The sequence below is a fragment of the Streptomyces sp. NPDC054794 genome (assembly GCF_053611585.1).
The window spans coordinates 1-54,449 of the sequence record NZ_JBSHAQ010000067.1 but is presented as its reverse complement, the minus strand read 5'-3'; the positions used below and the strand labels follow the sequence as shown (position 1 = coordinate 54,449).

Genomic DNA, 54,449 nt, shown 5'->3' with positions numbered 1-54,449 from the left:
GCCGAGAAGGCGGGCGCGGTGGTGCACCCGATGACGACGGTCGTGTCCGTCACGGACGACTCACGCGGCGGGTACGCGGTCGCGACCCTGCCGACCAACCGCAGGAAGAAGGATCGGGGGCGGACCTTCACCGCGCGGCGGGTGGTGCTGGCAGCGGGGACCTACGGCACGCAGACCCTGCTGCACCGGATGAAGGCGAACGGCCGGCTGCCCTACCTCTCCGACCGGCTGGGCGACCTGACCCGGACCAACTCCGAGGCGGTGGTGGGCGCGCAGACCGTCAACCGCCGTTACCGCAAGGCGCACGGGACGCCGAAGGCCGACTTCACCCGGGGCGTGGCCATCACGTCCTCGATCCATCCAAACGAGAACACCCACATCGAGCCGGTCCGCTACGGCAAGGGCTCCAACGCCATGGGCCTCCTGTCCATCCTCCAGGTCCCCTACGCCGACGGCACATCCAGGATCGCAGCCTGGCTGGGCAACGCCGCCCGCCATCCGGTTTCGGCCCTGCGCTCCCTGTCCAACCGCCGCGGGTCGGAGCGGACCATCATCGGGCTGGTGATGCAGTCCCTGGACAACTCCCTGACGACATTCCTGAAGCCGAAAGGTGTCGGCAAGGGACTGCTGTCCGCTCGGCAGGGCCACGGCGCACCCAACCCGAAGCAGATCAGGGCCGCCACCGAGAACGCTTCCGCCCTCGCCGAGGAGATCAACGGATTCGCCATCTCCAACGTGGGTGAGCTCACGGGTCGCCCGCTCACCGGGCACTTCCTGGGCGGATGTCCGATCGGCGACTCGCGCGAGACCGGCGTGATCGACCCGTACCACCGGCTGTACGGCCACCCGGGCATCTCGGTGGTCGACGGCGCCGCGGTCTCGGCGAACCTGGGCGTGAACCCCTCCCTGACCATCACCGCGCAGGCCGAGCGGGCGATGTCGTACTGGCCCAACAAGGGGAAGGCGGACCCGCGTCCCGCGCAGGGTGCGGCCTACGAGCGCCTGAAGCCGGTCGAGCCGGCGAACCCGGTTGTCCCGGCCGATGCCTTCGGAGCGCTGCGGCTGGCGTTCCTGGGGATACCGACGGTCCCGCCGAAGAAGTAGCCCGGCAATTCCCGCTCGCTGACGCCGTCGGCAGACTTCGGTCGACCAGGTGCGACCGCGCCGGGAGCGGTGGACTGAGCCCTGAGGGAAGCCCGCGTGCAGGGTCACCCTGCTCGCGGTCTTGGGAACGACGAGCCGACATCCACGAAGCATTCCTGAAACTCGCCTCCTGCCTCAGCGCCCACCGGCAATGCGCGGCAATGCGCTGACGTTGGGTTGCGAGGCCGCTGGTCACCTCGTGGATGTCCGTAGCTCATGTCATGATCCGGCCTCATGAGTGACCGGTCACTTTCACCCGCCTGGCTGGCCTCGTGGACAGACAGAGTCTCCGAGACCCTCACGGCAATGACAGGCGAGTTCGAGCGTCGGTACGGCTTTCCCCCTGGCACCCACGCGGTCCGGCCGGCCAGCCGTGACGATCAAGCCGTGGCTCGCGCGCTCGCCCAAGTCAGCCTCATCCCTGCTGACCTGATCACCTTCTACGACAGCATCGGCGACGTCCTGGGCGGACGTCGGCAACGGCTACTTCCTCTACCCGGCAAGCGACGTCCTTCTGCGACTCCAGGAGTGCGGCGTTGTCGACGTCGGCGCGGATCAGAAGGTCCACGGCCTGGTCATCGGCTCCAACGGCGGCGGCCTGTCCCACGTCGCGGGCCCCGATGGGTCGGTGCACCGGACGCGGACAGCGTCGCTGGACGAACCGGAGCTCGACAAGGTGGCCGATGACCTGCGGCAATTTCTGGAACTGCTGGAGCGATCCCTGACACGGTTCGTCGTCGATGGCGAGCCGGGATCTCTCCAGGTCAGCCCGCGGGCCCATTCCGGTGACTGCTGTCAAAGCGGCAATCCACCTAGATCAAACGACCTCCTCGGACGTGCCGGATCCCTCCAAGACCGGGCCGCATCGGTCGCTCATGGAGGTGCTTGCCGGATCAGGGGCGCACATCGACGTAGTCGCCTGCGGCCTTGGCCGGGCCGGTGGTGTTGGTGCCGGTGAAGCTCCACCGCCAGTAGCCGTCCTTGACTGCCTTGACCGTGGTGCGCAGGGTGCCGGTGCCGCTGGTGTTCACCGTGGCCACCGTGGTGTAGGTGCTGCTGCCCTTCGGGCGGAACTGCAGCTGCACGGCCTGGCCCGCGTATCCCGCATACCGGTAGGTGTCCCAATTGGCCCGCACGAGCTTGCCGGTGACGGTGATACGAGCGCCCTTGGCCACCGGTTCCGGTGAGGCGTTGACTGTGACCTGCGCGGCACGCTTGAGGCCGAACGACCCCACGCCGGGGGCAAAAACGGATGTGCCGTCGTTGGCGTCGACCAAGGCATCGACTGACCACGTTCCCGCGTTGGCGTTGGCCAGGTCCACTGGGTCGTCGCTGCCCGGAGCCGGGTGGGCGTTGACGGTGAACTCCGTCGTGCATGCCGTCGCGGTCTCGCAGAACGCATCGGTGGTGTAGAAACCGCCGTGCGGCCCCTTCAGATCCACATCGGCGAAAGACAGACCGGAGTCATCCGATCCGGTGACCGTGACCGGGAACTGCACATTGTGTGTGATACCCACGATGACGTCATGCCCGGAGTTGATGGTGGCACCGCTGACCACCGGGTCGCCGGGCACGGTGTCGGACGCGGCATCGGCCGAGGCGCCGACCCCGGTCAGCAAAACGGCGACGGCCCCCACCGCGACACCGCGGCTTGCGGCGCGACCGAGGGGCGTGCGCCCTATGGCACGTGCGGCGGTGCTGGGCGGGGCGATGTCGCGCCCGTCGCTTTGTCTGTCGCTCGGCGATGCGGGGAAGCGGCTCATGAATCCTCCCAGGGATGACGGGCCTTGCCGCCACCACACCGCGCGCGAAGGCGGTTGGTGGCGAGCGCAGGAGACCGATGTGTGTCAGTCTCTACGACTGCCGAACCGGCCCGATCGTTGCCCTCGTCCGGGGCGGGAAAACAACCAGCCACCCGCCACGGGAGTCGGCCAATGGACGAGCAAGGGCATCGGCGGCGCCGAAGTCACGAGGCAGAAAGAGCCGGCGCGGTCCTCGCACCACCCAGCTACGAGATCTCCCAGATGCCTCAACCACCGCGATGAGCGACGCTGTCGACGCCTGCAGGCAGGCTGGTCGATGGGAGGCCGACAGCGGGCAGGTCCCGTACTACATGGCAGCGCGCACCGCCGAGGCACTGGGCATTGCCTTGCGGGTCCTGGTGTCCATCGCCCTCACGGCCGCCGACTACTACCGCCTGCACGCCGCCGCCGAGGAACCGGGCGCGCACCTGGTCGAACGCCGCTTCTCTCAGCCCGGCCCGAGCGAGAAGGAGCTGCTGACCGCTACGTCAGCCCGTGTTCGGGTGCCCGTGAGTCATGGTTCCGTGGCGAGATGTTGCTGAGTCCAGATGACCTTGCCGCCGGGTGTATAGCGAGTCCCCCAGCGCGGAAAAGGTCTGCCGGCTCAGGCGCCTGCCGATCAGGGCCGTTCCACCGGTGGCTGCCGTGACCAGCCCGGTCGCCGTCAGGACGAGCGGCACTTGTCGCTCGGCCTCCAGGCTCACCTGGTGGATGGTGATGCCTGCGGAGACGAGCCCGATGACCTTCCCCTCGGAATTGGTGACGGGAACGACGGTGCGGACGGAGGGGCCCAGGGTCCCGGTGGTCGTTTCGGTGACGATGCCGCCACGCTGGGCTGCCGCGATGCTGCCTATGTAGTGACGGCCGATTTGGGCTGGGTTCGGGTGGGTGTAGCGGATGCCTGCGGGACTCATCACGACGATGAAGTCGACGTGGGAGCGGTGGTGGGTCTCTTCGGCCTGGGGCTGCAACACCGCCGTCGGATTCGCGCTGGTCAACGCCTGTCGCACGGTGGGGGTCGAAGCGACGGACGCGGCCACGGCGAGTGAGCGGTTGCGGGCCTCGCGCTTGCGCATGCCGTGATCGATAGTCGCCGGTACGTGGATGTCCGTCTCCGTGGAGTCCACGCAAGCATGCGGGGGCTGCGCAGCGGTGTGGCTGTCTAAACGCGGCATCCAGGCGTCGTACGCTGGGCTTTCTCAGCTCAGGGCAGGCTCAGTCACTGAAGCCGCCCGGGCCGCCGGACCGTTGTCCCCGACCGGGAGTTCCGGTCCGGCGGTGGGGTTCGTTCAGTCCTCAGGCCGCTCGGACGCCAGCAGCTCCCGGAGTTCGTCCATCGCCTCCCGCAGCCGGTCGGCGAACGTCCGCATCTGCGCAGCGACCGCCATCGGCGTGCTCAGGTAGAGGTTGAACCGGTCGGGAAGCAGCACATAGGCGACACCGATGCACTGGCTGCTGGTCGACCCGAAGCCGAAGTACTGGATGTTGGTGGACGGCGCGGAGCTCGTGCTCAGGTAGTCGTCCCGCATGGTCAACCAGCCCGGCGTCCGGTACAGCGCGGGCTGCTCGGTCACCCCGAGCTCGGCCCCGCGCCGGCGCTGGATCAGCTCCAGCTCCCACAGGTGCTGCTCTGGCACCTGCCCGGCCTGGCACGCCTTCGCGCGCGCCACATGGGCCTCGGTTGCTGCCCGGAACGCGGCGCGCCGGGCGTCCGCGTCGGCTGCCGGGTCCTCCATCGCCGCCACGAAAGCCACCATCTCGGTGGTGACGACGCGCATCGCCTCGGTGCGCCCGTGGCGGTACTGCCGGGTGGCGATCGATTCGTACGTGGCGCCCAGGTGCCCCTTGGCGCGCTGGTGGGCGAGCTGGTAGGCGGCCTGGACGAACGCGTCCGGCGAGACCCTCAACGCCTTGGCCGCACTGCTGCCGAAGTCCGCGAACGACAACGTGCTGGTCGCGGTGTTCTCCCCGTACGCCGCGAACGCGTGGGCGGCGGAGCGCACTTGGGCCCGCAGCGCGTCGTCCAGTTCGAACACGATCGGCTCCAGTGCCGGCAGCCCCTGGGAGCGGGCTCCGGACTGCCGGGACTGCTCCTCGGCCGGGGTGTTGAGCAGGGCGTCGGTGAAGTTGAGGATCGTGGTCCCGTCCAACTCGCAGTGCTCGACGTTGATGCCCGCCCGTCCATTGGCGAAGACGACGAGGGACACGGCCTTGTCGAACCAGCGATTGCCGCGGTCGCCGTACAGCAGCTGGTCACAGGCGTCCTGGACGTCCGCGGGGGCGAAGTCCTCCAGAGCGACGCAGAACAACGCGGTCTCGACATTGTCAAGGGCGTCGGCGTTGCGGGGGTGGCAGGCGAGAAGGCACTCCCGGGCGGCCGCCCACTCCGCGCGCGCCATGGTGGTGAGGTGGCCCACCGAGGTGTCCGCGCCGACCGGGTCGGCGCCTGCCTTCATCACGGCGCGCAGCCCCGCCTCGATGTCATCCAGGCTGTGCGGTACACCGTCCGGACCCAGCACGTCCAGCCGGAACATGCCGCCCCGGAAGAACACCACGATATGCCGGGCCTCGGACGGGCCCGGCCACTCGTCGGTGTAGGGGGCGCGGACGGTGTCCTGCTCCGCGCCGGGGATACGTGTGGTCGAGAACAGAAACTTGTTCTGCACCATCGACTGGGGCGCCCCGCGCTGCACCACCGGTGGAATCAGCCCCTGATCGAGCTGCCGCTTGTAGTTGAGAGCCCCGGCAACGAGCCCGGCCGCCCGCTCCACCTGCGCCTGGTCGGAGTCCTGGAACAGGAAGAAGAAGTTGGCGTTGAGCGCGATCCGGTCCCGGCGGCCCAGGTACCGGTAGGGCCAGAAGGTGTCGAGCCAGCTGTGCACGCCCTCCGTGGCCTCGTATTCCTCCAGCGCGGCATGCAGCACCCGGCCGGGGCCACCGGGTCGGAGAAAGGCGGCAACCTCCGCCTCGGTCGCCGACCGCTCGTCGGCGGTCAGCAGCGGCGTACACCAGGCGAGGAACCTCTCGCAGCTCGCCTCCAGCGTAGGCAGCGGCACGCGCGGGAGACTGTCCTCCTGGGCGAAGGTCGCGTTGCCTGACGCATCCTGACTGTTCTTCAACTCGCTTCTCGATTCGGATCGTTGGTACTCGTGATGTCGTGCGGCCGGGAAAGGTAGAGCTGTGCGTACAGCCAGCCTTCCGCCTCCAGGCCCCGTGGATCCACCCCTGCGGCCGACATGCTGTCGAGTACGAGCGCCTGCTCCTGCGGGGAGGCGAACCTCCGCTGCCTGAACACCTCGTCGACGCGAACGGTCCGGTAGCCCAGACCCGACAAGGCGCGCTCGACGGTGTCGAACGGGAACATCCGCAGCACGAAGTGCGCCATCCAGGGCCGCCGGATGCCCTGCGCCCGGACGACTCGCGTGAGCGTCCGCTCGGTGACGTAGCCGACGCAGCCCGTCGAGATCACCAGGTCCGTGCCCGAGAGCTGGGCGCGCTGGCGCTGTGTGAGCTCGTGCTCCTCCAGGTCGGCGTGCACCACGTCGTCGAGGAACCCGGCCTCAAGAGCGTAGGACAGCGCGCTGCCGGACGTGTCGAGGCCGACGAAGCGGATCGCTTGCGGGGGTTGGCGCGACCGAGCCAGCTCCCGGTCGCGGGCCAGCAGAGCCCCGCGACTCCCACTCGCACGCTCCTCGTCGCCGTAGCGCGCGTACAGCTCGTCCATGGTCGTGTCGTACTTCAGCAGGGCGGCGTTGATTCCGTACGAACAGCCGATGTCCAGCACCTTCGGTACGGCGACGTGCTGGGACTCCCGGTACTCCGTGATGATCTTGGTGAAGTAGGGCTTGGCCTGCTGCGGAACGCCGTAGTCGAGCGGGCGCAGCACCCTGAAGTAGGTTCGCGGATCGGGCTGGTCGTAGATGTGGTCGAGTGAGACTTTTCCGGTCACGTCGAAACGCACAGGGCTTACTCCTCCGAGGGGTCGCGCAGGGGAAACGGCCTTCGGCGACTACGTGTTCTCGTCGTCCGCTAGTCCAGGAGCCGGTCGCCGCGGACCGCCCGGCCCTCGGCTTCCAGGTGTTCGGGCAGTACCCGGCCGAAGAGCTGCCGGGTCCGTTCCACGCTCCCTATGACGCCGGGGCGCTCGCTGTAGGCGAATATCGCGGAGTGGCGCGCGATCTCGCCGCTCACCGGGCTCACCCGGTGCAGCGAGTAGCGGCCTTTGAACAACTGCAGGTCACCCGGTTGCAGGGGGAGGCGCCGGGTCAACCGCTCGCCCCGACCGTCCACTACGTCCCGGACGTCGTCGAAATTCTCGTCCTGCGCGGTCCGAATGTTCGGGCAGTACTCGAAGACGCCGCCGGCCTGCGCCTGCTGGGTCAGCATGCTCACGGTGAACTCGTTGGTGTCGAAGTGCCAGGGGTGCTCCATGCCCGGTGCGATGACGTTGAGAACCAGCCCGGAGAGCGGGTCCGCGAGCTCGTGCAGCTCCGGCAGTTCGAAGCAGCGGGCGATGAAGTGCCGGAACAACATGCTGGAGTAGAGCCGACTGATGAGGGAGTCCGCGGGGATGCGGTCCCGCGCGACGAACGCGTTACCCCGCTCGAAGGTCTTCCGGCCCGGATGGTCCTCGGGCAGTGCCGAGTCCACCGCGATGTTGTAGACGTTCACCGTCTCGACGTCGTGGTGCGCCCGGGGGGCGATGGCCGAGCACTCCTGCCGCAGCACATCGCGCAGCGACGGGCGAATGAAGTCCGGCAGCACGGTGCAGCCGAGAGTCGACAGATCGTGCTGGGCACGGGAGACCACGGCCTGTCCCCCGGCGCTCGCGAGTTCCGACAGAGGATAGCGAGCCGTGTCGACTACCTGATCAAGCGTCAGTGCTTCCAAAGAGCGCATTCGATCCTCTCCACATGCGGGCGGCCCCTCGCGCCGGTACCCCCGCCAATCCGCGGTTCCGCCTCTTACGCACACACGGGACGAGCGACGCAATCCGTGCGGTCAGCCGGACCTCCCTCTCGGCAATTCGGTAACTCGGCTGGAAAAAAGGGCACTTGAAGTTCCCACAGTGGCGTCGTGTTGTCTGTGACGCGTCACACTGCCCACCTGTGCGCTTCAGCAAACCATCGCAGGTTTGGTGCGGGCCGGCAGTCACGCAGGAGTTGAAGGGGCTGCAGGGGCCGGTGCGCCCTGGGCGAGGGGCGGTCCGTGAAGCCGATGATCACAGGGATCGAGTTGCTCACCGCGCCGCGCGACGGTGCCTGCGGCGCGGGCGGAGTCCGGCGGGTCCGAGACTCCGTGCTGCTGAGCTGCTCGGGCTGCCCCGCGGCTGTACGCACCGCGAGGCAGCCGGCGCGCGGCCGGTGGATCAGCCTTGGACGATGAACGTCTTGGCCTTACCGGAGCGGCTGGAGCAGGACTGCTTCTCCTTGGTGGTCATCTTCCGGGACTTGACGACCACCGCGTTGCCCTGGCCGTCCGTTCCGTTCGGCGCCGGGCCTGTGATGACGTCAGGGACGAACCAGAAGTAGTGGCCCCACTTCCGGTCGTCGTAGTGGGTCTGCCAGGTGCCGGAGACGGTCTGCATCACCTGTGCACGGGAGATCCAGCCGACTTCGCCCGGTTTCACCGTCATGTTGATGGAGCTGGTCTCCGAATGCGAGCTCGACCAGGTGTGGCTGTAAGTCGCCGTCACGCTGACATCGATGATGTCCGCGATCTTGCCGCCGACGGTCACGGACACGCCCGCCGAGTCCGTGGAACCGACCGTGTCGGACCAGGTCATCGACTGGGTGGCAGGTGAGGTGCTGCAGTTGTAGAGCGAGTCGGAGACCCGGTGGAAGTCTCCGAGGTACGCCTTGCCCAACTGAGGTTCGTTGAAGGTGCACTTGCCTGCACCCGAGTCGCAGTCGGCTATGAGCTGGGCCCGGGTGGGCTGGTCATCGGCCGAGGCCGGGGCGGCTATCGCCGCGACCATACCCAGGGCAGCCGCTGAGAGCGCCAGCATTCGTCCGCCGTGGCGCATCATGCGGTTGTTCGCCATACATGTGCCTTTCGCTGTGCATGAGGGGGGTCGGCGATCACGGGCAAAGCGACTGAACGCTTGCCGCGATTGCCGCCTGTTGCGATCCAGAAGATGCAACAACTGACGTATCTACAACATCGGCTAATGAAATGCCAGTTGTGGGCGATCCTTCTGGTACACGTACGCGAAGGACTGCACGCACATCAAGTCGGTGTGGGCCCGTCTGCCCCGGATCCATGGGTGCGCACGGGAATTGACAGGCACTTGCCGTCCATGGCGTATGCCAGTGCGAGGGCGGCCAGGTGGGTGGAGCCGGCCTGGGTGAGCGCGGCGGCGTCCACCTTGCCGAAGGCGTTTCGCAAGGTCTGCTCACCCGGGGTTTTGAAACGGCCGGTGAACGGGTCGAAGTCGGATGCTTCTTCCGCTGCCTGACGGAGAGAACCGGCGCGGTACCGAGGGTGATCGTCACGGACAGACTTCGCTCCTACGGCGCCGCCCACCTCGAGGTCATGCCCTCATGACGATGGTCGACGAGCGTGTGCTCACCATCAGCCGCCCGTGCGCGGCGGGGCCAGGCCATGGCTGCGACCGCCCGGACGAGCCGCTCAGCGAGCAGGGGCGTGCCCAGGAACGACGTGTCCTACACACCCCGGAACCCGTCGGGGCGCCCGTTTCCCGGCTGGACGGAATCGGATCGCGGGAGGCGGTCACCTACTGGCAGGCTACCCCCATGGATCGTGCGGAAGTACTGCTCATCGGCGGGCGGGCGGGTGTCGGTAAGACGACGGTGGGGTGGGAGGTTTCGGCGCTGCTGCGCGTCGCGGCGGTCTCTCACGCGATCATTGAGGGTGACTTCATGGGGCAGGTGCATCCGGCACCAAAGGGAGATCCTCACCGCGCGGAGATCACCGAGAGCAATCTGACCGCCGTGTGGGCGAACTTCGCCCAGCGCGGCTACCGGCGCCTGATCTATACGAACACTGTGAGTGTGCTGCCTGAGGCGGGGGGCATGTTCGAGCGTGCCATGGGGGCTGGGGTACGGATCACACGAGTCCTGCTCACCGCCTCCGATGTCACCGCGCGCGAGCGGCTGGTGGGGCGCGAACTCGGTTCGGAGCTGGAGCAGGAGCTGGAAGGCAGTGTCCGCAAGGCACGGCTTCTGGACGAGCGGGTCCCGCCAGAGACGGTGCGGGTGGTGACGGACGGGCGGCGTGTAGTGGATATCGCACGGGAGGTGGTGGCCGCTACCGGTTGGGCTGGGACTCGCTCCGCTCGCAGATCATGATGGTGTTGGCGCGCCGGTCCGGAAATCGGTACGGCCACCGATGATCAACAGTGTGAAGACGGAAGTTCAGACGGTGGCCCGCCCTGCCGCAGGCAGCCGAGTGCCATGCCCCGTACCGGTGAGTCGACGAAGGGCTGTTGCTCGCCCACCTTGGCGTACCAACGACCGTAGAGCGCCTGCACGTCGGGCCTCCTTGAGGATCGCTGGTGCTGGTCACACTCAGTAGGCCCCGGTGCCCGCCACGACGACGCGCACTGTGCGAACGAGAACTCCGAGGTCCCCAGCCGGGGACCAGTTGTCCACGTACCTGAGGTCCAGGGCGACCGTCTCGTCCCAGGAGAGGTCGGAGCGGCCGCTGACCTGCCACAGGCCGGTGAGCCCCGGCTTGACGGCCAGCCTGCGCAGCTCCACCTCGTCGTACCCGGCGACCTCGTCGGGCAGCGGCGGTCTCGGACCGACCAGGGACATGTGTCCCAGCATCACGTTGAACAGCTGGGGGAGTTCGTCCAGGGACCAGCGGCGCAGCACCCGGCCGACGCGGGTGATCCGCGGATCGCGGCGGATTTTGAACATCCGGCCGTCGTGCTCGTTGGTGCCGGTCAGCTGGTGCCTCAGCCGCTCCGCGTTGGTGACCATGGTGCGGAACTTGGCCATGGTGAATGGGCTTCCTCCGCGACCGATGCGCGTCTGCCGGTGCACGACGGGGCCAGGGGAGTCCACCCGTACGGCGAGGGCCACCGCCGCGAACACGGGGGCGAGCAGCACGATCAGCAGTGCCGCACCCAGCCGGTCCGTCACCGACTTGAGCAGCGTCGCAAGTCCCCGCCTCAGGGGCGGGGCCACGTTCAGCATCGTGAGCCCGGCCACGGAGAGGACGCCCACCCGGCGGCCGGCAACCTCGGTCAGGCCCGGTACGACCACGAGCGGGCGCTCCTCGCTGTGCAGGGCCCACGACAGGCGCCGCAGGCGGGTTCCTGTCATGTACGGTCCCGGCACGACGAGGACCATGTCCACGTCGAGCCGCCGGGTCGCCTCCAGTACCGGGGCGGAGTCGGCCGACGGGCGCAGCGGTGTCTGCCTGCCGAGGCGGGTGGCGACCGGGGCCAGTGCATGCGGGTCCTCGTCGCCGATCGGGCACACGCCGACGACGACGAGCTCGTGGTCGGTCCGCTTCGCCAGGTGGCTCACCAGACCGTCGACAGCGTTAGCCTCCCCGATCACCAGGGCCCGGCGGACGGCCCCGCCGTCGCGGCGCCGGGCGATCAGATGACGGTGGATCAGTGTGTGCACGACGGCGCTCGTCGGCGCGCAGGGCACCAGGGCGGCCAGTGCGACGAGGAACGGGGACTCCTCGCCCGTCGCCGCCCGCACCACCGCGAGCAGTCCGACCAGTATCAGCCAGTCCTGCAGCGCGGCGCCGAGGTTGTCGCGCTCACCGAGACGGCGCTCGCAGTAGCGGTCCCGTACGCCGCGCAGCAGCAGCCATGCCGCGGCCGCCACCGCCGCGCAGGCCGCGGCATGTGTGCTGTCGGCCGGCGCGAAGGCCAGATACATCGGCACGGCGGCGCCGGCCGCGTCGCCGATGACGGCGACGGGCGCGAACCAGAGGGGCTTGCCGGTGCGGCGACCGGTCGGCGGCTGCTCCTGGATGACCGGTGTCTGCGCAGGTCTTGCCCCTGGTACGTGGGGCATCGTGTCCTCGAACAGCCACATTCCGCCTCCAAGTGCATCAAAAGGGACTGTTTGAGTGTGTATGGCCGTCCGCTGAGCAGCGGGGCGCGACGCTGGGCCGCGGGCAACTCTCACCCGATGAGCAGAGTTCCATGCCATGTGCATATGCGGACGGCGGGGCCGGGAGGCGAGAAAGTGCCCAAGAGGCTGCTTCCGCGACAGGGTGCTGGAGGAGCAGCAGGGCGAATACCGGAATGCGCCGTTCGGGCGGCATCAGATCGTGTGGTATCGGCGGATGTTCCGCTCTCCCGGCAAGGAACAGTGCCTGACCGCCCTACGCTCGTCACGCCGTAGAGAGCAGTGCTACGGAAGGTATTCAGAAATGCTCGGCGGCTGGCAGCACCTGTGCCGGTGAACATCCTCCTGCGCCGGTGTCCGACCAGTCGTTCGTCAACGCAGTTCTTTCAGGAATTCCCCCTGTAAATTCCACGCCGCGACGGTGCCTGAGTCGGCGCTTCCGAAAAGGGCGTGTGGCTCCGGCCCAGGCTTGGTGTGGTACCGAAAGGCGGCTCCACACGTAATGGCACGTGTTTTGGCGATTTATGGAACCCGGCCCGAGGCGGTGAAGGTCGCTCCCGTAGTGAAGTCGTTGCGCGACAGTGGCCGCCATGAACCGGTCGTGGCGGTGACCGGTCAGCATCCACACCTGGTGGATCAGATCCACCGGACGTTGCAGGTCGAGGCGGACCTGGACCTGCGCGCCTTCGAGCCGGGACAGCCGCTCGCTTCGATGACCGCAAAGGTGATGGAACGCGCCTCCGCCGCGATTGCGCAGGTGCGGCCGGAACTCGTCCTGGTTCAGGGAGACACCACCAGCGCGTTCGCGGCAGGCATGGCCGCCTTCTACGCCGACGTCCCGCTGGTGCATCTGGAGGCGGGGCTGCGTACGGGCAGCAGGCGTGCACCGTTTCCGGAGGAGATGAACCGCTCGCTGCTCGGCTGGATCACCGACCTCCACCTCGCTCCCACCGTCGCGGCGAAGCAGAACCTGGTCGGCGAAGGAGTGGCCGGCGACCGTGTCGTGGTAACCGGCAACACCGTGATCGACGCACTCCAGGAGGTGCTGCGCATCTCGCCGCCGCTGCAGGACCGCCGGCTGGCGGAGATCCTCACCGGCGCGATCGACGGCGCTCGTCGGCCCGGGGTCGTCACGGTCACCACCCATCGCCGGGAGTCGTGGGGGGCGCCGATGGAGGAGATCTTCACGGCGGTCAGCGCACTGGCGCGCAAGTACCCCGACCACCAGTTCGTCATCCCACTGCATCCGAATCCGCTGGTGCGCTCAGCCGCCCGAACCCACCTCGCGAGGCGACCCAACCTTCACACCGCCGAGCCGCTGTGCTACCCGGACTTCTGCCGGCTGATGGCAGCGAGCACGATCGTCATGACCGACTCGGGCGGTGTCCAGGAGGAGGCGCCGTCGCTCGGCGTACCGGTCATCGTGCTCAGAGACACCACCGAGCGACGGGAGGCGGTCACCGCGGGAACGGCCGTCCTGGCCGGCACCAGGGCAAGCGCGATCATCCGGTGCTTCAGCGAGCTCGTCGAGGACGAGGAGCGGCACGGCCGGATGGCGCGCAGTGTCAACCCGTACGGCGACGGCCACGCGGCGCCGCGGTGCGTCGCCGCGATCGACGCGCTGACGGGCTGCGGCGAGCGGTTTCCGGACTTCGTCCCCGAGCCGGTGAGCGCGCTGGTGGCTGGTCTGTGATGCGTCTGCGGTTGCGGGCCACGCCAACAGAAACGGAGTGAGGATGAGGATCGCGATGGTGACCGCCGCCTATCTCGACGTCGGGGTGGGCGGCCTCGAGTCGCACGTTTACGAGGTATCCCGCCAGTTGCGGCTGCGTGGCCATGACCCGATCGTGTTCCGGACCGGCTCCGGCGCGGCCCGGCTGCGACCGCCGGCGGATGTGCCGCTGGTCGTTCTGCGGCCGGGCCGGCTGCCTTCCCCGTACCGACGGTCGCCCGCCACCGAGATCGCGCGCCGGATCCTCAACGGCTTCCAGGCCGTCGGGCAGGCCGACAGGGTCGTCGAGACAGCCCCCGACGTGGTGCACTTCCACGACCTGTGCGAGGCCCTGCCGATGGCCCTGTGGCTGCGCCGCCGGCTGCCGGCCGCGCAGGTTTGGACGAACCATCTCGGCGAGTTCCTCGCCCTGGCCCGATACCCGGCGGGGCGCACGGTGACGCGGCTGCTGACGGCGCCGTACCGGCTCGGCATCGGCCCGTCGAGCGAGCTGGCCCGCCAGGATGCCTGCCGGCCCCCGATGCGGTTCATCTCGAACGGTTACGATCCGGCGCGCTTCTATCCGGTCAGCCCGGAGTGCCGGGCCTCCCTGCGTGCCGGGTTCGGTCTGGACCCGGACCAGTTCGTCGTGCTCGTGCCGAGACGGTGGGCGCCCACCAAGGGCGTCCTGCACTTCGCCCACGCGGTCCGCCGCTGGGTGCCGTCCGGGCGGACGGCCACCGTGCTGTTCGCCGGGAGCGGCACCGATCGGTATGCGGCGTACCAGGAGGAGGTACGGCGGGCGCTGGCCGGGGCCGCGGTCGAGGTCCGCACGCTCGGGGCCGTCGCCACCGCGGACATGCCGGTGCTGTACCAGGTCACGGACCTCACCGTGGTCCCCTCCCTCAAGGAGGCCACCAGCCTGAGCGCGATCGAGTCGCTGGGCTGCGGCGTGCCCGTCCTCGGCACCCGGGTCGGCGGCCTGCTCGACCTCGGCGACGCCTGCGGTGACTGCCTGACGCTGGTGCGGCCGGGCGACCCGGACGCGCTGCTCGGCGGACTGTCGACGTTCTTCCGGCCCGAGTACCGCTGGGACGGCGGGCGGGCCGCGCAGATCGCGGCCGAGATCGAGAAGCGCTTCTCGTGGGCGTCGGTCGCCGAGTCCGTGGAGCGCGTCTACCTGGAGGCCATGGCGTGAGGATCCTCTACTTGCAGCACGTCGACTGGAACTGGATCCCGCAGCGGCCGCATTTCCTGGCCGCCGAGCTCAGCCGACTCGGCCACGACCTCCGCGTCTTCCATCTCCGGGCGTGGCGACGAACCGGCCTGGTCGCCCAGGACCCGGGGATCGAACTGCCGGTCGCCCCCACCGGGGTCCGCTGCCTGCCCCACTGGTCGCGGCCAGTGATGCGGCAAGGTGACGCCGCGCTGGTGCGTCGGCTCGGCCGTACCGCTCGGGCGCTGCGGCCGGATGTCGTCTGGGTCACTCATCCCCGGCTGGAGCCGCTGGTCCGGGGGCTCACCGGCATGCCGGTGGTGTACGACTGCATGGACCTGGCCCCGGACATGGCAGGCGCGGACCATCGCTACGTCAGGGGCCTCGAAGCGCGGCTGGCCGCGCGGGCGCACACGAGGATCGCCTCGTCCCCGCGCATCGCGGACGAACTGAGCAGGCGATATTCCGCCGCCGCAGACTCGTTTGTCGTCCGGAACGCGTGCCGGGCCGATTTCGCCTGGCCGGCGCTGGCGGCGTCCGACGCCAGGCCGGATGCCCCGGGCGGCCCGGTCCGAGTGCTCTTCTTCGGCACGATCGGACCATGGCTGGACATGGCGCTGCTCGCGGCTCTCGCCACCGCGCCGGGCGTCCACCTGAAGATCATCGGCCCGGTCAGGACCGCGCTGCCACCGGAGGTGGCACCGTGCGTGTCGGACGCGATGCCGCAGCTCACGTTGCTCGAGATGGCCAGGACCTGGTCGGACGTGCTGCTTCTCCCGTTCCGGTCCGACGATTTCGCCGAATCGGTCGATCCGGTGAAGCTCTACGAGTATGTCGGGCTGGATCGCCCGATCCTCGCGCCTCCGCTGCGCGTCCTCCAGCCGGCGGCGCCCTTTCTCACCTACTACCGCTCCGTCCCGCAGGCGTTGGCGGCGGCGCGGGCCGGCGTCGATCACACGGCCGGCGTCCGGTCGGCCCGGCAGGCGTTCGTCGTCGGCAACACGTGGTCCGCCCGTGCGCGCGAGGTCGACGAGCTGCTGGCGAAGGGACTCGACCGATGACCTCGTACAGCGTCGGCATCGTCTCCTACTGGTCCTTCGACCTGGCGCACGAGGCCCTTCGTTCGGCGTTGCGGCAGGTACCCCCGCCGTCCACGATCGTGGTCGTCGAGAATTCGCAGCGGCCGGAACACTGGCGGTGCTGGACGTCGCTGGTCCCGGCCGGCGCCGAACGCCCGTCCGGCCGCCGGACCGGGGCCCGTGCGTACCCGGTGCGCCAGGTGCTGTCATGGCGGTCCGGCGGCACGACGTGTGTGGTGGTCTGGAGCGCCGAGAACGGCGGCTACTGCCGTGGCAACAACCTCGCGCTGGCGTACTGCGACGAGCCGTACCACCTGGTCCTGAACCCGGACTGCGTGCTCATGCCCGGCGCGGTGACGGACATGCTGCGGGTTCACGCGGCCGACACCGGAGTCGTGTCCGGTGTGCTGGTGAAGACGCCGGCAGTGGTGCCGGACGACGGGACACCGTCGAAGCGGAAGGTCGACTGTGCCGGCGGATGGGTCTCCCTGCATACCGGCCGTACCAGGAGGCTGACCGACCCGCCGGCCCCGGACGCGGTGCCCGCGGGCGCCCGGGCCGCGGGCGGGGGCGTCTTCACGTACTCGGGCGCGTGCGCCCTGTTCGAGCGGGCCTCGCTGGACCGGATCGGCGGATTCCCCGGCGACCTGTTCCTCTACTACGACGAAATGCTGGTGACCCTGCGGCTACGGGAAACCGGACGGCAGTTGCGGCTGATCCCCCAGGTCGTCGGCGTCCATCAGCGCCACTCCACGACGCGGGGCGGCGGGAACGTGCGCAGCCCGCTGGAGGCCTACCACGCTGCCCGGTCGGCGGCCATGGTCGCACGCACGATCGGCCTTGGCACGTCCGTGTGTTGGACGGTGGCCCGACTCGGCTGGGGCCTGCGCCTGCTGGCCTCGTCGCGAGCGGCGGCCGGCGCGAACCTGCGCGGTCTGGCCGCCGGACTGCGCGCGGTCCGGCCATGACCGGCTTCGTGTCGGCGGCGATCATGCTGGCCTGTCTCGGGGCGCTGGTCGCCATCCAGCGGAGGACCACCCCGGCGTTCCTCCTGGTGCTGTCCATGGCCCCGATCCTGGTCGGCTTCGAGATGGTCTGCGCGCGGCTCGGTCCCGCCCCGCACAGCTGGGCGGTGTACGCCACCGCCCCGGCGTTCACCGGCGGCGTGCTCGCCGTGGGCCGGCGCGGCGGCGAGGCCGGGATGGTGCCGGGATCCGGGCGTGCGGGGGTCCGCCCAGCGGCGCTGTGGGGTTCGCAGCGGATCGGGCTGGCCGTGTCGGCGCTGATCGTGTGCGGCCTGACCGTGACCCACTTCAGCATCGTGGGCATTCCCGCGCTGAGCGTGAACCCGGAGATCGAGCGGTTCAACCTCGGCGCGTCCGGCCTGTTCGGTCTGCCGAGCCGCAGTGTGCTGTTCGGTCTGCCGATCCTGGCCACGCTGTGCGGGGTGAAGTACGACAGCCTGCCGAGGTGGGTCACCGGCATGGTGTGGGCGGTGTTCGTGCTGTCGCGGCTGGCACTCGGCTTCAAGGGCGGCCTGGTCGAGGTGCTGGTCGTTCTCCTCATCGCCGTGCTGCTCCGCGGCCGCGTGCGGCCCGCGGCCGTCATCGCCGGTCTGCCGATGCTGGCGCTGGCGCTGTGCTACGGATCCTGGATCGGAAACCAGTACCAGACCGTGGCTCGTTCCGGCGGCGCATCCCTCGGCTACCTGCTCGACCGGCTCACCGTCGTGGCGGCGAGTCCCGCGTGGTACTCGCTGGTGCTGGGCCGGACGGCCACCCAGGGCAGCCCCGTGTTCGGCTACGACCTGCGCTACTTCGCCGCACACTACCTGGAGATGGGCAGCGGCCCCGTGTTCGCCTACGACGAGATCGTCTCCTCCTACGTCACCGGGACCCCGCTGACCGGCCGCTTCTTCCTGGTGCCGGTCACCACTGGCGGCGCGGCGTACCTGATCAACAGCGTCGGGGCGGTGCTCACCGTGGTGGTCGCGGGGGCCCTCGGCTACGCCTGGCAGCGCTGTTGCAACCGGATCGCGGCCACTCGGGAGGTACTCGTCGTCCTGGTGTGCATCGCCTCCATCCTGGCGACGCGGACGTTCCTGATCAACGGCGGCGGCGCGTACGTGGTGGTGAACTACGGTTTCGTGCTGGCGCTGCTGGCCATTCCCTACCTCCTCGTCGCCACCGTGGTGCGGACACCGCAGGAGAACTTCGCGCGCCGCCGACGCGGATCGTCGGCTTCGGCACGCACGGCGCCACAGCCAGGACCGGGGTCGAGACGCGAGCTGTGCCCGGCAGGCCGGCACCAGTACGCTGTGCAGGACCGCCCACGCGGACCGGAACGGCCCGAGTCATGAGAGCGGGCCTGCCGCGACTCATGCTCTACTGCACCGGTGGGGTGAGCCTCGGGCTCAACACACTGTTCCTGTGGCCGGTCCTGGCCCGCCACGTCGGCCCGGACCTCCTCGGCCAGCTAGCCACCCACCTCACCGTGGTCGGCCTGCTCAGCCCGGCCGCCGCTGCCGGACTGCACGTCTACGTGCAGCGGAACGCGGCCCATCCCGACCCGCAGGTCCGCCATCAGGCGGTGCGCGTCGCGGCGGCGTCGATGCGGACCGTCATCGGGCCGGCGGTCGGTCTCGCGCTGGTGCTGCTGCCGCTCTGGCCGACGGCGGGCAGTGCGATCCTGGCCGTGCTCTGCGCCGCGGCTGGCCTCGTCGTGGTCGGCCTCATGCGCGGCCTAGACCGGGCCCGGAGCTTCGCCGTGTTGACGCTGAGCAGCCAGACCGTGGCGCCGGCGGCGGCGGCGCTGGCGCTGGTGCGGACCGGCTCGGTCAGCGCCGCGATGCTCGCGTTCGCGGCCGCAGTGGTCCTACCCGCGGTCGCGGTCAGCCGTGACGCCGCAAGCCCGGCCACCCACGGCGACCGGGGGGCGACCGGCCGCGCGACTCTCCGGGACGACCGGTCCATGCTGGCCGGGGCGCTGCGCTTCTCGGTGCCACTGCTGCCGCACCTGGTCCTGATCCTCGGGCTGGTACAAGGGGTCCGTGTCCTCGTGGCATTGACACAGGGCTATTCGGCGGCCGGGTACTTCCAGTTCGCGGCCATGCTGGGTGGGTTTCCGATCACGGCCGTGCTCATCCTGCACGGTCACTGGTCGACCTGCGCGCTCCGGTGTCAGGACGACGAGGCGTTCTACCGGGAGACGCTGAGGTACGGTCAGCGGCTTGCCTGGATGTCCGTGGCACTTGCCGCCATCGCAGGCGTCTCAGCGCTGCAGCTCCTGCCCATCCTGCTGCCGTCGTCGTACCCCGTTCGGCCGATCGCGCTGGCCGTCGCTGCACTCGTACCGGCGGTCACCCTCAAGTGCATCGGAGATCTTCAGGCCGAAATGGCCCTGCGGAACGGCAAGGGCGGCTCGGTGTCCATCGGGACGGGCATCGGCGCGTGCGTCGCGGTGGCGGTCGTCCCGCTGGCCGGCGGGTCGCTGGGGCTGGCCGCCGGAGGACTGGCCGTCTCCGCCGGTCTGTCCACCCGGGCCCTGGTCAGCGTCCTGCACCTGAGGCGGGACGGCATCCGCATCGTGCTCTCCATGCCACTGCGGGCTTCGGTCGCCGCGTGCGTGCTGGTTGGTCTGGCGGTCGCGATCATGGTTTGAGGCCGGGGGCACAACCGAAGAGGATCCGTAAGCGAACTGACGGACCCTCATGAAAGAGTCCGTTTACCGCTTACCGTGAAACCAAGACGCGGTCACAGACCGGAGTTGATCAGCGACGTCCCGAAAGCGGGCGGCGTCGGGTCTCGGCCAGGACGCGGCGTCGAGAACGTCGGCCCTGGTAACGCGCTCAAGAAGCGTCGCCCGAACGGCACGACCGACCGACCCGCCATAATCGTCGAAGCGGAAATCGCTCGATCTCCTTGCGTCCCGAGCCAGAGGCATCGCCGGCGTTTTCATCACATCTGCTACCACCAGCCCGTGCAAACTGCTGGTCAGCACCCACTCGGCACGCCCAATGGCCGCGAGTACGTCGTCAAGCGGATCCGAGGTGTACACGACGCGGGCGTTCAATCTTTGCGCGTGAGATTCTAATGTGCTGGTTTTCCGCGCGTTTTTTTTGGCGCTGTAGTGTGCCACCACCGCGCCACCGCTTTTCCTATCGCCCGGCACAAGGCGCCCTTCGAGCAGCAGGGCCGGATCCCCCAGAGCCGTGGTCTGAGGCAGTCCCAACAACTTTCGCGTCTCAGGTCCGCGAACGGCCAGCAGGTCGAGGCGTCGCACTCCGCGTCGCACCCGATCCAGCAGATCCGAGGAGCCGAGTTGAGGCAGTCCCGCCCCGATCACGGCGGATCCCTCACCTGCCTCCAGGGCTGCCCGCTGGAGAACCGAACCCAAGGTGAAGACCTCCGCTGCGGGGGCATCCGTGTGCCTCACCGTGGTCGTTTCACCAAGCTCCATACGAAGAATCGAGGGCGCCAGTTCATCACCGAAGTTACGGAGCTCCCAAGGCGGCAGCAGACGCCCATTGCTGCGACGCGTCCAGAGGTGACGGAGGTCACGGACTTTCTGACGGCGAGTTCCCGTCATCGGCCTCCACCAGAAAAGCCGGATCGGGGGAGTGGTCTTGACCATGGCCAAGGAGCCTTCCTGCCGTGTGAAGGGCAATGCAGAAAGAGGGAACGGTGGCCGGCGCACGTTGTGGAAAGCCTAGTCCTGACGGACCGGGAGGGAACGGCGGCGCGCCGCCGAGCACGGGCGGCCGCTTGTCCGTCAGGCGGGCACGAAGAGCACACGGAACATTCTGGGCCAGTACTTCCCTGTGATCAGGAACTGATCCGTGCCGGGGACCGCCGCGATGCCGTTCAGCGTGGCCCCCGGGACGAGTTCGTCGTCGCGCAGCAGGCCAGAGGCGTCGATGCTCGCCGTCACCGCCCCGGTGGCAGGATCGATGCGCACGATGTGGTCGGTGAGGAACACGTTGGCGTACACGGTGGCGCCGACGCACTCCAACTCGTTCAGCCCCGTCACCGGCCGGCCTTCTTCGGTCACGGCGACCTCGCCCGTCCTCGCGAGCGTCCCGGGGTCGCGGAACGTCAGCCGTGACGATCCGTCGCTGGTCACCAGCCGGTGCCGGGCCCGTTGGAGGCACACGCCCCAGCCGTCGTCCGGGTACGGGACGCGACGCAGCTCCGCGAGTGTCTTGGCGTCGCGCTCGATGGCGATCCGGTTTTGCCAGGTGAGCTGCCACAGGGTTCGGCCGAGCACGGTGATGCCCTCCCCGAACAAGGGTGCGGGGAGTGCAACCCGGACCGTGGACTTCTTGCCGGGAGGCCCCGCCCGTACCGAGGACAGGCCGGAAAGGCCGGTGCCTTCGTAGAGCGTGTCGTCGGCCATTTCAAGTCCCTGGGTGAACGCCTTCGGGTCGTGCGGAAGGGTCTGGAGCACCTTGACCCGCAGCTGCTCGACCCGGTGCGCCACGGCCTGCCGCCCCTCCACGCCTCGGCCTGCCGGGTTGTCGGGGGCGTGGTCCGCCGGCGGGCGTGCCGCGAGCAGGAGCGCGGCCGCGAGCACGGCCCAGGCCGCGCGGCGCACACGCTCAGACACGGCAGGCACCTCCCGGCTTGAGCGTGGTCCGCAGCGGCGTCACCAGGGACTGCCGCAGCAGTGTCGGCGTGCCGTCCGGATGCGGCTCCCGCAGATGCAGCACCAGGGTGCGGCGGGAGCCGACGGGCAGCTCCAGGTCCAGCGTGAACACGGAGTGGCCGCGTTCGACGGCGGGTGCGAGCAGCGCGCGGCGGCCATCCAGGGTTGCGTCGGCCAGGGTGGCTCCGACCCCGGCGTAGTACGACACGTGGAGGCGGTTGTCACCCGGCTGGGTGCGGTAGGGAGGGGAATCCGCCCTGATGGTCACGTAGTCGGGCAGGCCGGAGGTCGGCGCCCGGTTGGTCAGGGTCATGGTCGCGGTGACCGTGCGGTCGGCGCCGGAGCAGGTGCCCGCCTCCCAGGTCAGGCTCCGGTCGAGGTAGTAGTCCAGCTTGCTGCCGGCCGCGTTGTTCACCACCAGTCCCGCGAAGGGGCCGGGGGTGTTCGGGAGTGTGCCCGAGTAGGGGCGGGACTCCAGGAGGCGCTGCTCCGCCGGGTGGGCGCTCCAGACCTTCAGCCGTCCGTCCCGCTGGACGTCGTTCACGGCGACGAGCAGTGAAGGCAGCTGGCGCGTGTCGTCGAGTGCCCCCATCAGCCGTGCGGCGGCGGCACGGGCGGCGTCGACGAAGAACGCCTTGCGCCGGGCGATGTCGTCGTACTTCGTGTAGCTGGCCCGTTCGGTGAGGTCCACGACGTTGTCGGCGGTGAGCTCGGTGCCGTCGGCCATGCGGGCCGGGCCGGTGACCTGCAGGAGACGGCTCAGCGTGACAGGGTCCACGGCGATCGCCCCGTCCACGCGTTCGCCGGTGTGCTTGCGCCATGCCGCTGCCCAGATGCGGGCCGCGTAGGGGAAGTGCGGGCTCATGTTGGAGTTGGGCCACACGTGGATGGGGTCGCTGCCCGCATAGCGGGCGTCGAAGTCGGCTCCGAGGTCGACGTCCGGCATCGCCGTTTCCGTCATCTCCGTGTTGTTGCCGAACCGCTCGAAGGACAGTCGGCCCCGGTCGGCCCGCAGCACGGCGAAGGCGCCCGGGACGCCCCCTGTGCCGCGTGCCTCGGCGACGTTCTGGAACGCGAGGAAGTAACGCCGTTGTCCGTGCGTGCCGAGCATGGGCGGCAGGACGCGAGCCGCCACCGCGGCGTCGGTCATCACCGGGGCGAGGCGGTCCAACTGCCGTTGTAGTCCGGCACGGGCCCGGTCGGCCGTCGCCAGCCAGGTGGACCGGGGCAGACCGTGCACGTCGGTCCGCACCTCGGCAACGACGCCTGCCGCCCGCACGATTTCCGGCCTGTGCCGCTGCAACGCCGCGAGGGCGTCGGACATGCCGCCGCCGCTTCCGTGTGCCGTGGACGGCGGCAGGACGCCGGTCAGCGAGGGCAGTACGTCGCTGGCCAGCCGGTCCGCCGCGTACGCGGCGCCGCGCACAGTTCTCACGGGACCTCCGAGAAAGGGCAGTTCGGCGGCGGAGTACCAGGCTGGCCCGGTGGTGAGACGATGCGCCCGAGAAGCGTGGGCGGCGGCGGAGCGCACTGCCTGTTCCGGTACCCCGGTGGGCGCGGTCGCCCTGTCGGAGACGGAGCCTGGCGTCGCCGCCACCGAGTGCCGCAGCGCGTCGAGGTCCTGCTGGGCCGCGAGCAGTTCCCCGCGGGCGATCAGCCCGGTGACACCGATCCAGACGGCGCCGGCCAGCGGGAGCAGCGCTGTGGCCAGGATCGCTCTCCTGAGCACGCGGCGGCGACCCGGTGCCCGTTCGCCGGAGCGGTTCGCTCCGGGCATGTGGATGGCGTCCCGGCCGGGGCCGGGACGCCGTTGTACCGCTGTACGGATGTCTCGCTCCGTCATGAACTGCCCGTCATGAGCTGCGGCGACGGCGCACGACCAGCATCGTGCCAACGCCCGCCACGAGCAGCGCCGCCGCGGTGCCGCCCACGGTCAGGGCCTTCCCAGTGCCCGTCTCCGCGAGGCTTTCGCCGTTGTGGTGCTCAGTCTGGTGCTGGTAGTCCACCGGGTCGGCGACTACGTCGCGTCCGTAGGATCCGTTGTCTCCGTCGTCATGCCCGTCGTGCCCACCGGGGTGCTCTGGCTTGTCCGAGTGGGTGGGCCGGTCGGTCGGTTTCGGAGGCTTGGTCGGCTTCGGGGGCTTGGTCGGACTGGGTGTCGGAGTCGGCGTCGGGGTGCCAATGACCCCGCCCTCCACGTAGACGGTGGCGCCGACGCTGCGGTCGGGGTCGTCCGAGGTGAGCCGGAAGACGTGCCAGCCGCCAGGGGCCGTCTCCGGGATGGTCACAGTCCCCGCCACCGATCCGTCGTCCCCGGCCTGGAAATGGCCGAGGACGATGGGCGTTGATTCCAGCAGCGCCGTGACGCCCTGCCCGGAATCGAAGATTCCCGGGGGCGTGTCGAAGCTCAACAGTCCTCCGGCCGTCACGGTGGTGGTGCTGACGTTCAGGGGTGGGGGCGACCCCGGATATGGCTGCGCATAGGCGGCCTGCGCACCAACCAAGGGTGCCGCGATGAGCATGGCAGCCGAAGCGGCCGATGCCAGGGCCACCCGCCATCTGGGTGACATCGTCATCTTCTTCTTCACTCTCCTCGACTCGACTTCAGTCCGGGCCAGGCTGCAGCGCTGGCCGTAACCAAGATCTGGGTACCAAGACCTTGCTACATGGCATAAATGGGATATATCGGCATATGCCGGTGCGGCGGCGCCCAGAAGCCACCGGATGGTGGAGTGCTTGCCCGCCGTTGGCCCGCCCGCCGTGTCGAGTGGAGGGACGGCCTGCGCCACCGGTGTCGTCCGGCGTTCCGACACAGGGGCGCCTCCCCCGGTTTGAGCGCGCGAGTCCCTATCTTCGGCTGTGCTCATAGGGAACAAAACATTAGATTTCGGATGTTTCCCTCGGTCTGCGAGGGATTATGAGGGGTGCAGCTTGGATCTCCACGGATTCCTGAAAGCGATTGCCAGGCGCTGGCCGGTCGTCGTGGTCTGTCTGGTTCTGGCGATCGGGGCGGCACTCGCCGCGACAGGCCTGAGCACCCCCGTCTACGAGTCGAGGACCCAGCTCTTCGTCGCCACCCGCACCAGTGAGGACACCGCCCAGCTGAACCAGGGGCAGAGCTTCTCGCAGGCGCGCGTTCAGTCGTACGCCTCGATCGTGACGACCCGTCAGGTAACCGCACCCGTGGTGAAGAAGCTGGGGCTGCGCACCACACCGGAGGAACTGGCGTCCCGGATCACCGCCGTCGCCCCGCTCAACACCGTGCTCATCGACATCACCGTCCGGGACACCGTGCCCCAGCGGGCGGCACGCATCGCCAACGCCGTGGCGGAGCGGTTCAGCGCGGTCGTCGAGCGGCTGGAGACGCCCAAGCGCACCGTCCTGCGGCCCGGAAAGGACGACGCGGACGATGCCCCGCCCATCTCGCCTGTCTCCCTGGGTGTCACCCAGGAGGCCGTCGCCCCCATCGATCCGGTCTCGCCCCGACCGCTGCTGAACCTGGCCGCGGGCGTGCTCGGCGGTCTGCTGCTCGGTGCCGGACTCGTCGCACTGCGCGAGACCCTCGACACCACACTCAAGACGAGCGAGGCGCTGGGAGAGTTCACCGCGCTGCCGGGGCTCGGCACCATCCCGTACGACAGGAACGCCCCCAGGCAGCCGCTCGTCAGCGCCGACGTTCGCTCCAACCGCGCAGAGGCCTTCCGCAAGCTCCGCACCAACCTGCAGTTCTCCCAGGTCGACGACCCGCCGCGGATCATCGTGGTGACGAGCTCGGTGCCCGGCGAGGGCAAGACCAACACCGCCGTGAACCTCGCCCTCTCGCTCGCCGAGGCAGGCGTTTCCACCTGTCTGGTGGACGCCGACCTGCGCCGTCCGTGCGTGGCCGGCACCTTCGGCCTTGTCCGGGACGCCGGTCTGACCACGGTGCTGATCGGACGGGCCCGCATCGAGGACGTGATGCAGCAGGCCGAGGGTCGGCTCTCGGTGCTCGCCAGCGGCGCGGTGCCGCCGAATCCAACGGAGCTGCTTGCCTCGGCGCGCATGGGAGAAGTGCTGTGCGAGCTGGCGGACACCTACGAGGTCGTGATCGTCGACACCGCGCCGCTGCTGCCGGTCGCCGACACCGTCGGACTGGCCTCGCTCGCCCAGGGCGCGCTGCTCGTGGTCCGAGCCGCGAAGACCAGTCGGGACCAGGTCCGCACCGCCGCGGAATCACTGAACCGCGTGGGTGTCCGCGTTCTCGGCACCGTCTTCAACATGGCTCCAGTCCCCAGGGGGAACCGTTACGGCAGCTATGGATCGTACGGCGAGCTGCCCGCTCCTCGTGTGTCGGAACGCCGGGAGGAGGCCGACGCGGCCGCGGCGGGGCAGCTCGCAGGCGAGAAATGACCCGGGTCCTGTTCGTCTGCACGGGCAACGTGCACCGATCGGTGCTCGCCGAGCGGCTGCTGGCCGCGCGGCTTCCACCCGACTCGGCCGTGTGGCCGGAGAGCGCCGGCACGGAGGCGTGGCCCCGGCCCGGCATGGAGAGCTCCACCAGGGCGGTGCTGGAGAAGCTGGGCGGTGACGGCTCCGGCTTCGCGGCCCGCCCGCTCACCGCACAGCTCGTCGCGGGAGCGGCCTTGGTCCTCGGGCTCGCGCGCGAGCACCGGGAGGCGGCCGTGCGGCTCGCGCCGTCGGCGATGCGACGCTGCTTCACCCTGAAGGAGTTCGTGCGTCTCGCCGCGGGGGGCGTCGGCCAAGTCCATGGCGGGAAGGGTGCGGCGACCGCGTACGACGGCGTACCGGACGGGGAGGGCCCGCGGGTCGCGGACGGTGTCGACGTCGTGGTCGCGAGCGCGGCCGGCCGCCGGGGTACCGCCGCCCCCGTCCCGCCGGCCGAGGACGACGTCGCGGACCCGTGGGGGAGCCCCGACCTTGTGCTGTACGGGTGCGCCCGCGAGATCGACGGGGCGGTGAGCACGCTCGCCCGGCTGCTGGGCGGCGGAGCAAGCGTCTGAATCGCGGGTCGATGGAAGAGCCCGACCGCGAGGAAGAGCAGGTTGTCGAGAGCTGCGCGCTCGGCGCCAGTCGGGGCCAGGGGCGCCGGCCCGGCCGTCGGTCGGTGGCTGTTGAGTCCACGCCAATAGTTGGGTCCAGCCCAAAGTGTCCCTTTGGGCTGGACCCTTAGAGCTCTCTATCGAAGGCGCAGAGTGAAGCCCCGGTCCAGGCGCAGGCTCGGGGTACGGATGGTCGTCACACGGCTGGCGGGGTCGTAGGACCAGGCGGAGTCCGGGAGTTGACGCCCGTCGAGGGACACGTGCGTTGGTGCCCTGCCTTCGTGCACGGTGAACCGGTACGACCGCGCGTCCACCTTGCCCGTGTACGCGCCCCTGCTCGCCCCGACCGTGACCGTCGTCCCTCCGTCGCCGGTGTGCACCGACGCCCGCTGAGTGGCCGCCGCCCCCTTGGCGAAGTCGCGGGTCACGCCGTCGTCCTCGTAGAGCGTGTAGCGGCTGGTGCCGTATGCCGACGGGTACACGTCCCAGTCCAGCTCGTGCCGGTCGCGGGTCTGCCAACTCGTCGTCCCCTCGGGCCACATGGGGACGATCGCGCCCTCGCGCACGAAGAGCGGCAGCGTGTCGAGCGGGGCGTGGTAGCCGTTGACGGTGGTCGGGCCCTGGTACGTGCGGCCGGTCCAGTAGTCGGTCCAGGTGCCCTTGGGCAGGTAGATGCCGTCACGGGTGTCGGAGTCCTGGTAGACCGGGGCGACGAGGAAGTCGCGGCCCGACAGGAACTCGTACTTGGCCTGCGCGCCCAGTGTGTTCGGGTCGTCCGGGTACTCCAGCCACAGGGGACGCACCGCACCCACCCCCGACTTCGCCGCCTCGGCGGACAGGGTGTACATGTACGGCAGCAGCCGTTCCTTCAGCTGAAGGTACTTGCGGTTGACCGAGGTGTACGGCTCGCCGTCGAGCCACGGCTGCTGGTCGGCGGGCTTGCCCGTGGTGATGTCGCCGGCCCAGCCGTCCATGGTCATGATGGCCGGCAGGAACGCCTTCCACTGGAGGTCACGGGCGTACATCTTCGCGTCGTGGCGGTAGATACTGCCCACGTCACCGGTGTTGTAGGCGATGCCGGACATGGTCGCCCCGGCATACGTCGGGATCTGCCAGCGGATGTAGTCCCAGGACAGCTTCTGGTCGCCGCTCCACAGGACCCCGCAGCGCTGGGCGCCCGCCCAGGAGACGGGCAGCCACACGAACCCGCGCGCGTCGCTGTTGTCCTCGATGCCCTTCTTCGCCGCGTCGCACGCGTCCAGCGCGAACTTGTAGCCGTTGCCGACCCAGGCCACATCCAGCTTGGCCACCCGCTGGCCGGCCTTGACCTGGTCGGCGAGCTTGCCGATGCCGTCCTGGGTCCACAGGCCGAGCTGGGCGTGGTGGTCCTGCAAGCCCTTCGCGGTCTGCTCCAGGTTCTCGTACCCACAGCCGTACCCGTCGTTGACCAGCATCCAGCCCAGCGGCATCTGATGCTCGGTGTAACCGTCGGCGATCTTCAGCGCGTCCAGGGTGTGCCGCTCGCCCCGGTTGGCGTTGTGCAGGTAGCAGTCGGAGTCGCCGGGTTCCAGGCCGTAGACCGGAGGCATGAAGGGCCTGCCCACCAGGGCCGTGTACTTGCCGATGACCTGCTTGGGACCGCCGAGGAAGTAGTAGGCGTCCAGCCGCCGTTCCTGCTGCCCCGTCGTCACCGGCGAGCCAAACGTGTACATGCCCGGCGCGAAGGTGTTGCGGAGAACGCCGTAGCCCGCGCTGGAGAGGTAGAACGGCTGGGAGTTGTTGTAGCCGCCCTCGTTCCAGTCGAAGCTGTTGGCCACGTACATGGTCTGCCCGCGGTGCGAGAAGCTCCCGTTCTGCTCGCCGCCGCCGAAGAACTGCTCGTCCGCTCCCCGCCGAAGGCTCTGCCGCATCCCGCCGGTGGACCAGCGCAGCGGCTTGTCCTCCTGCCAGATCCGGGTGCGGTTGTCGGGCTTGTACAGCCCGAACCGCAGCGGCTTCTTGTACACCCGCAGTACGGCCTCGGGGGAGCGGATGCCGTAATAGTCGCCTGTGTCGAAGGACGAGGTCTGTCGCTGGAGCGCGGGCTCGTTGCGCACGATGGCCGTGCCCGCAGGGTCGCTCAGCGAGCCCGACGGGTCGGCCTGGAGCCGGAGCCGACCGCCGGTCAGGAAGTCCGCGCGGGCCGTGAGCGTGCCCGCCCCGATCGTGTAGCTGCCGTCCCGGCCCGAGAAGGACGTGAGATTCCCCGCATCGGTGGTCGCGGGCAGATACGCGGTGCCCGTGAACGAGTTGTCGTGCACGTCGTACGGCACGACCAGGACGTGGTAGGTCCCGGTAGCCCGCGGGATCACCGTGGCCTCCGGGTCGGCGGTGCCGGCGCTGGACGCCACCTGCTTGCCGTGTTCGTCGTAGACGTACAGGTCGAAGTCGTCGGAGGGCTTCTCCCACTTGATCGACAGGGGTACGCCGCCCTCCGGGTTGTCGTCCCAGTAGCCGACCGGCACCGAGACGGTCAGGTCGAAGCGGTCGCAGACTTTGCTGTCGGGGTCGGCAGCGGCATCGGGGCAGCTCTCGACGCCGCCACCGGTGCCCTTGGCGTAGACGGGGCTCTGCCAACCGACGCTGCTGTGAGCCGAGTCGAGCACAGCGCCGGCCGTTGTCGCGGCCTCCGCGGGCGCCGGGGCGGTGAGCACCGTCCCGGCCAGGACGGCCGCCAGCCCCAGCGGAACCCAGGACGGCCACGGCACACGGTGTCGGAGTCTTCTCACGTCGGAACAGCTCCCATCGCACCATCGCGGACTGACTGGTCTTGCGCTTGTTGCGCGGAGTCGCTCGAAATGAGCCTCAAGCGAGCAACTTCACGCACGAAGCCTCAAGGTTGACGCAGGGTCATGTCAATATGGCGGAGGGGAACACGGTCGGCTCCTGCGGGCTGCGGGCTGCGGGCTGCGGGCTGCGGGCTGCGGGCCGCGGGCCGCGGGGTTGAGGGGTTCCAGTTGGAGATGCTGGTTCGTTCCCACAGAGACCTGGGTCCGATGGTGTTCGTGGAAGCGGCCCGAATCGCCGGACTGGGCTGACCTGACTGCTGTGCGGCAGTCGATCCCGCCCCCGCCGCGTCGCTCACGGGCCAGACGCTGTTCTCGTCGGCTTCGTCGGCCTGGGCGTAGTCGTAATCCTGGAAGTAGTGGGGCCTGCCCTCGACATCGGCGAGGCCGGCGCGCCGTCGGCCGGGCCGTCTCCCGTCCCGGTTTGGTCCGACTGGTCGGATCTGACGGTGGGTCGCGCCGGGACGTTCCGGGCGGCAGCAGAGCCGGGGTTATGAATGCGGTACCTGACCATCCACGCACATCAACCTCAGGAGTCACACGATGCACCCCATCAGGACAGCCTGTATCGGCACGGCCGGTGCGCTGGTCACCCTTCTCGGCTGCGCCCCTGTCGCGGGCGCCGCGACGGACACCGATTTCGCCCACGCCAAGAGTGGAGACCGAGTCATCACACTCATCGGCCATCTCGCGCAGCAGTCGCGCTTCCCCGTCAACCCCGGCGGCAGCCCCGCTCAGGGGGATCGGACCGTCTTCCGCTCGGACCTCTTCGACCAGCTCGGCAACCATGTCGGCGACACCGGCGGCACCTGCACCACCACCCGGGTCGACAACGGCGGAGCGGAGGAGTGCGTCGTGAACTACAACCTCCCGGGCGGCCAACTCACCGTGCAGGGTATGGTCTTCGGCATTCTCAACCCGGGCCCTCCCCCTTCGTTCGACAACGCGATCACCGGCGGCACCGGGGCATTCGACCGGGCTCGTGGCTGGGTCCACGCCGACACGATCGGTACCGGCACGAGGCGCTTCACGATCGACCTCGACCGCTGACGGACCTTGCCCCCGCCCCGCCTCCGCCCGGATGAGAAGGATGGGCCGTCCACGGCACGGCCCATCGGCTCGATCGGTCCCACTGGTGACGCCGCAACCAGACTCCATCCCAGGCCATCCATCATCAGCTACAAGTCGCCCAGGCATGAAGATCGTGATCTACGTCTGGAGTTCTGGCGGGTCAGGTGCCCGCTCGTCGCCCGCGCGGACGCGCGTGGCCTCGAACCGGTCCTTCCCCGGACCGGTGGGTGTGCGCACACGGCCGGCGGTGCCCTCGGCCGGTTCAACCGTCCCGCATGGCGGCGGCGCCGCTCGGCAGCGGGCGGCAGCAGCGGAGCCACCCGCTCCCACAAGCCGTCAGGAACAAGATCAGCAAGCGCTCCGGCACACCCTGCCGACCAAGATCGCTGAGCACAGCACCCGTAGCTCAACTCATTCTGAAACGATCAGTGAGTAAGGTCGCCGCATGCGACTCACCGTTCTCGGCGGCTGCGGAGCCTGGCCGACCGCGCAACAGGCCTGCAGCGGCTATCTCGTTGAGCACGACGGTTTCCGGCTGCTGATCGACCCGGGGTACGCGACCTTCCCCCGGCTCCTTGACCACGTCACCCCCGACGGGGTCGACGCCGTGCTCGTCAGCCACGGTCACCCCGACCACTGCGCCGACCTCAACCCGCTGTTGCGGGCCCGTGGCCTGAGCGACACTCCTGCGCCCGCGTTGCCGTTGCACGCCCCGCACGGGGCGCTCGACGCGGTGCTGGCGCTGGACAAGCCGAGCATGTTGGCCGCCGCGTACACACTGTGCCCGTTCCGGCCGGGGGAGCAGTTCGGGATCGGCCCGTTCGCCGTCGATACCTGGGAGCTGCCGCATTTCGTGCCCAATGCGGGCCTGCGGTTGACCGCTGGCGGCACCACCCTCGCGTACACGGGTGACACCGGGCCGAGCCCCGAGATCGTCCGGCTTGCCCGCGGCGCCGACCTCTTCCTGTCCGAGGCCACGTATCTGTACGAAGTGCCCGACCCGGGCGATGCCCCGTACCTGCTCACCGCGCTCGGCGCCGGACAGTACGCCGCCGCGGCAGCCACCGGACGGCTACTGCTCACCCATCTGTGGCCCGGCACCGACGCCGACGCGGCGACCGGGGTGGCGGGGAAGGCGTACGGCGGGCCGGTGGCCGTCGCGACCACCGGCCTTGCCGTCGAGCTCTAGCTGCTGCCCCGGGGCGGGACCGTGAATCCACCCGCTTCACGTCGACTCCGGGTCGCGTACGGCACCGACTCGTCGACCGCGGCGTCCTCGGCCAGTTGGCTGTCGTCGTTCCGGCACCCGAACGCGCGCTGCACGACCCAGCGTTGGGCGCCGACTCCGGAGCCGTGCTCGGTGCCCAGGCGGGCGATCAACGGTCTCACGCCGAGATCGCAGATCAGGTGCCGGTACTTGTCGTGGTCGTAGCCGCGGTCGGCCGGCAGGATGTCCGGTCGGCACCGGGCTGGTCGCGCTTGCCCCGTACCGGCGATGTCGCCTGGAGCAGTGGGATCAGCTGACGTTGTTGCGGTTCCCGTCGGTCTGAGTGGCGGCTAGCGGGATGCCGCTGCCATCGGTGGGTCAGATGCTTGCTGCCCGCTGCAGCCTGGGCCACACCGCGGCCTCGGTCCAGGCGACCAGGCGGCGCCAGCAGCTCATGCCCGAGCCGAAGTCGCGTTCTTGCGGAAGGTGTTGCCAGGCGACCCCGATGTGCAGGACGAACAGGATGCCCTTGGGAACCGGTGACGAGTGGCTGTCGATTTCGCCCGGGCGCGTTCGTGTAGGGGGTGAGACCGAGCGAAGGAGTGTGGATCATGGCCAGGATCACGGTGACCGAGAGTGTGACACTGGACGGCGTGATGCAGGGGCTGGGGCGGCCCGACGAGGACACCCGCGACGGGTTCCGGCACGGCGGCTGGGGCCCCGCCTACATGGACGCGGTGATGATGGAGGTGATGGGCCGGGGCATGGCCGCGACCGGGGCGATGCTCTTCGGCCGACGAACCTACCTGGACTTCTTCGGTGCCTGGGCCGACCGTACCGACGGCAACCCGTTCACGCAGAAGCTGAACGCAGCCGTGAAGTACGTTGCGTCGCGGAGCCTGGCCGAGCCGCTGCCCTGGCAGAATTCCACCCTGCTGAGCGGCGACGCCGGCGAGACGGTGGCGGCGCTGAAGAAGGAGTTGGACGAGGACCTCGTCGTGCTCGGCAGCGGCGAGCTGGTCCGGTCGCTGGCCGCGGCCGGGCTGGTGGACCGGTATGTGCTGTCGATCCACCCGCTGGTCCTCGGATCGGGGCGGCGGCTCTTCGCGGACAGCGCTCCGCTCGCCCGGTTCCGGCTGGTGGAGAGCGTGTCCACCGGCACCGGCGTGATGATCGCGACGTACGAGCGGAGTGAGGCGCGATGAAGCAGTACCTGCTCGGCATCTACCAGCCTGAGGGCGGCGTCCCCGAGCCGGAGTTCCTGGCCCGGGTGATGGCCGAACTCGCGGACCTGCGCCAGGAGCTGGAGTCCACCGGAGCGTGGGTGTTCGGGGCGGGCCTGCACGACCCAAGTACCGCCACGGTGCTGCGGCCGCAGGGCGGGCAAGTACTGGTCACCGACGGCCCGTTCGCCGAGGGCAAGGAGTTCCTGGGCGGTTTCACCATCGTCCGGGCAGCTGACCTGGACGCCGCACTGGCCTGGGGACGGCGCTACGCGCTGGCCACGGGCCTGCCGGTCGAGGTCCGGCCGTTCCAGGGCAAGGCCGAGGACTGACGCGTGGCGGACGCGAGCGACGCCGCCACGGCCGGACATGCCGGCGGCCCGGCCGCACCCGTGGTGCCCGCGGTGTCCGCCGCGGAGATCGAGCGGGTCTTCCGGGAGGAGTACGGGCGCGCCGTCGCTGTCCTGGTACGGCTCGTCGGCGACATCGACCTCGCCGAGGAAGCGGTCCAGGACGCGTTCGAGAAGGCGGTCGAGCGCTGGCCGTCCGTCGGGCTGCCGCCCAGCCCGGCGGGCTGGATCATCACCACCGCCCGCAACCGGGCCATCGACCGGCAGCGCCGGGAGGCGTCCCGCGGCAGTCGGCAGGCCCAGGCCTTGCTGTTGTACACCCAGGACGATCCGGTGGAGGAGGGGCCCGTGCACGACGACCGGTTGCGGTTGATCTTCACCTGTTGCCACCCTGCCCTCGCCGAGCCCGCGCAAGTCGCGCTCACTCTGCGGCTGCTCGGCGGACTGAGTACCCCCGAGATCGCCCGCGCCCTGCTGGTGAGCGAGCCGACCACGGCCCAGCGGATCGCGCGTGCCAAGGCGAAGATCCGCGACGCCGGGATCCCCTACCGCCTCCCCGCCGATGCCGACCTGCCGGAGCGGCTGCGGCCGGTGCTGGCCGTGGTCTACCTGATCTACAACGAGGGCTACCTCTCCGCCGGTTTCGGCGGTGAACCCTCGCGCGAGCAGCTGTGCGCGGAGGCGATCCGGCTGGGCCGGCTGCTCGTCGAGCTGATGCCGGACGAGCCCGAAGTGCTGGGCCTGCTCGCGCTGATGCTGCTGATCCAGTCGCGCCGGCCCGCACGGGTCACCCCGGACGGCGGCGCCCTGGTGCTGCTGGCAGACCAGGACCGCTCCCGATGGGACCGCGAACTCGTTGCCCAGGGCCAGGCTCTGGTCCGCCGTTGCCTGCGGCGCGGCCGACCGGGGCCGTACCAGATCCAGGCAGCCGTCAACGCCGTGCACAGCGACGCCCCGACAGCCGCCGCCACCGACTGGCGACAGATCGTCCAGCTCTATGACCAGCAGATGGCGCTCGCGCCCACCCCGGTCGTAGCGCTCCACCGCGCGGTAGCGGTCGCCGAGACGGACGGCCCCGCCACGGCGCTGGCCCTGGTCGAACCGCTCGCCTTGGACGGCTACTACCTCTGGCACGCCGTCCGGGCCGACCTGCTGCAGCGACTGGACCGCCCAGACGAGGCGGTCCCGGCCTACAAAGCGGCACTCGCCCGCACCCGCAACCCCGCCGAACGCGACCAACTGGAGCGCAAACTCCGCGCCCTCAGCTCTCCCCGAGCGCACTGAGGCGCAGGGCGTCGGGGGTCGGTGCGGGGGCCTGGATGCCTGAGCCAACCACCACGACCAGCGCGTAGGCACCGGCCACGGACCCCGTCCACCCTGCTCGCGGGTGGGTAATTTGCTGTCCGTCATGGTGTTCCGGCGCGTGCACGAGTTCGACCAGCGCCCGCCCCAGCCGTCCACTGAGGAGACGATGGCGAGTTCACGGCCCGTGCGACGGCGACGACCATGAGCCTGGCGAACCTGTGAGATCACAGCGCTGGCTCGCCCTGCGGACGGCCGGTTGGCGGATGACGTGAACGCCGGCGACAACGTCTTCCACCTCAACCACAACATCGCACCCAGCGGGCCTGAAAGCGATGAATTTGGCGGCGGTTCGCAGTCTCACCGCTGTAACCAACCGATTGGAGTGGAGATGGGCAAGCTGAATAAGTGGCCGACGGCGTCTGGGTCCGGCAGAGCGAGTGGGTCTGGAGCAATTCCATCGTGGTGCGCGGGGAGGACGGGTTGATCCTGATCGATCCCGGAATCGATGGCTCCGAGTTGAACCAACTCGCCGATGACGAGGACCGGCTCGGCATTCCGGTGGTCGCCGGGTTCTGCACCCACCCCCACTGGGACCACCTGCTCTGACACCCCCGGTTCGGCGACGTGCCGCGCTACACCACCCCCGCCGCCGCCCACCTTGCCGGTCAAGCCCGAGAGCGGGCGCAGGCGATGGCGGCGGAGAGTGCGTCCGGCATCCCTCTCGACGTAGTCGCGCTGGTCACCCCGCTGCCCGCGGACGGCGGAGCGGTGCCGGGCGAGATCATCGAGCATCAGGCGCACGCTGTCGGTCACGCCGCGGTCCTCCTCGCGGACCATGGCGTCCTGCTCGCCGGCGACATGCTCTCCGACGTACTGATCCCGCTCTTCGACGTTCGCCAAGACGATCAGGTGGGAGCCTACGAGGCCGCGCTCGGGCGGCTGGGTGAGGCCACCAGGCACGTCGATGTCGTGGTCCCCGGCCACGGCGCCGTTGCCGAAGGTCCCGAGGTGGCGGCCCGCCTCGCTGCCGATCACGCCTACATCGACGCGCTCCGGCGAGGAGAGGAACCGGTCGACGCGCGCCTGGGGCCGCATGCGGACTGGCTCTCCGGCCCCCACCGGTCGAACCTGGAGCAGGCCCGAGGGCGGTAGGGCCCGGGGGTCCCTGGCGGGTCTGCCGGATCGACGCCCTGACCAAGCTGGTCGGCTCGATGGCGGTCCCGCCGGGAGACCTCCTCGACGGCACCAATGACGGGCAGGTTTCGCGGGCGGCTCCCAGGCGCCGAGGTTTGCGAGCCGGGACTCGCGCGCTGACAACTGCGCCAGGAGTGTGGTCGCGCCTCCGTACCAACGGATCAGAACACGGGCGCCTTCCGCAACCTCGGTATCAACTTCGTTCCGCAGGTCAGGCTGCTCGACAAGGACGGATTCTTCATCAGCAATCCCGGCTTCGAGCACTGCAAGAACGCCGACACGGTCTGCGCGTGGAAGAAGGTTGGCTGACCGCCCTTTTGGCTGACCGGTCCTGTGGCCGGAGCACCCCGTGGTGTTCCGGCCACAGTGCTATGCGAAGCGTGTCCAGTCCGGGTCCCGCGGGTGTGTCGGACTGTCCCACATCAGGGTCTGATCGACGAGACCGGGCACCTTCTTGTCCTGCTGCCCGTCCGCGTACTCCACGCCGCGGTTCTCGTACAGGGCGTCGGCGACTTCGATGAGACAGTCGGCGAACGAGGGCCACACGCCCAGCTTGGGGATGCCGGCCTCCTCGAAGGTTCCGATGCGTCCGTAGCCGGGTCCCGGGGTGCAGTCCGTGAACAGCCCGTACAGACCGCTGCGGTCGGTCGCGGCGAAGGCGAGGTACCGCATCGCGGGGTCGACCGGCATGCCGATGGTGTGGGGGCCTTCGTCCCAGTACGGCAGATGCTGTACCGGAGGGATCGCATGCTTCCTCGGCAGCAGCCAGGCCGTTCCCTGTCCTCGCGGCGCGAGCCCGGTTTCGGGTTCGGGTGTCCAGCCGAAGTCGGCCGGGTGGCCGGTGCCGTTGCGGAGGCGGTAGAAGGCTCTGAGGCCTGGTGGGACGGTGAGGTCGAGTTCCTGCTCAACCGCAAGGATGTCGGCTTCCGGGGCAGGTGGAGGAAGCATCCGGTAGGAGCGTGGAGCGTTCTGCCTCAGCCACGCTTCGATCCTGGCCCATGCGCCCGCTACGGCTTCTTCCTGCTGTCGGTCGTCGGTCATGGCTGCGACCCTACGGTTCTCCTGTGCTCGCAATGCCTGTATCCGGACAAGCACCCTGGTCCACGCGATCGGCCTACGCATCCGCCACGGCATGGTGTGCACCGGCAGCGGCGGCAGCACCACGAACGGCCTGCGCAGGTGCTGCACACGACGGATGCCGATGCCGCCGCGCAGGTCTCCTGGATGGCAGAGCTCGAGGCCCGCCGGGAGCGGATGGCACCCAGCCATCCGGTAGAAGACGGTTTCGCGCTCGGCAGCCGCCAAGAACACCAGGTGTATCGGGCGCTCAAGCAGATCCAGGATACGACGCCGCCCGATTGCACCATCGCCCACGGTGTCCCTTCCGGGAGTACGGCTTCAGGCCGGTCACCACTGGACACCGAGCATCATCGTTCGGAATCGGACGGGCGGTCGTCTTGGTGTTCCAACTCCTGCACGAAGAGGGTCTGGTGGACTTGTCCCGTGCGGTCCGCGACTCGGCTCACGTCCGCGTGGTCCGAGCCCCGTGGACCGGGTCAAGTCCGATTCATAGATGCATGTCCTGTCCGACGCGGACGGACTGCCCCTACACGTCGGACTCTCCGCGGCAGCGCACACGACAGCCTCGCGCTGAAGCCGGTGCTGTTATTTCCACAGGTCGCCATCGACACGCCTCGCTCACACTGTTCCCGTACCGTGCTGCGACCGTCGTCGGTCTCGCGTAGCGGAGCCCCCGCCTGGCCAGCCCATAACAAGAGAATCACATCGCTTCTTCCCTTCTGCTGGATTCGGAGGACGGCATCTAAGGTCACGCCAGCCGCTGCGCCGGAAGATCCCGGCAATGCGGCATGCGCCTCGAAGGGAAAGGACCGATCGTGCGCAAGCGTTCTCTCATAGCAGTCACCGCCGCGTTCGCCGCTGGAGCGCTCTCGCTCACAGCGTGCGGCTCTCGTGACACAGGATCAGCCGACGACTCCTCCGGCGGGTCCACCGTCGTCACCATCGGCTTCGATGCCCCTCTGACCGGTGACCTGTCGGCCCTCGGCCTCGGTATGAAGAACTCGGTCGACCTCGCCGTCAAACAGGCCAACAAGAACAAGGAGGTGCCGGGCGTCACCTTCAAGGTCATGGCGCTCGACGACCAGGCCCAGCCGTCCTCCGGCCAGCAGAACGCCACCAAGCTCGTCGCCGACAAGAGCGTGCTCGGCGTCGTCGGCCCGCTGAACTCCTCCGTGGCCCAGTCCATGCAGGGGGTCTTCGACACCGCCCAGGTGACCGAGGTCTCGGTGAACACCAACCCCGCCCTCACCCAGGGTGACAAGTGGGACACGGGCAAGAAGGTCCGGCCGTTCAAGACGTACTTCCGCACCGCGACCACGGACGCCATCCAGGGCCCGTACGCCGCCGAGTACCTGTACAACACCGCCAAGAAGAAGAAGGTCTTCGTCGTCGACGACAAGAAGACCTACGGCGCCGGTCTGGCCGCGACCTTCTCCGCCCACTTCAAGAAACTTGGCGGCACGGTGGTCGGCACCGACCACGTCAACCCCGACGCCAAGGACTTCTCGGCCGTCGCCACCAAGATCAAGAACTCGGGCGCGGACGTCGTCTACTACGGCGGTGAGTACCCGGCGGCCGGCCCGCTCAGTGCACAGGTCAAGAAGGCCGGCGCCGCGATCCCGCTCATCGGCGGCGACGCGATCTACAGCGATGAGTACCTCAAGCTCACCGGCCCGCGCGGCGAAGGCGACCTGGCCACCTCGGTCGGTGCGCCCGTCGAGAGCCTGCCCTCCGCGAAGAAGTTCATCGCGGACTACAGTGCGGCCGGGTACAAGGAGGCGTACGGAGCCTACGGCGGCTTCTCCTACGACTCCGCCTGGGCGATCATCCAGGCAGTGAAGGCCGTGGCCAAGGACGGAAAGCTGCCCTCCGACTCCCGCGCCAAGGTCACCGAGGCCCTGCAGAAGGTCTCCTTCGACGGGGTCATGGGCAAGGTCTCCTTCGACGAGTACGGCGACGCCACCAACAAGCAGCTCACCGTCTACAAGGTCAAGGGCGGTGCCTGGAAGGCCGAGACCACCGGCACGTTCGCCGGCTGACCGAACCCGGTCACCGAGCGAGCCGCGGGCGACCGGCACGTCTCGCCCTTCCGGGCAGACGGCGGCCGTTCGCCCGCAACGACACAAGGCCGGGCTGCTCCTCCCCATACGGGACGGGGCAGTTCGGCCTCGCCGGTATTGCGCGCGGCAGTCGGGCGCCCCTCCGTCAGCGGCAGGGAGAAGGGAGTGAACGCCGCTCCCTACGGCTACACGGGCCGGATGGAGGGGTGGCGAGTACGACCACTTGACCAGCCTGCAGTTCGGCGGTGACCCCAACGACCGGCGCAACCACTGGTGGAGCCGCCGGCCCCCGACCGCAGGACGGGCGGGCGGGGTCTACGGCAAGAAGGACCCGGTGGACACGAGGCGGCAAGCGCACCGTGGTCTCCTCCGGCAAGGTTGACCTCGCGGCCGCGTAGCCCGCCGGTGTCGCTGCCTGGAGCACTGCCCTGAGCAGCGGCGGACTCAGCTGAAGCCGGTCGGCTGCTGCGCCGCGATGCACGGTGCCGTTGGCGCGAGCGCTCAGAGGACACCGTGCATCTGGCTTGTACATCCGGTCAGGCGGGGGTGATGTTCGCCGCCTGCGGGCTGTTCAGGCCCTGGGTGATGACGAAGGTGACGGCCTGGCCTTCCTGGAGCTCACGGAAGGCGGACGCGGTGGCCAAGACCTGACCGACGCCGCGAACAGGCCGGGCCGGACCTACTGTGCTGGCGGCTGGAGAGCCTTCGCTCTTCCAGGGGGCGGGCGTGCCCAGGACTGGGAGACCGCCGCCCTGGACGACGACCTGGCTCAGCAGGCGCACGCGGGTGCGCAGACCGTACGGGACACACTGGGGGAGTGGCGCATCCGCCCGCCGACGTCCAACGAGGCGTACCTCAGCGAACTGCTCGCCCACGCGGCCCGCGACCTCGCGTCAGGCACTCACTGAGCACCGAACTAGCCGCCGCACCAGACACCAACGTCACGACCCACCGAGTCGAGAAGAGGGGCCAAGGGCTGCGTAGGCCGTCCCAGGGAAGGGGCACAAACGATCTGGGAGACGCGAGCGCACGTTGGCTAAGCCGGGCTCCGCTCCTCCTCCAAGACCGCGAACTCCGCCATCCCGACGGTGAGTACGCCGTCCGTCAGCGGTGTGCACCGTACGCCGCCCTTGCCCCGCAGGGCGCGCTGTGCGCCCGGACCGACGACGGCGTCCATCCATGCGCACGGCCGGGCCGGACGGTGGACGGCCAGTAGGACGGGGCCCGCGCCGGTGTCCAACGACACTGTCGAGCCCACGTACGCGTCGATATCGACGCCACGGAGCAGGATGTTCCGGCGGGTGAGCCCGAGGTCCGTCTGTGGATTGATGTCCAGTGGCAGGTTCTCTGCCGACATGAGCGTGACGGCGGCGTCGCGATGAGCTGGGCGCGCGTAGTAGCGGTCGCCCACGATGCCCAGGTTCCCTTGTACCTCGACTCTCCGGACCAGTTCCTCCCCGGCTGCGGCTGAGGGTCCCTCGGACGGCCGCCCCATGTACCGGTGCACCGGCGACACCAGCAACTGCACGACTTCCACCGCGGACATGCCGTCCACCCTAATGCGTGGGCGCCGGCGAGCGTCTGCGGTGGTCGCTGTATTCGGCTGCTTTACAGCAACCACCGCTGCTTGGCCGTAGAGCCGACGTTCAGCTGCGGCTGCATTGCGCTGCCGCCATTGGATCTACCACTACTTGTGCTTCCCGTTGCCATTGGCGCTGCTTGTCCGGCCGCTCGTTCCGGCAGCGTTGTCCGCGCCACCGTGTGCGTTGCCGGAGGCGCCGGTGTTCCCTGCCGGGCCCTTGCCGGAATCTGCAGCGCCCGTGGGGCCCGGCCCGCTCCGCGCGGCTGTCGCCCGCGCGAGTTGCTCGGAGCAGTACGCGGCGACCTTGTCCCGCCCGCCCGCGGCGGCGACGAGTCGCTGCCAGGCCGTCGAGTCCAACGCCTTGCCGCCGTCCTTCACCTGCTCGTAGCTGCGGCAGTGGGCCTCGGTGTCCTGGGCGGTGGCAGGGCGCTTCGCCGGTCCGAGGCCGCCGGACGACGCCGACGAGGCGCCCGGTCGGTCCGAAGTGGCCGCCGACGGGTGCGCCGCCCCCCGGTCGCCACCGCCTGCGGATGAGCCCACCGCACCGATGGCAGCGACCGCGACACCGCCCAGGGCGACACTGGCGAACACCGCGCCGAACGTCGTCTTGAGACGACGCCCGGCACGCTGCCCCGCGGGCAGCCGCCAGTCGTTCCGGCGCCGGGTGCGTGCACGGTGCGCGCCCGCGTCGCGAGCGGCCCGGAAGGCGGCCACCGCCCGTTGTTCGGCCTCGGGGTCGAGATCACCTCCGCGCATGACGGCGGCCAGCACTGCCTCCAGCGCGGAGTCGTCGCGCACGTCCCCAGGGCCCGACGTGCCGCCGGTGTGCACGCGGCGGCGGCCGGGAACTCCGTCGCCGCTCAGCCGCTCACCCATGTCCGTTTCCGTTCCTGTCCGACGTGCTCGATTCATTCGGGGCGCCGGACCCTGGTGCCTGGATTGCCTGCCCTCTGCTGCCGGCGTCGTTCATGCCGACTCTCCCAGCGCCCGGGAAGCCGCATCCGTCACGCTTTCTCCGACTTCGTCGCCGACGCCCAGTTGGCGGGCGAGGCGTTTCAGGCCTCGGTGAGCGGCGGTGCGCACCGCTCCGGGGCGTTTGCCGAGGACGCGTGCGGCGGTGGGGCCGTCCAGACCGATGACGACCCGCAGGAGCACGGCCTCGGCCTGGTCCTGCGGCAGCCCGCGGACCAGTTCCAGGGCCTGCCCGGTGGAGAGGGACTCAAGGGCCTGTTCATGCGTGCTGTGCTGGCTGGGGAGGTCCAGCACGTCCTGCTCGGTCCCGCCCGTCCGGGGCCGCACGCGCTGGCGGCGTAGATGGTCCAGCGCCCGGTGCCGGGCGATGGTCGCGGTCCAGCCGCGGAACCCGGCTCCGTCGCCCTTGAACCGTCCGAGGTCGCGGGCGATCTCCAGCCAGGCGTCGGATGCCACGTCCTCGGCGTCGTCGCCGACGAGTCCGCGCAGATAGCCGAGCAGGCCTGGCTGCACGATCCGGTAGGCGACCGCGAAGGCCGCCTCGTCGCCGTCCTGGGCGCCTGCGACTGCCACAGTCAAGTTCTGGTCGTTCACCTGTACGCGCCCGGGGTGTCGTGCCTGGCCCAAGACTGTCCTCGTTCGCACGGGATCCATTCCGAGTCCGTGCCGTCCCATGTGGTCCGGTCGCGTCGACGGCCTCATGGTGACCAGCGTCAGCCAGAACAGAAGTGTCACAACGCACCAGGCGTCCTTCGCGTTCTCGTCGGAGTTGCTGGCCAGCGGGGTGTCGCCACCCCGGCCGGGACCAAGCGGGCGCGGCGGTTCGTCGGCGCTGCGCTGATCCGGCGCCTGGCGCCGTCCCCGCCGGGTGACGCTTCGCGCCGACCATGCGCTGTGTGAGTGCCGGGTCCGTGCGGAGCGGGCTCTGGTCGACCGCCCGGCGGTCGTAGGCACCGCGCACTTCCCAGACCACTCTCCGTGTTGCTCTTGACTCCCCCCGAGAGCGGCACGGAGAGGCACGCGGGCGGCCGGACCCTGCCCACCTCACGGGGTCCGGCCGCCCCACATCGGACCAGCGGCGGGCGGTGAGGCGTGGATCACGGATCGTACCGGGGTCGTCGCTCCGGGTCCGAGTGTGGCTCTCCATCGCGTCGCGGTCAGCCACCGCAGCGAGCCGTGTCCCCTGAAGCAGCGGGGGCCTCATGCCGTCGTCCTGCCGGTTCCGTCGTTGGCCGACTCACCCCTACCGGCCGGTCGATTCGTTTTCGGTCGATTCATTCTGTTCTGTGAGGTCGAGGTGTAACACATCCGGCCGAGTTGGCCCTTTACACTTCGGGCGACTGCGTGGGTCGGCCAGGACAGGGGCACGACTCGTGCAGTGGACGGACGATAGCGGCGGAGCGTACGGCGAGGATCCGTACGGAGGCGTTGGGTACGGGTACGCCTACGAGCACAGCGGCAGTGCCACCAGCGGCACGGCCGCACTGTCCTGGGACCCGGTACAACCCGCGCAACCGATGTACCCGACGGGAAGCGCCCGTGTGGCGGGGACGGGCCCCCACGCCGCCGGGCCGTATCCCTACGCCGCCGGGCCGGGGCCTGCCACGACGGCGTGGGACGCTTCCCACGGCGATGTCCTCACCGTGCCGCCTTCAGAACTAGACACACCCAGCTCTCCCGTGCCAGGACCGGACACTCCGAAGAGCGAGTCGGTGCGGCCGGTCTTCGTCGACTCCTCGGGACGACGCCAGCGCCGCGTGCTGCGCGCCGCCCGGCTGCTGGTCATCCCCGCCGGTGGCTACGTCGCCCTGCTGATCAGCGCTGTGCTGGGCGGACCCAGCCTCGACGCCCCGTTCGTCCCGCAACTGGACTCCACGCACCCGACCACGCCCCACGTGTCCGCGCCCGACGCCTCCCCCGGCACAGGCCACTCCGCAGGGAGCACGAGCCCTGCCGCAGTGCACAAGAACTCCCGCTCCACGGCGGCGCGGAAGACCTCCGGCCCCGCCGACCGCCCGACAGCAGCCGCCACCTCTGCGGCCACACCCGTGCCCGCCGCGGCGCCCAGCGGCATCGCGTCCCCGACCGTAACCGCGACTCCCCATCACACCTCCAGGGGCCGCGCGGTCGGCTCGTCCCACAACCCCGTGAAGTGATACAAGGCCCCCTGACGTGACCAACCGCAGACTCCGCAACCCTCTTCCTCGTCGCGGCCGCACCCGCCAGATCACACCCCGCGCCCATTGGCTGCTGCTGAGCGTGCTCGTGGTGACCTTGTCGATGGCCCTTCTGCTGCAGGGTTACACCCACCACATGTTCGGGATCACCCCGGACGGCGTGACCGGTGACCGTGGCCGGAACAACGCGGTGCCCAGCCAGGTGGTCCACGGTGGCCCGGTGATCGCGAACGCCGCCACCTCCGCGCACACCGCCCGGCTGAAGGCCCGCACCATCGCACTGACCTTCGACGACGGCCCCGATCCCGTGTGGACGCCGCGCATCCTGGACGTGCTGCGCCGCAACCATGTGCAGGCGACGTTCTTCGTCGTAGGCACCCAGGTCGTGGCCCATCCGGAGCTGGTCCGCCGGATCGTCGCCGAGGGTCATCAGATCGGTATCCACACCTTCACCCATCCGGACCTGGCCCGCCTCGCCCCCTGGCAGCGGTCCCTGGAGCTGCGCGAGACGCAGCTTGCGGTGGCCGGCGCAGCCGGGGTCACCACCGCACTGCTGAGGCCGCCGTACTCCTCGGAGAACGAGGCGCTGGACGACGCCGACTGGTCCGTCCTCCAGCAGGCCGGCGCGGCAGGCTATGTCACGGTGCTCACCACCCAGGACGCCGAGGACTGGCAGCGCCCCGGTGTGCGCCGGATCCTCGCCAACGCGACCCCGCACGGCCACGCAGGGCAGGTCGTGCTGATGCACGATGCCGGTGGTGACCGTTCGCAGACCGTCGCCGCGCTGAGCGTCCTGATCCCACGGCTCAAGGCACAGGGCTTCAGGTTCGCGACGGTCGGTGCAGCGGTCGGCATGGCCGGGCCGGTCCAGCGCGCCGGGCTGGGCGACCATCTGCAGGGGCTCGCCCTCATCAAAGTGCTGCAGGCCGGCGACTGGGTCGTGTGGTTGCTGGGCCTGCTGATGTACGCGGCCGGGGCGATCAGTGTGCTGCGTGCGGTGGTCGTGCTGGTCGCGGCCCGGCGGCACCGGCGTCTGCGGGCCAAGGGCGGCGCCCGGTCCTGGGGGCCGCCGGTGACCGAGCCGGTCAGCGTCATCGTCCCCGCGTACAACGAGAGCGCCGGGATCGAGGCGGCCGTACGCTCCCTGCTCGCCTCCAACCATCCGGTCGAGATCATCGTGGTGGACGACGGTTCGACCGACGGCACCGCCGACCTGGTGGAGTCGCTCCGCCTGCCGGTGCGGGTGATCCGGCAGCGGAACGCGGGCAAGCCCGCCGCACTCAACACCGGGCTCGCCGCCGCCTCCTTCGACCTGGTGGTCATGGTCGACGGCGACACGGTCTTCGAACCCGACACCGTCCGCACCATCGTGCAGCCCTTCGCCGACCCCCGCGTGGGCGCCGTCTCGGGCAATGCCAAGGTCATCAACCGGGGCGGCCTGCTGGGCCGCTGGCAGCACATCGAGTACGTGGTCGGGTTCAACCTCGACCGCCGCCTGTTCGACCTCGCCGAATGCATGCCGACCGTCCCCGGAGCGGTCGGCGCGTTCCGCCGCCGGGCGCTGCTGGCCCTCGGCGGCGTCAGCGACGTCACCCTCGCCGAGGACACCGACCTCACCATGGCGCTGTGCCGCGCCGGCTGGCGCGTGGTGTACGAGGAGGGCGCGAAGGCCTGGACCGAGGCGCCCGCGTCACTGAACGCCCTGTGGCGGCAGCGGTACCGCTGGTGCTACGGCACCCTGCAAGCGATGTGGAAGCACCGCGGCGCGCTGGTGCAGCGCGGGCCGGCTGGAAAACTGGGCCGTCGAGGCCTGGTCTATCTGTTGCTCTTCCAGCTACTGCTGCCCCTGCTCGCACCCGTCGTGGACATCTTCGCCCTGTACGGGCTGCTCTTCCTCGACCCGGTCCAGGTCATCGGGCTCTGGCTAGCCGTCCTGCTGTTGCAGTTCCTCATGGGCCTGTACGCGTTCCGCCTGGACGGAGAACGCCCGGGGCCGCTGTGGAGCCTGCCGCTGCAGCAGTTCGTCTACCGGCAGTTGATGTACCTGGTGGTGATCCAGTCCGTCTTCACCGCCGTGTCGGGCTCACGGCTGCGATGGCAGCGCATGGAGCGGTACGGCAGCCTGCAGGCCCCGGGAGGCGCCGAGGCGCCCCACGAGGACCGCACCCCGCAGCAGCCCAGCTTTACGCAGTCGGCACCGTACGAGGGCTATCCGCAGCCAGTACCGTACGACGCCCTCCACCAGCCCCCGCCCCACGACGGCTTCCGGCAGCCCGCACCGCACGAGACACCGCAGTGGTACTGAACCGAGAGAAGTGATGGGGAGGTTGAGGGCCGTTCCACGGCGCAGAGACAACCCCGGGATCCATCTCGGGGTCGTCGCCAGTTCGGAAGATCGCGTATGCAGGTCGGGCTGAACCGCCGACGCCCAGACCGGGCATGGAGCCCGACCCCGACCCTTGTCGTCGGCATCCGAGAATCGACGGATGGTGACGGGGACGCCCAGCGCCACCCCCACGTCCGCTATGCGCTGCCTGGCGGCCGCGAGGTCGTGGGTGAGGGCGGAGCGCAAGCGATGGGCAGCCCACTGTGGGCCGCTGTTCCAGTGACCACCGCTCTAGGAGAGAGGGCGGGCCTTTAGGCAGGTGACCTGCGGATACCTCGGCCGAGCGTCGTCTCTTTCGGATCCTGCCGGCTAAGCCCGCGTCATCCGGTGCCAAGGGGTCCCCAGGCCCGCAGGGCCGAGGGCAAGCTCGGCGTGTTGGCGGGGCGCCTGCGTACTGGACGTACGTGGTGCTCCGCCGACGCGGCGAGGTGCGGTGCCGGGCAGCGCGGGTCAGGCAAAAGCCGGAAGAGACGGCCTGGGGCCTGCGTTGTCGGTGGCCCGTGGCACAGTGCACCGCATGAACGAGGACATGCATGGCGCCGCGCTGATCGACCGGGTGATCGAACGGGTCCGGGAGCAGGGCTGGCCCACCTGCGACGCCCCAGACCTCGATGAACCGGTGCCGCTGGCGCCCGAGGTGCTCGACCGGCTGAGGCTGCCCGGCGGTCGGCCGCTGCCGCCCAGCCTGCGCCGCTGGCTGGCCTTCGACGGCTCCTGGCTCGCCGACGTCGGCTGGTACGAGGACCCGGCCGAGCCCGTCCTCGGCGACCGGGGGCTGGGGGCGACGGCGGAGTGGATGTACGGCTCCTGCGACGGCATGGCCGCGATGTTCGGCGACTTCGAGGAACTGCTGCCCGCCGTGTGCCTGCCGCTTGTCGGTGGCAGCGACTCGCGCCGCCTACTCTACCTGGGCTCGCCGGACTCCACGGGCGAGTACCCGGTGCTGGTGACCGATATCGACGACCTGCCGTACGTGGCCGTGATGTACCCCGGTCTCGACGTGTACCTCGCGGACCTCGCCGAAGTCCTGGACCTGGACTTCGACACCTACACCTCGCTCGCCGCGGATCCCGAGTACGCCGCGCGGATGGCCGAGCACGCGCAGAACACCGGACTCGGCCCGGACGGACTGGAGTTCCACGAACTCGACCTCTTCGACTAGGTCCTCTCATTCGGATCTTGGCGGTTCACCGGATGGCACTCCCGACTTCTGGGGCTGGGAGTGCCCCGACGTCGTGTGCCTGCCGATTCCTGAGGGCGAAGTCCTGGGCGTGGCCGCGGGGCGGGCGAGGGCGCAATCCGGCGGCTACTCTCTCGGCAACGTCTCTAGGGTCGCTGGGATGACACACAACACTGTTGAACCGGCGACGATCACACCGGAGATGGCTGCTCAGATCCGCACGTGGCGATGCGATGAGGACTACTCCTGGCGCGCTGTGGCCCAGGCCGCGTCCGACGTGTGGGGCTCCGAATGGGGCAGCAACCAGCTCTTCGGCGAAGACCTCTGCGTGGCCGCAGCGAAGCTGCTGGGCGAAAACCCCTACCGGGAGCCTTGGAACTGATGCTCCTCAGATGGCTCCTCTCGGATCAGCGAGCGGACCAGATGGGCTTCAGGGCGTGGTCAGCCCTCCCCGAGTTCCTGGATGGCGACCGAGTCAGGGAGCGTCCTCCATAGATGGCCGTAGTGATCCAGGCGTTGTATCGAAGAGAAGGAATCCGCGCATCCTCGCTCCGAAGACCGACCCAGCTTGCGAAAACGGCCACCCCCGATCTGGCTCACTGTTACGTTCGCCGGATGGCTGATCTTGTCGGACTCCTGCAGATCCTCGGTGCCGGCAGCGTGGGTGGGCTCGTCACACAGTACGTAAGCGCCGGCCCCGAGCGTCGCCAAGCTCGTGCAGCTGCCCGAAGCGCCATGAGCGCCTTGGAAGAAGCGGTGTGGTCTGAAGGCAGACCAGAGGAGTGGGGGCAGCTCCGCTCTGCTCAACATGCCTTCGAAGCAGCCGCATTGATTGCCGGCGTCCCTCAGGAAGTCGCCAGCTGGTACGTGAGAACAAGGGCTGCCATCTACAGGGAAAGCCGTCGAAGCTGGGAACAGTATCCCGATCCTGAATACGGTGGAGGAGTCAAGGTCGAGTACCTCCGAGCGCTCAACGAAGCGACTGCCTTGGTCTACGAGGCTCTGTGGCATCCACACCGGTCAAAGCTGCTGTGGCGACGGAGACTCAAGGCGGCGCGAGCCAGGGGGCGAGCGGCTGTCGCTGACTCGTTCACCGCTCTCCGCGCTCTAGAGGATGAGTAATTAGCGAACATGCCCAACGAGATGGCCTGTTGGGTGAAAGAGGTCGAGGTGCGCCCACGCCGGCTCACCTTTGACGACAACGGGGCCGGGTCAGGGTGGAGCCGGGAATTTCTCTGCGGTTCCGGAAAGCCGGTGTCGTCAACCCAGAACGCGACACCGGCCTCGGACACACCCGTCCGAAGTCGTTTCACAATGACGTCGCTTGGTCCGCGGCTGGTCCGAGGCGGAAGCACCCGCGTCCCACAGCGTCCCGGTCCGGTCTGGCGACATGCTGGAGACCGGCATAGGCCGCGCCGCCCTCACGGCCCTGCCGGGCTTTCCTCTCCCCGGCGATTCCCTGGCCGCCCACCGGCGCTCGCCGTGAAGTGCCACCGCAGTGGCCGCCAGCACCTCGCGGGGAAGCGGAGGCCGACCGCCTCCCTGGCCGTGCGGCGCCCGGCGGTGGGATCGGACGGCCCAGCGTCCCGCCCGGCCTGGCCTCTGGTCGACCGGACGGGCCGGCTACCGCGCTCCGCGTAATCGCAGTTACTCAGCGCGGCCGCCCCCGGGTGCCCAGGACGGGCGGGGGAGAGGATGCGACGCTGGAGTGAGGGGCCCGCGAGTGGAGGTCCGAGTGCGTCTCATCCGGTCCGGGGCCCTCTCCTTCGGCCTGGCGACCATGTCCCGGTGTGGCTCAATGGATGCGACGCAGAATCGTGCGGTCAATCTGTGAGCCCGCCGGCCGGGGCACCACTCACCGAGCGCCGCCAGGCGGCCTTACCGCGCGGTCCGGCCCGCCGGGACCAGGACCGCGCGACCATCCCGGAAGGCAGGTGCGTCCCATGCGCACGTCGACCCGTATCGCCGGTGCCCTCACCGGCCTGACCCTCACCCTCGGCGGTGCGGTCCTCGCCGCTCCCGCGGTCCGGGCGGACATCCCCGCCTGCACACAGATGGCCGAACTGGCCGGTGCTACCGCCTCCGACTCCGTCACAGCGGCCTGCAGCCGTGGCGTGGTCGGAGACCTGCAGAGTTGTGTGACCGGGCTGACCGGGGCCGGAGTGGCGGGCGGCGCCGCGACCGGTGCCTGCCGGGCGGCGGCTCACGAACCGCGTTAGAGGACCGCACGGCAGCCGCCCGCCGGCACCGGTCGGAGGCAGGGACGGCCCGTCTCCTCCTCAACCCCCGGCCTGCCCGGACACAACGCGGCCCCGGTGGGCAGTCTCGACGCCAAGGACATCGACGTCGTCCCGCTCCTGCTGACGCGCACGCGGCGTACCGATGCGGCCGGTAGAGGGCGGTGACGTCGTGCCTCTCCGGGGCCGGGCAGTCACCGCCCGGGCGTGGCGCCCAGCCTCGCCTCGCGGGCCTCATGCGGAGCGCCCATGCTGAGTAAGAGGGCGCCGTCGTCTTGAGACTTGTCCTTCCCGAAGGCCGAACGAAGGCGCCTGAGTGGAGGAGGAAGCCATGCGCATGCGAAGAATCCTGGGCCTCGCCCTGGCCGCGGCAACCCTTGTCGGCGTGAGCGCCGTCGGCGCTGCCAGCGCCGGAGCCGCCTCGTCTCCGAACATCTCCAGAGACGACTGCACGGCCGCCGGCGGACAGATCGTTTCACGCCCCTACGACGGCTTGGCCTGCGCGCTGCCTGACGGGACCTCGCAGGCCATCACTTGACCGGTCGGCGCACGGATGGGCAACCAGTCCGGTCGGCGCACCCGGCGCGGTGGGTATGTGGTGACGGCACCCGGTCCACCGTTGGGTGGATCGCCCGCGCCCGTCTCGACACCGCGGCAGTCGCGATGGTGGACGCCGACCGTCTCGAAGACAGGCCCGTCGGCGTTATCGTTCGTAAGGTCACCTTGTGCATGTCCATGCCCTCAGTCTGCCAACTGGCCGGCTACCTGCTACTCGACACCGGCGACCGATAGCGGGACTGACACCGCGGCCTGTATCGCACGCGTTCGGCAACGCTCGCCTGCTGACCCGTCGAAGAGCACCTGGACCTGCTCGGCGCCTGCCGCCGGGACCTGACCGCCTTCCGGGCCGAATCCGCCGAACTGACTGAGGCCGCGAAGCCGACGCCGAGCCGTACGGCAGAGAGGACGAAGACCGGGTTCGCCAGTTCCGTCAACGCCTGGCGCCGTCGCCGCGCCGGGCCAGTGCACGGTGTGCACCGAGCCCGTTCCCGACACCGGACGCCAGCCACGCGACTTGTGCTCGCCCTGGTGCCACAACCGTGCGCAGGCCTTGTGCACGTCCTGTCGCATGGCCACACCTGGGGTGGCCTCCTCATCACGTCGACTCGACGGCACGCGGCGAGTGCGTGCTGTCCCAGTAGTCCGAGGACCGACGGCATTCACAATCTCCCGGAGAGCGGTGACACGACACCCTCCCACCGAATCGCCGACCCCACGCCTCACGAGTGAAAATGCCCCCATCAGATTCGGAACGACAACAGACACTCCGCCCGACGTCCGGCATTCCCCGGATGTGAACCATGGCCCGGGGGTGGAGACTGGGAGCTGGATCCGGTGCTCCTCGGCCGGTGGACGGCCAGGAGTTCGAAGATGTCCAGCGTCGCGGTCAGCGCGCCGCCCGGCCGTCTCTCTTCTGCCTACCGGACCGTTCAAGCAAGTTGAGCCCCCAGAGGTCTCTGTACGGGGATCGAGCCCGCCATCGGCGGCACCGCTCGGCCGACCTGTCGTGCACGGGCCGTCAGCCGGGCCCGGCGAAGCTGTCCGGATCCGGCTGACGAGGATGGAAAAGAGCGGTACGCGATGCCGGCGGCCGACCTGCGTATTGAGGTCCGCGGAGGCCGCTCGCCTGTCCGCGTCATACTGGTCGACGTGGCCGATGCCGCCGTGCGATGGATGTGCACCCCTCGATGAGTCGCACCAGGAATTGCGTGGGGGCCTGCGGGCCGTACCGGCTTCCCACCGGAGTCCTTTGTGGTGGTCAGTAGGCGGCGACCCCCTGGACGGTGGTGCTCCCGAATATCAGCCAGAAGTTGGTGCCGTCCCTGACGTCGGTGGCCGCCAGCCCCCAGGTATTGGCGTAGAGCGTGCGGAAGCCGTTGCAGTAGTAGCCGCCGCTGGACGGCGCGAAGCAGGTCTCCACCTCGGTCTGCTGGTTGACCTTGACGTTGATGTCGTTGCAGTAGGACGTGGTGTAGGTGGAGCTGTAGGGGGGCCAATGGCCGTTGGGGTCGGTTCCGTTGATGGACTTGAGGTGGTCGCGGCAGTACGTGGCTGTGGCGGCGGCCGGAGTCGCGGGAACGAGCAGCACTCCGGCCGCGGCGGAGGCTGCCGCGGCGAGCGCGATCATTCTTCGTGTGTTCATAGTCCTCACCTGTCATGTGCAGGTCGTGGGGAGTCGGACCCGCCCAGTGTCGCGAAGCGCGGTCTTGGCGGCAATTCCTCCAACGCCCCTTTGCGTAACCTCAGTTGAGGCGTATTGGTGGCCGAGGGCGGTGACTCCGGCTGGTGCGCCGTCTCCGGGCCGTCGGGTGGCCAGGCACACGCACAGGGCGCGCCCCCGACGGCGTGCTCATGTCGGCGCCGCCGCTGGGGAGGCCGACCGGGCCTGCCTCGGACGGGTCCTGATCAAGGACGCAGCGCAAGGCGTGCTCGGCTCCCAGAACGAGATGCCGCGGGTGTTCGTTGCCGAATATGCGTTGGCGTTCGTTCGGCGGTACCTCCACGGCGGCTGCCGGACAGATCACGTACAAACTCGCCCAACACCTCGCGTGTCGATACCGCAATCCCTTGGGGTGCGCGTACGCGCTGCACTGCGGCATGGATACATTCCCGTGAAACACCGGCTCAAGCAGATCCAATACCGCCCGCACCTGGTCGACGGCTGCATGGCCGGCGCCGGTCCGGCCCTCGGCAGCTGAGGGGCACGGAGACCGGGGCCCGCGCAAGATGCATTGCCGGGACGACGATTGGGAGCCGGGCTCCGCGTAGAGCGTGTACACCGGCCGTGGTGGTCCTTGGCGCGTCAATCCCCTCCGTTGCCGCCGGACAGGGGCGGTACCTTGCCGCCATGTGTATCTCCACCGGCGAGGCCGCGTTCTCCGGCACGATCGTGTACTGCGGGCGGCAGCACCACGACGTGCACGGCCTCATCCACGTCCTGGGCTACCAGAACACCGCCGTCAACCTGGCGGACGGCCCGAACGCCATGCTGCTGCACCTGCCCACCAGGCAGCTCACCCCCCGGCACTTCCTCTCCGCCGGGCGCACCGGCGACGTCCTGCACCGCATGGTCGCCGCCGTCGAACCCGTCGCCGCCGCAGCCGACGACATCGAGTGGATGAGCGCGGAACCGCAACCCGTCCAGGTCTTCGACCACGACGTCTACACGGTGCTCCTGGCAGAAGACCCCACCGAAGTCCCCGCCGCGCTGCGGCAGGTGCCGCCGCACCGGCGCCCCGATCTCGACCCCGACCTTCTACGCTTCTACGCCGACCACTTCCCCGACCACACCATCGCTGTGTGCTGCTTCGACAACGCCGACGCGCAAAGCGCCAAGCCACTGCTCCTGTGGTACCAGCCCCTCGACCCTGACCGGCTGACCGTGCCGGCCCTGGACAGCCACACCGGTAAGGCGCCGGACCTTGACGCCGCCGTGCCCTTGGACCACTGGGTCCTGTTCTCCACGGACCAGGCCCCCGCCGGCTGGGGTACCCCCGTCCACTACCCCGGGGACATGCGTCACCGCCTGCGCGCCTTCCTCCCCGGCGCCGTCGTGGGCAGGCGCTACGGCGAAGGGCAGGCCTTGCCCAACGGAGACTTCACCATCACCCACAGCGACCTGCTCGCCGGTGACCTCGACCACATCGAGCGCCTGCAACCGATCCGCCGCTGAAGGGCGGGACATCCAGGCCATCGCACGTTCGCCGCACCCCTCATCACTCGATCAAGTTCCGTAGCCGATCAGCAAGGACGGTACCTCCACCTGTCGGCCACTCCTTCGGTCGCGGCCTCCGTGCGAGGCGGCGCAGTGGGCAGCGGAAGCCTCGCTCAGCGACACGCCGGGGCGGAGCTCAGAAAATGAGTGGAGGAGATTTCCTTCGGCCTACCGAGTGAGTTTTCGAGCCGGACCCTGGTATGAGGTTGCTCCGCGGACAAAATCGTCGTGAGGCGCGGCAGCGTGTCGCCGCGCAAGTGCACGACCGCGCGCGATACCTGTGAACTGCCGAGAGGTGACCGCCATGTCCTTCCTGGGTAAATCCCTTCACACTTTTCCCGCTGTCACCCTGGGAGTTGCACTAGTGGGGATGAGCGCCGGTCCCGTGCAAGCGGTTCCCGTCGGGCACCAGAAAACACAGAAAACCGCCCGGGCTTCCGACGAATGGCGCGAGACGGCCGTCAAGTACGCGGATGCCCACTGGAACTGGACCACATGGGACGACAGCACGCCCCGGGCGAAGGACGGCCAGGCGCAGCCCTATTTCGAGTGCGCCGAGTTCGTCGCTCGCGCCCTTGCCGCGGGCGGCCTTGTCCCCGGACTGAAGCCGGGTGATCCTCAAGACTCCTATTACCACTACAAGGCGCCGAACGGCAAGGAATACGATCTCCTGCTGATCTCGGACCTGATCGGCTACCGAAGTCTCTACGACTTCATCATGGACTACGATCTCGGCGCGGACGTCGGCGACGATCCCGCCAAGGCTCGGCCCGGCGACATGGTGGTCATCTTCAATTCGGACTACTCGAACAAGCTGCATACCGGTCTCGTGGCGCAAGAGGTGAAGGGCGACAAGGATTCGACCGTCGACGCCCACAACAATGCGCACTACCGGCGCACGTACCAGAAATTCGACACGGACGGACGCGCTCACGTCATCCATATCGATCCGGGTGTGATCAAATCACAGAAGCCCGCCGTTCAGCCGCCCTCCGACCCGGATCTCATCCGATCCCACGCCAGTCACGCCCGCCCCTCCTAGGGCGTGTGTCGAAAGTGGCTGGTTGTGACTCTGTGGCTTGTGTTTCTATGCCGGAGTGAACATCGAAAGCTCCGGAGTGCCTGATGAGAGG

47 protein-coding genes and 2 pseudogenes are annotated in these 54,449 nt (G+C 69.5%); 28 read left to right on the top strand and 21 right to left on the bottom strand.

Annotation, left to right across the window (positions count from 1 at the left end):
* Nucleotides 1–1,104: GMC oxidoreductase (locus ACWGKT_RS42465; RefSeq protein WP_453277902.1), on the top strand; the 1,104-nt coding region annotated here is incomplete at its 5' end.
* A 932-nt stretch (nt 1,105–2,036) separates the two neighbouring features.
* On the opposite strand, the gene ACWGKT_RS42460 is transcribed toward ACWGKT_RS42465, so the two are convergent.
* A complete protein-coding gene (locus ACWGKT_RS42460) occupies nt 2,037–2,906 on the bottom strand; it encodes a calcium-binding protein (protein ID WP_453277901.1) in 870 nt (289 codons plus the stop codon).
* A 278-nt stretch (nt 2,907–3,184) separates the two neighbouring features.
* On the opposite strand from ACWGKT_RS42460, the gene ACWGKT_RS42455 reads away from it, so the two are divergent.
* Nucleotides 3,185–3,487 carry a hypothetical protein gene (locus ACWGKT_RS42455; RefSeq protein ID WP_453277900.1) on the top strand — a complete coding sequence of 101 codons (303 nt, stop codon included), beginning with the start codon at nt 3,185–3,187 and terminating at the stop codon, nt 3,485–3,487.
* Here ACWGKT_RS42455 and ACWGKT_RS42450 read toward each other — a convergent pair.
* The 6 genes from ACWGKT_RS42450 to ACWGKT_RS42425 all read right to left on the bottom strand — a co-directional run bounded on the left by ACWGKT_RS42450 (nt 3,434) and on the right by ACWGKT_RS42425 (nt 9,332).
* On the bottom strand, nt 3,434–4,021 hold the full coding sequence (locus tag ACWGKT_RS42450) for a hypothetical protein (RefSeq protein ID WP_453277899.1): 588 nt from the start codon (nt 4,019–4,021) through the stop codon (nt 3,434–3,436). The genes ACWGKT_RS42455 and ACWGKT_RS42450 overlap by 54 nt on opposite strands.
* Nucleotides 4,022–4,234: 213 nt before the next feature.
* Nucleotides 4,235–6,001: a choline/carnitine O-acyltransferase gene (locus ACWGKT_RS42445; protein WP_453277898.1), complete on the bottom strand. Its 1,767-nt coding sequence runs from the start codon at nt 5,999–6,001 to the stop codon at nt 4,235–4,237.
* 59 nt (nt 6,002–6,060) lie between these two features.
* A complete protein-coding gene (locus ACWGKT_RS42440) occupies nt 6,061–6,906 on the bottom strand; it encodes a class I SAM-dependent methyltransferase (protein ID WP_453277897.1) in 846 nt (281 codons plus the stop codon).
* Nucleotides 6,907–6,974: 68 nt separating this feature from the next.
* Nucleotides 6,975–7,844 (bottom strand): HalD/BesD family halogenase, encoded by an 870-nt coding sequence (locus ACWGKT_RS42435; protein ID WP_453277896.1) that lies wholly within the window; start codon nt 7,842–7,844, stop codon nt 6,975–6,977.
* 469 nt (nt 7,845–8,313) lie between these two features.
* A complete protein-coding gene (locus ACWGKT_RS42430; RefSeq protein WP_235453206.1) occupies nt 8,314–8,988 on the bottom strand; it encodes a hypothetical protein in 675 nt (224 codons plus the stop codon).
* A gap of 185 nt (nt 8,989–9,173) precedes the next feature.
* Entirely contained in the window at nt 9,174–9,332 is a 159-nt protein-coding gene (locus ACWGKT_RS42425; RefSeq protein ID WP_453277907.1) for a hypothetical protein, read from the bottom strand.
* A gap of 54 nt (nt 9,333–9,386) precedes the next feature.
* On the opposite strand from ACWGKT_RS42425, the pseudogene ACWGKT_RS42420 reads away from it, so the two are divergent.
* Both ACWGKT_RS42420 and ACWGKT_RS42415 read left to right on the top strand, forming a co-directional pair.
* Nucleotides 9,387–9,488 (top strand): annotated as a pseudogene (locus ACWGKT_RS42420) (IS6 family transposase); the annotation flags it as partial.
* Nucleotides 9,489–9,700: 212 nt separating this feature from the next.
* Nucleotides 9,701–10,255 (top strand): hypothetical protein, encoded by a 555-nt coding sequence (locus ACWGKT_RS42415; protein WP_453277906.1) that lies wholly within the window; start codon nt 9,701–9,703, stop codon nt 10,253–10,255.
* 219 nt (nt 10,256–10,474) lie between these two features.
* Here the strand turns inward: ACWGKT_RS42415 and ACWGKT_RS42410 are convergent, their stop codons facing one another.
* Nucleotides 10,475–11,968 (bottom strand): sugar transferase, encoded by a 1,494-nt coding sequence (locus tag ACWGKT_RS42410; RefSeq protein ID WP_453277895.1) that lies wholly within the window; start codon nt 11,966–11,968, stop codon nt 10,475–10,477.
* Nucleotides 11,969–12,506: 538 nt separating this feature from the next.
* Here ACWGKT_RS42410 and wecB point away from each other — a divergent pair.
* From wecB to ACWGKT_RS42380, 6 genes are read left to right on the top strand one after another with little or no spacing between them, the layout of a single operon-like run.
* On the top strand, nt 12,507–13,697 hold the full coding sequence (gene wecB, locus ACWGKT_RS42405) for a non-hydrolyzing UDP-N-acetylglucosamine 2-epimerase (protein WP_453277894.1): 1,191 nt from the start codon (nt 12,507–12,509) through the stop codon (nt 13,695–13,697).
* Nucleotides 13,698–13,740: 43 nt separating this feature from the next.
* On the top strand, nt 13,741–14,913 hold the full coding sequence (locus ACWGKT_RS42400; protein ID WP_453277893.1) for a glycosyltransferase family 4 protein: 1,173 nt from the start codon (nt 13,741–13,743) through the stop codon (nt 14,911–14,913).
* On the top strand, nt 14,910–15,992 hold the full coding sequence (locus tag ACWGKT_RS42395; RefSeq protein ID WP_453277892.1) for a glycosyltransferase: 1,083 nt from the start codon (nt 14,910–14,912) through the stop codon (nt 15,990–15,992). The genes ACWGKT_RS42400 and ACWGKT_RS42395 overlap by 4 nt, the downstream gene beginning before the upstream one ends.
* On the top strand, nt 15,989–16,978 hold the full coding sequence (locus ACWGKT_RS42390) for a glycosyltransferase family 2 protein (protein ID WP_453277891.1): 990 nt from the start codon (nt 15,989–15,991) through the stop codon (nt 16,976–16,978). Before ACWGKT_RS42395 ends, ACWGKT_RS42390 begins: the two co-directional genes overlap by 4 nt.
* Nucleotides 16,975–18,369: a hypothetical protein gene (locus ACWGKT_RS42385; RefSeq protein WP_453277890.1), complete on the top strand. Its 1,395-nt coding sequence runs from the start codon at nt 16,975–16,977 to the stop codon at nt 18,367–18,369. Before ACWGKT_RS42390 ends, ACWGKT_RS42385 begins: the two co-directional genes overlap by 4 nt.
* Nucleotides 18,366–19,670 carry a lipopolysaccharide biosynthesis protein gene (locus tag ACWGKT_RS42380; RefSeq protein WP_453277889.1) on the top strand — a complete coding sequence of 435 codons (1,305 nt, stop codon included), beginning with the start codon at nt 18,366–18,368 and terminating at the stop codon, nt 19,668–19,670. The genes ACWGKT_RS42385 and ACWGKT_RS42380 overlap by 4 nt, the downstream gene beginning before the upstream one ends.
* A 63-nt stretch (nt 19,671–19,733) precedes the next feature.
* On the opposite strand, the gene ACWGKT_RS42375 is transcribed toward ACWGKT_RS42380, so the two are convergent.
* From ACWGKT_RS42375 to ACWGKT_RS42360, 4 genes are all read right to left on the bottom strand, one after another.
* Nucleotides 19,734–20,642, bottom strand: coding sequence for a polysaccharide pyruvyl transferase family protein (locus ACWGKT_RS42375; protein WP_453277905.1), 909 nt, complete (start codon nt 20,640–20,642; stop codon nt 19,734–19,736).
* Between the two features lie 138 nt (nt 20,643–20,780).
* Nucleotides 20,781–21,614, bottom strand: a complete 834-nt coding sequence (locus ACWGKT_RS42370) for a glutaminyl-peptide cyclotransferase (RefSeq protein ID WP_453277888.1) — start codon at nt 21,612–21,614, stop codon at nt 20,781–20,783.
* Nucleotides 21,607–23,496, bottom strand: a complete 1,890-nt coding sequence (locus tag ACWGKT_RS42365) for a DUF4012 domain-containing protein (protein WP_453277887.1) — start codon at nt 23,494–23,496, stop codon at nt 21,607–21,609. The genes ACWGKT_RS42370 and ACWGKT_RS42365 overlap by 8 nt, the downstream gene beginning before the upstream one ends.
* Before the next feature lie 10 nt (nt 23,497–23,506).
* Nucleotides 23,507–24,241: an LPXTG cell wall anchor domain-containing protein gene (locus tag ACWGKT_RS42360; RefSeq protein ID WP_453277886.1), complete on the bottom strand. Its 735-nt coding sequence runs from the start codon at nt 24,239–24,241 to the stop codon at nt 23,507–23,509.
* Nucleotides 24,242–24,584: 343 nt separating this feature from the next.
* Here ACWGKT_RS42360 and ACWGKT_RS42355 point away from each other — a divergent pair, with 343 nt between their 5' ends.
* Nucleotides 24,585–26,042, top strand: a complete 1,458-nt coding sequence (locus ACWGKT_RS42355) for a polysaccharide biosynthesis tyrosine autokinase (RefSeq protein ID WP_453277885.1) — start codon at nt 24,585–24,587, stop codon at nt 26,040–26,042.
* Nucleotides 26,039–26,653, top strand: coding sequence for an arsenate reductase/protein-tyrosine-phosphatase family protein (locus ACWGKT_RS42350; protein ID WP_356151539.1), 615 nt, complete (start codon nt 26,039–26,041; stop codon nt 26,651–26,653). Before ACWGKT_RS42355 ends, ACWGKT_RS42350 begins: the two co-directional genes overlap by 4 nt.
* Nucleotides 26,654–26,829: 176 nt before the next feature.
* On the opposite strand, the gene ACWGKT_RS42345 is transcribed toward ACWGKT_RS42350, so the two are convergent.
* Entirely contained in the window at nt 26,830–29,460 is a 2,631-nt protein-coding gene (locus tag ACWGKT_RS42345) for a TIM-barrel domain-containing protein (protein WP_453277884.1), read from the bottom strand.
* A 600-nt stretch (nt 29,461–30,060) separates the two neighbouring features.
* On the opposite strand from ACWGKT_RS42345, the gene ACWGKT_RS42340 reads away from it, so the two are divergent.
* Nucleotides 30,061–30,567: an allene oxide cyclase barrel-like domain-containing protein gene (locus ACWGKT_RS42340; protein ID WP_453277883.1), complete on the top strand. Its 507-nt coding sequence runs from the start codon at nt 30,061–30,063 to the stop codon at nt 30,565–30,567.
* 466 nt (nt 30,568–31,033) lie between these two features.
* Entirely contained in the window at nt 31,034–31,777 is a 744-nt protein-coding gene (locus tag ACWGKT_RS42335) for an MBL fold metallo-hydrolase (protein ID WP_453277882.1), read from the top strand.
* Here ACWGKT_RS42335 and ACWGKT_RS42330 read toward each other — a convergent pair.
* Nucleotides 31,774–31,977: a hypothetical protein gene (locus tag ACWGKT_RS42330; protein ID WP_453277881.1), complete on the bottom strand. Its 204-nt coding sequence runs from the start codon at nt 31,975–31,977 to the stop codon at nt 31,774–31,776. The genes ACWGKT_RS42335 and ACWGKT_RS42330 overlap by 4 nt on opposite strands.
* Before the next feature lie 196 nt (nt 31,978–32,173).
* Nucleotides 32,174–32,353, bottom strand: a complete 180-nt coding sequence (locus ACWGKT_RS42325) for a transposase (protein WP_453277904.1) — start codon at nt 32,351–32,353, stop codon at nt 32,174–32,176.
* Between the two features lie 53 nt (nt 32,354–32,406).
* On the opposite strand from ACWGKT_RS42325, the gene ACWGKT_RS42320 reads away from it, so the two are divergent.
* The 5 genes from ACWGKT_RS42320 (at nt 32,407) to ACWGKT_RS42300 (ending at nt 35,825) form a co-directional block, all read left to right on the top strand.
* Entirely contained in the window at nt 32,407–33,000 is a 594-nt protein-coding gene (locus ACWGKT_RS42320) for a dihydrofolate reductase family protein (protein ID WP_356151529.1), read from the top strand.
* A complete protein-coding gene (locus ACWGKT_RS42315; RefSeq protein ID WP_356151527.1) occupies nt 32,997–33,350 on the top strand; it encodes a YciI family protein in 354 nt (117 codons plus the stop codon). The genes ACWGKT_RS42320 and ACWGKT_RS42315 overlap by 4 nt, the downstream gene beginning before the upstream one ends.
* Nucleotides 33,351–33,413: 63 nt before the next feature.
* Nucleotides 33,414–34,652 carry an RNA polymerase sigma factor gene (locus ACWGKT_RS42310; protein WP_453277903.1) on the top strand — a complete coding sequence of 413 codons (1,239 nt, stop codon included), beginning with the start codon at nt 33,414–33,416 and terminating at the stop codon, nt 34,650–34,652.
* Nucleotides 34,653–35,078: 426 nt separating this feature from the next.
* Nucleotides 35,079–35,279 (top strand): MBL fold metallo-hydrolase, encoded by a 201-nt coding sequence (locus ACWGKT_RS42305; RefSeq protein ID WP_453277880.1) that lies wholly within the window; start codon nt 35,079–35,081, stop codon nt 35,277–35,279.
* Between the two features lie 18 nt (nt 35,280–35,297).
* The gene (locus tag ACWGKT_RS42300; protein ID WP_453277879.1) at nt 35,298–35,825 is read left to right on the top strand and encodes a hypothetical protein; all 528 of its coding nucleotides are present in this window, start codon (nt 35,298–35,300) and stop codon (nt 35,823–35,825) included.
* A gap of 411 nt (nt 35,826–36,236) precedes the next feature.
* Here the strand turns inward: ACWGKT_RS42300 and ACWGKT_RS42295 are convergent, their stop codons facing one another.
* Complete coding sequence (locus ACWGKT_RS42295; RefSeq protein ID WP_453277878.1) at nt 36,237–36,908, bottom strand: SMI1/KNR4 family protein; 672 nt, start codon at nt 36,906–36,908, stop codon at nt 36,237–36,239.
* An 854-nt stretch (nt 36,909–37,762) separates the two neighbouring features.
* Here ACWGKT_RS42295 and ACWGKT_RS42290 point away from each other — a divergent pair.
* The gene (locus tag ACWGKT_RS42290; protein ID WP_453277877.1) at nt 37,763–38,986 is read left to right on the top strand and encodes a branched-chain amino acid ABC transporter substrate-binding protein; all 1,224 of its coding nucleotides are present in this window, start codon (nt 37,763–37,765) and stop codon (nt 38,984–38,986) included.
* A 557-nt stretch (nt 38,987–39,543) separates the two neighbouring features.
* Here ACWGKT_RS42290 and ACWGKT_RS42285 read toward each other — a convergent pair.
* The 4 genes and pseudogenes from ACWGKT_RS42285 to ACWGKT_RS42270 all read right to left on the bottom strand — a co-directional run.
* Nucleotides 39,544–39,642 (bottom strand): annotated as a pseudogene (locus tag ACWGKT_RS42285) (cold shock domain-containing protein); the annotation flags it as partial.
* A 401-nt stretch (nt 39,643–40,043) separates the two neighbouring features.
* Nucleotides 40,044–40,553, bottom strand: coding sequence for a molybdenum cofactor biosysynthesis protein (locus ACWGKT_RS42280; RefSeq protein WP_453277876.1), 510 nt, complete (start codon nt 40,551–40,553; stop codon nt 40,044–40,046).
* A 141-nt stretch (nt 40,554–40,694) separates the two neighbouring features.
* A complete protein-coding gene (locus ACWGKT_RS42275) occupies nt 40,695–41,465 on the bottom strand; it encodes a hypothetical protein (protein ID WP_453277875.1) in 771 nt (256 codons plus the stop codon).
* A gap of 90 nt (nt 41,466–41,555) precedes the next feature.
* Nucleotides 41,556–42,188, bottom strand: a complete 633-nt coding sequence (locus ACWGKT_RS42270) for an RNA polymerase sigma factor (protein ID WP_453277874.1) — start codon at nt 42,186–42,188, stop codon at nt 41,556–41,558.
* 1,052 nt (nt 42,189–43,240) lie between these two features.
* On the opposite strand from ACWGKT_RS42270, the gene ACWGKT_RS42265 reads away from it, so the two are divergent.
* The 6 genes from ACWGKT_RS42265 (at nt 43,241) to ACWGKT_RS42240 (ending at nt 50,079) form a co-directional block, all read left to right on the top strand.
* Nucleotides 43,241–43,717, top strand: coding sequence for a hypothetical protein (locus ACWGKT_RS42265; protein WP_453277873.1), 477 nt, complete (start codon nt 43,241–43,243; stop codon nt 43,715–43,717).
* Between the two features lie 16 nt (nt 43,718–43,733).
* The gene (locus tag ACWGKT_RS42260; RefSeq protein WP_453277872.1) at nt 43,734–46,043 is read left to right on the top strand and encodes a bifunctional polysaccharide deacetylase/glycosyltransferase family 2 protein; all 2,310 of its coding nucleotides are present in this window, start codon (nt 43,734–43,736) and stop codon (nt 46,041–46,043) included.
* A gap of 598 nt (nt 46,044–46,641) precedes the next feature.
* Nucleotides 46,642–47,286 (top strand): hypothetical protein, encoded by a 645-nt coding sequence (locus tag ACWGKT_RS42255; RefSeq protein WP_453277871.1) that lies wholly within the window; start codon nt 46,642–46,644, stop codon nt 47,284–47,286.
* Between the two features lie 178 nt (nt 47,287–47,464).
* Nucleotides 47,465–47,686 carry a hypothetical protein gene (locus ACWGKT_RS42250; RefSeq protein WP_453277870.1) on the top strand — a complete coding sequence of 74 codons (222 nt, stop codon included), beginning with the start codon at nt 47,465–47,467 and terminating at the stop codon, nt 47,684–47,686.
* A 1,561-nt stretch (nt 47,687–49,247) separates the two neighbouring features.
* Nucleotides 49,248–49,523, top strand: a complete 276-nt coding sequence (locus ACWGKT_RS42245) for a hypothetical protein (protein WP_266548680.1) — start codon at nt 49,248–49,250, stop codon at nt 49,521–49,523.
* Between the two features lie 349 nt (nt 49,524–49,872).
* Complete coding sequence (locus tag ACWGKT_RS42240) at nt 49,873–50,079, top strand: hypothetical protein (RefSeq protein WP_453277869.1); 207 nt, start codon at nt 49,873–49,875, stop codon at nt 50,077–50,079.
* Between the two features lie 1,281 nt (nt 50,080–51,360).
* On the opposite strand, the gene ACWGKT_RS42235 is transcribed toward ACWGKT_RS42240, so the two are convergent.
* Nucleotides 51,361–51,744, bottom strand: coding sequence for a hypothetical protein (locus ACWGKT_RS42235; protein WP_453277868.1), 384 nt, complete (start codon nt 51,742–51,744; stop codon nt 51,361–51,363).
* A 705-nt stretch (nt 51,745–52,449) separates the two neighbouring features.
* Between ACWGKT_RS42235 and ACWGKT_RS42230 the strand changes: the two genes are divergently transcribed.
* Together ACWGKT_RS42230 and ACWGKT_RS42225 are read left to right on the top strand one after the other, a co-directional pair.
* Nucleotides 52,450–53,274 carry a hypothetical protein gene (locus ACWGKT_RS42230; protein WP_453277867.1) on the top strand — a complete coding sequence of 275 codons (825 nt, stop codon included), beginning with the start codon at nt 52,450–52,452 and terminating at the stop codon, nt 53,272–53,274.
* Between the two features lie 412 nt (nt 53,275–53,686).
* Nucleotides 53,687–54,358 carry a hypothetical protein gene (locus ACWGKT_RS42225; RefSeq protein WP_453277866.1) on the top strand — a complete coding sequence of 224 codons (672 nt, stop codon included), beginning with the start codon at nt 53,687–53,689 and terminating at the stop codon, nt 54,356–54,358.
* The last annotated feature ends 91 nt before the right edge of the window (nt 54,359–54,449 follow it).

Coding starts and splice junctions, on each gene's coding strand:
- ACWGKT_RS42460 (WP_453277901.1), bottom strand. CDS start 2,906: ATGAGCCGCTTCCCCGCATCGCCGAGCGACAGACAAAGCGACGGGCGC.
- ACWGKT_RS42455 (WP_453277900.1), top strand. CDS start 3,185: ATGAGCGACGCTGTCGACGCCTGCAGGCAGGCTGGTCGATGGGAGGCC.
- ACWGKT_RS42450 (WP_453277899.1), bottom strand. CDS start 4,021: ATGCGCAAGCGCGAGGCCCGCAACCGCTCACTCGCCGTGGCCGCGTCC.
- ACWGKT_RS42435 (WP_453277896.1), bottom strand. CDS start 7,844: ATGCGCTCTTTGGAAGCACTGACGCTTGATCAGGTAGTCGACACGGCT.
- ACWGKT_RS42430 (WP_235453206.1), bottom strand. CDS start 8,988: ATGGCGAACAACCGCATGATGCGCCACGGCGGACGAATGCTGGCGCTC.
- ACWGKT_RS42415 (WP_453277906.1), top strand. CDS start 9,701: ATGGATCGTGCGGAAGTACTGCTCATCGGCGGGCGGGCGGGTGTCGGT.
- ACWGKT_RS42410 (WP_453277895.1), bottom strand. CDS start 11,968: ATGTGGCTGTTCGAGGACACGATGCCCCACGTACCAGGGGCAAGACCT.
- wecB (WP_453277894.1), top strand. CDS start 12,507: ATGGCACGTGTTTTGGCGATTTATGGAACCCGGCCCGAGGCGGTGAAG.
- ACWGKT_RS42400 (WP_453277893.1), top strand. CDS start 13,741: ATGAGGATCGCGATGGTGACCGCCGCCTATCTCGACGTCGGGGTGGGC.
- ACWGKT_RS42390 (WP_453277891.1), top strand. CDS start 15,989: ATGACCTCGTACAGCGTCGGCATCGTCTCCTACTGGTCCTTCGACCTG.
- ACWGKT_RS42385 (WP_453277890.1), top strand. CDS start 16,975: ATGACCGGCTTCGTGTCGGCGGCGATCATGCTGGCCTGTCTCGGGGCG.
- ACWGKT_RS42380 (WP_453277889.1), top strand. CDS start 18,366: ATGAGAGCGGGCCTGCCGCGACTCATGCTCTACTGCACCGGTGGGGTG.
- ACWGKT_RS42375 (WP_453277905.1), bottom strand. CDS start 20,642: ATGGTCAAGACCACTCCCCCGATCCGGCTTTTCTGGTGGAGGCCGATG.
- ACWGKT_RS42365 (WP_453277887.1), bottom strand. CDS start 23,496: ATGACGGAGCGAGACATCCGTACAGCGGTACAACGGCGTCCCGGCCCC.
- ACWGKT_RS42350 (WP_356151539.1), top strand. CDS start 26,039: ATGACCCGGGTCCTGTTCGTCTGCACGGGCAACGTGCACCGATCGGTG.
- ACWGKT_RS42340 (WP_453277883.1), top strand. CDS start 30,061: ATGCACCCCATCAGGACAGCCTGTATCGGCACGGCCGGTGCGCTGGTC.
- ACWGKT_RS42335 (WP_453277882.1), top strand. CDS start 31,034: ATGCGACTCACCGTTCTCGGCGGCTGCGGAGCCTGGCCGACCGCGCAA.
- ACWGKT_RS42320 (WP_356151529.1), top strand. CDS start 32,407: ATGGCCAGGATCACGGTGACCGAGAGTGTGACACTGGACGGCGTGATG.
- ACWGKT_RS42315 (WP_356151527.1), top strand. CDS start 32,997: ATGAAGCAGTACCTGCTCGGCATCTACCAGCCTGAGGGCGGCGTCCCC.
- ACWGKT_RS42295 (WP_453277878.1), bottom strand. CDS start 36,908: ATGACCGACGACCGACAGCAGGAAGAAGCCGTAGCGGGCGCATGGGCC.
- ACWGKT_RS42280 (WP_453277876.1), bottom strand. CDS start 40,553: ATGTCCGCGGTGGAAGTCGTGCAGTTGCTGGTGTCGCCGGTGCACCGG.
- ACWGKT_RS42275 (WP_453277875.1), bottom strand. CDS start 41,465: ATGGGTGAGCGGCTGAGCGGCGACGGAGTTCCCGGCCGCCGCCGCGTG.
- ACWGKT_RS42255 (WP_453277871.1), top strand. CDS start 46,642: ATGAACGAGGACATGCATGGCGCCGCGCTGATCGACCGGGTGATCGAA.
- ACWGKT_RS42250 (WP_453277870.1), top strand. CDS start 47,465: ATGACACACAACACTGTTGAACCGGCGACGATCACACCGGAGATGGCT.
- ACWGKT_RS42245 (WP_266548680.1), top strand. CDS start 49,248: ATGCGCACGTCGACCCGTATCGCCGGTGCCCTCACCGGCCTGACCCTC.
- ACWGKT_RS42240 (WP_453277869.1), top strand. CDS start 49,873: ATGCGCATGCGAAGAATCCTGGGCCTCGCCCTGGCCGCGGCAACCCTT.
- ACWGKT_RS42235 (WP_453277868.1), bottom strand. CDS start 51,744: ATGAACACACGAAGAATGATCGCGCTCGCCGCGGCAGCCTCCGCCGCG.
- ACWGKT_RS42230 (WP_453277867.1), top strand. CDS start 52,450: ATGTGTATCTCCACCGGCGAGGCCGCGTTCTCCGGCACGATCGTGTAC.
- ACWGKT_RS42225 (WP_453277866.1), top strand. CDS start 53,687: ATGAGCGCCGGTCCCGTGCAAGCGGTTCCCGTCGGGCACCAGAAAACA.